We start from the raw sequence: 54,880 nt of genomic DNA on the forward strand, positions 1-54,880 counted from the left end.
CCGCGGCCGCTTGCGTTTCATGACGGTCAACTATCGAGCGGTACGGAAGGGGAAGTCGGCATAGGAGTTAACGGTGTTGACAGTGACCTGCACCGGATCCGGGGCCTTGAGCATGGTCGGATCCCCGCCGGAGACGGTGAGACGGAGCCGGTGTCCTTCGGCGAACCGCCAGTGCTGCGGCCAGACCTTCACGGTGTGGCCAGTCGGCGTGCCGACCCTCACCGGCTGGGGGGCACTGTCCGAAACACGGTGTGAGGCGAGCAGGAATCCGTCGTTGACCTGGGTGGCGGTGCCGTCCGGCGCGATGTCGTCCAACTGTACGTAGAAGTTGGCGTCCGGCGCGCTGAGCGCCGTGTTCAGGCGAAGCCGCACCGATCCGGCGAGCACGGTGTCCTCGCTGAGCGCGGCGGAGGTGAAGCGGGCGTCCGGCAGTGGTGCCGAATGGTCGCCGTCGAGCCAGCGGTCCCACCGTGCCAGCAGGGTTCCGGGCGGCTGCTCCTTCGCGGGATCGCAGCCGGCGGCCGGGCGGTCGGTTCCGTGCTGGATGTCGCCCAGATCCCGCCCGGGTACGGACTGTCCCCGTAGGGGTTGTCCTGGGCACGCCGGGGCGATGGCAACCAGATGCGGAGGTTGGAGCGCGGCGGCCCGATAGGAGGTCAAGCCTCCGTAACTCGACCCCTGCTGGCCGATCCGGTCCGTGGACCAAGGCTGGGCGACGAGACCGGGGAACCGGCCGTGGGCGGGGGCGCCACCGCCTCCGCCTCCGCGCGGAACGCTCAAGCCGTGAGACGCGGCGCGAACCGGCGGACCTTTTCGGGTCGATCACAGGGGAGCCTCCATGAACTCGACGGACGTCGCCCTGGGGGAGACGACGCCGGTCACTCCATCGGAGGGGAAGGCTTACGGAACAGGCCGTATGCCGTCTCGCCGCACAAGAGCTCCTGCCTTACGGGTTGTTGGGCGGGTCAATGGGGCATGTCGTTGAGCGCGGTGGACAGACCGGCCAGGGCGGCCGGCTCCGCGGCGAGTAGGACGACGGTGCGACCTTCCAGGTCGGCGTCGGTGATGGCCCTGAAGCCGTTGGCTTCGAAGCGACGGATTGTCTCCGTATCATCCGCGTCGGGTGCGGAGATGACACGGCGGCACTCAGGGTCGGCGCGGAAAAGCGCTGGTACGAGAGCCCGCAACAGCTCGGCGGCCGCAGGCTCCGTACGGGCACTGCCGCCGGAGAGTTCGACCGCCAGGTCATGCGCTCCCACGGGATAGCAGTGCCGCAGCGGGTGGTGAAGCACCCGGTGGAGTGTCAGCTCCAGCAGCGGAGTCCCGTCGCGAACGACGCTCCACCCCCGGGACGTACGGGTGACAGGTCTGAGCGGATCGGTGGCGCGCAGAGCCCAGCCGCCGCCGAGTACCGGCTCCGGCGGTCCCGGTACGGGGGCGTAGGGGTCACTCATGCTTCTCCACCCACCGCCGCAGGATTCCTTTGGCCAGTTTCCCGCTGCCGTTGCGCGGCATTTCCTCGATCAACAGCACCTTGGTGGGCAGCTTGTAGCGGGCCAGGTGCAGGCCGCCGAACTCACGGATCTCTTCCACCGTCAGTTCCGTACCGGGCTCGCAGGTGAGGACGGCCAGCACCGTCTCCCCCCACTTGGCGTCCGGTACGCCGAGGACGGCCACCTCGATGACCGAGGGATGCTCGATCAGTACCCGCTCCACCTCGGCCGGATACACGTTCTCCCCACCGCTGATGATCATGTCTTTGAGCCGGTCCACGACGTAGTAGCAGTTGTCGCGGTCGCGATGGGCGATGTCACCGGTGTGGAACCAGCCCGCCTTGTCGAAGGCTTCGGCCGTGGTGATGGGATCGTTCCAGTAACCGTGTGTCACGTTGGGCCCGCGGACGCAGAGTTCGCCCTGGACGTCCGGTTGATCGATCCGTGCGCCGGTGGCGGGGTTCGACAGACACACCTCCGTGTACGGCATGGGCATCCCGGCCGAGCCGGACTTGGTAAGGGTCAACTCGGGCGGCAGGTAGGTGGCGAAGGGGGCTGTCTCGGTCAGTCCCCAGGCCTGCTGGAGCATGACCCCGCGCGCCGCGTAGTCACGGATCAGTTGAGGTGGCACCGGGGCCCCGGCGACGATCGGGGCCCGCAGGGCGCCGAGGTCGGCCTCGGTGAAGCTCGGTACACGCGCGATTGCGGCGAACATCGCCGGTACGGCGAACAGGCTGTTCACGCGGTACGAAACCAGGTCGTCCAGGCATTTCTGCGGTTCGAAGACACGGTGCAGGACGACGGACCCGCCGCGCGTCAGTGTGCGCAGAGTCAGGGCGTTCAGACCGCCGATGTGGAACAGCGGCGCGGCGGCGAGGGTGATGTCGTCGGGGAGAGTGGGGACGACGCTCTCGACGTTCACGGCGTTCCACCACAGGTTGCCGTGCGTGAGCATGACGCCCTTGGGACGCCCGGTGGTGCCGGACGTGTACATCAGGACGGCGAGGTCGTCGTCGGTCAGCTTCACCGGCCGCGGCGCGGGCCGGTCGTGTGTGAGCAGGGCGGACAGCGGTTCCCACTGCGTCAACGGGTCGGCGGCGGCCGGGCATACGGGGTCGGTGTCGACGAGAATGTACTGGCGCGCGGGCAAGCGGTCCGAGATCGACTCGACCAGTTCGCGATGGCCTTCCTCGACGACCAGGCTGTGGGCGCCGCAGCTGTCAAGGATGCCGCGCACCTCGTCGCCGGCGAGGCGGAAGTTGACGGGGACGAAGACCGCGCCGAGCTGAGCGGCGGCGAGCAGGGTCTCCAGCAGCGCGGCACTGTTGTAGCCGAGGTAGGCGATCCGGTCGCCGCGCCGCAGCCCGCGCAGGGCCAGTCCTGTAGCGAGCGCGTTCACCGTCGCGCTCAGCTGTCCCGAGGTGATCTTCTGGTCCTCGTAGTGGAGGCACACGGTTTCGGCGGAGTGACGGGCTCTGCGGTGCACCGCTGTGGCGGGGCTGATGTCGACGACCATGACGGCTCCTTCGATGACGTCGCACTAAGGGCAAAGGTGAGGCTGTGCTCAGAGACCGGCACCACCGGCCGGGGTACGGAATCCGCGTACCGAGATCCCGCCGTCCGCGGGTATGACGGTGCCGGTGATCGTGGAGCTGTCAGCGCGTGAGGCGAGCAGAACGTAAGGCCCGGTGAAGTCTTCCGGTTCCACACTGGAGTCGTACAGCGGGATCATCGGAGGCTGTGCATTGCCGGATGCTTCGTTCCTGGCGAAGGACGCGGCCAGGGTGCGCTTCTGGAGGCCGAGGCTCTCGGGTCCGCTCAGCTGGGTGCGCATCCCGCCGACGGCGACGCCGTTGACTCGGACGCGGGGGGCGAGTTCGTAGGCGAACTGGCGGAGCAGCCCGAGGCAGGCGTGTTTGCTGGCCGTGTACAGCGGACCACCGCCGTCCGTGTGGAAGGACGCGTTGGAGAGGGTCATGACGATGCTTCCGCGGGCGGCGACCAGCTCACGCCATGCGGCCTCGACAGCCAGGACGTACCCCTTGACGTTGACGGCGAAGATCTCGTCGAAGGCTTCGGACAGTTCCGCGCCCGTCAGCTTGGTGACGCTGCGGTGATAGTCCCAGATCCCGGCATTGGGGACGAGAATGTCCAGCCGTCCGAACCGGTCCACGGTCGTCTCCACCGCGCGGTGCATGTCAGCCGGGACACGTACGTCGCCCGTGACGGTCACGACCCGGTCGGCGTGATCGCCGGCTGCCGCCACGACCTCCTGGAGCTGCGCGTCCGTACGCCCCAGGATGGCCACGTTCGCCCCTTCGGAGAGGTAGCGCAGGGCGACTGCCCGGCCGATCCCGGAACCTCCTCCGGTGATCAACGCGGTGTCGCCGCTCAACCAGCCCATGGCGTCAGCGCTCCTGGAGGAAGTCGAGGACCAGCCGCTCGAACTCGTCCTGTTTCTCCAGCTGGACCCAGTGGCCGCAGCCGCCGAAGACATGCAGCTGGACGTCGCGGATCTGCCGGAGCATGAGCTGCGCGCCGTCCAGCGTGATGGTGCGGTCGTCCCGGCCCCAGAGCAGCAGCGTCGGTGCCTTGATCTTGTGTACGTCGCGCCAGAGCGGGTCCATGCCGTGGCGCCGGGCGAAGGCGGCGTTGTAGCGGTGGTAGAAGGCGATGTGGGAAGGGTCGAGCGAGGCCTCGTAGCGGGCTTGGACCGTTTTCTCCCACCGCTTGGGCTCGGCGGTCATGACCCGGATGAAGTCACGCATCTTGGAGACGCTCGGTCCGCTGCCGTTGTAGTAGCGGAACATGGCCTTCTGGCCCTCGGTGGGAGTGGGGCCGAATGGCAGCCAGCCTCCGCCGGGTGCCATGAGTACCAGCTTCTCCACCCGCTCGGGTACGGCGAGCGCGGTGGCGATGGCCGCGGCCCCGCCCAGGCTGTTGCCGAGGAGGTGGAAGCGGTCGACGTTCAGCGCGTCCAGGGTCTCCAGCAACGCGTCGACAGTGATCGCGGTGATGCTTCGGGCCGCGAGGTCCTCCTCGGACGGGCGGTAGCTGCCGCCGAACCCCGGCTGGTCGGGGAGGATCACCCGGTGTGCGGCGGAGAGGGCGGGCAGATTCTGGCGGTAGTTGGCCACCGCGTCGGCGCCGGGCCCTCCGCCGTGCATCATCACCAGGGCCGTTCCGGACCCGGTCTCGCTCACCGCGATGGGGCCCAGGGCGGTGGGGACCGTACGGGTGGACAGCTCCGGTTCTTCGGTGATCACGTGTGGCTCCCCTTCACAGAAAGGTGCTGATGTTCTTGGCGAGCAGGACGTTCTGGTCCAGCAGGATGGTGCGCCGGGCGATGAGCAACTGGCCGTCGGCACCCCGCCGCAGCAGGTCGGTGCGGGAGCCCGCGTAGACGTCCACTTCACGCTCCAGCCGGTTGCGGTAACAGAGGAACGCCGAGTCGGCGAGGTACTGCCCGGGTTCGTCATCCGCTCGCACCGCGATATTGGTGACGAGATGCCGGGTACGCGATGGCGGGTCCTCGGCCCAGGCCATACCGGAGTCGAATCGTCGGATCCGCCACATCAGGCTGGCCTTGGTCTCGTCGAAGATCGCGACCTCGCCCGGCGCGCCATCGGCCAGACTCTGCTGGCGGCGGAGCCGGTTGGTGCGGACCGGCGCCCAGTAGTGGAGATCGTCGGCAAGGAGATCGAGCCAGTCCGCGTAGCGGTGTTCGTCGAGCAGACGCGCTTCCAGGGTGTACAGCCGCTGCGCCTCGAAATGCAGTCGGATGTCGTCGTCGAACGGCCGGTGATCCGCACCGGCGGACGTCCCGGCCGCCGGTTCGGCGCGTGAGGCACTCATCACTCCTCCTTCGTGGTTCGGCCGCGCAGGCAGCGTCGTGGGTCTGTTTGATGTCATTGGAACCGCTGGCCGGCGGGTGCGGGGAGCGGGTGTGCCGCTGTCCGGCACACCCGATGTCTCAGTTACGGAGCAGCGTGCGCGGGTCGGCGGTCTCGTCGGCGAGACGTGACGCGTCGAGGGGAACGGCGCGGTCGATGAGGCGGCGGGCCGTGGCGATGTCACGGGCGCGGTCGATCGCGGCGGCCGCGACGAGGCGGTCGTCGTGGAGTCCGAACACGGTGAAGGCGCTGCTGTCTGCGGACCCCCGAAGCACCAGGCGATTCGCTTCGGCCATGGTTCCCGCCGCCTCCAGCCGTGACCCGTGACGGTCCGACCAGAACCACGTGGCCCGCTCGGCTTCGGGGGCTTCGCCGAGCAATCCGATCGCTGCCGCACGGCCGTCGCGCTGGGCGGCGTCCCAGTGCTCGTGGCGTGTCGGCTGTTCATGCCTCCTTGCCGCGTCGCCGACCGCGTAGACAGCGGGGTGCGAGCTCCGCCGACACGCGTCAACGACGATTCCGTCGGCGGTGCTCAGTCCCGACGCCTCGGCCAGGGCAGTGGACGGGCGAATGCCGATACCGACCACAACGGTGTCCACGGCGAGCGGATCATCCCGCCCCGAGATGTGGACCAGGGCCCGGCCCGGCCGATGCTGTATGCGCTCGACGCCCCCGGTGACCAGCTCGATGCCCGCCTCGCTCTGCTGCCGGCGCAGGGCGGTGGCGACCGCGACACCCACCACCGGGGCCAGCGGCAGGGGAACGGGGTCGATCAGAGTGACCTGGCAGCCGAGCGTTACCGCCGCCGAGGCTGTCTCGGCGCCGATCAGTCCGGCGCCGACGACGGCCACGTGCGTGCCCGGGAGGAGCCGCGCGCGCAGCCGTTCGGCCTCCTCCCAGGTGCGTAGCAGGTGTACGGCCGGGTCGTCCCCGCCGGGTACCGGCAGCGCGCGGGGCGTACCACCGGTCGCCAGCACGACCCGGTCGCCGAGGACGGAGGTACCGTCGGCCGTCTGGACCGATCCGCCCTGTGGGCGCAGCGCCGTGACCCGGGTACCGGTACGCAGTTCGACGCCTTGCTGCTCGTACCACGACGCCGGACGCAGCGGAATGCCGTCGCGGCCCGCCTTGCCGAGCAGGACGTCCTTGCTGAGCGGCGGCCGGTCGTACGGCAGGCCGGCCTCGGCCGACAGCAGCACCAGCCGGCCGTCGTATCCGAGCGAGCGCAGGGCGTCGCAGGTGGAGACGGCGGCCAGTCCCGCTCCCACGAAGACGATCCGTTTCATCCGGCGGCCTCTTCACCGGCGTACAGCCAGATCTCGCCGTCGCGGATCTCCAGCCGGTGCGCGCGTACGGGCTCGGTGACCGGCATCGACTGCGGCTTCCCGGTGCGCAGACAGAACTTTCCGCTGTGCAGGGGGCATTCGACCTGTCCGCCCTCGATCCAGCCGTCCGCCAGCGACGCCTGCCCGTGTGAGCAGGTGTCGTCCAGGGCGAAGAAGTCGCCGCTGTCGTCGTGGAAGACGGAGATCGGTCCGTCGTGTCCTGTCCTTTCGGCGGTGACCGTCAGCGCCTCTCCCTCGGGGATGTCGCCGACGGCGGCGACCCGGATACCGGTACTGGTAGTTGTCATGGGGTGCCGTCCGTCTCATGCCAGGCAGGTGTGTTCATCAGGTCGCGCCAGCGGGTGTAGAAGGCGCGGGCGGCGCCATCGCTGTAGAGGTGTCCGGTGGTGCCGGGATGGATACCGTCCTCGCCTTCCAGCCCGAGCCCCATCTGGTAGTTGAGGCGCATCGAACCCGCGATGAACCCGTGTGCGGTGGCCTGGACCTCGCTCCAGTTCTCGCCGTCGTCCTGCTCGAATATCCCGGTGGGCCCGAACGTGCGCAGGTTGTAGAGCCGTTGGGCGTCCTTGGCCTCGTCGGACATGGAGCGGTCCACCAGGGTCCACGCCCACACCTCCATGCGGTCCGGTCCCCTGGGGTGCCAGACCCGGATGCTGCCGTTCACCGGCAGGTAGGAGAAGTTGGGGAACACGGTGGCGTGTCCGGTGGTCATCGGTCCTTCGACGCGGGCGTCGCCGAGCCGCTCGCGCAGTGCCTCGTAGTCGTAGTGCTTGTGTACGACCGCGTCGTCGAACCGGCTCTTGGGATGGGTGGGGAAGCCTGCTCCGTGACCGAGCGGATCGGCGTACTGGCGTCCCGGAGTCTGCGCGATCTCCGTCTTGGGGCCTTTGCCCGAGGGCGACATGACCATGAGGGCGGAGGCGTGGGAGATGTTGACGTGGTACCAGTCGGAGGCGAACTGTTCCGCGGCCAGCTTCCAGTTGCCTTCGAGTACCCACTTGTGGACGCCTCCGACGACTTCGGTGCCTTCGGGATCCCGGTCCAGCATCGCGTCCATGTACCAGGTCATACCTCCCAGCGATTCGGCGAGGGGCGGGGCCTCGGTGTTCCAGGTGGCGAAGACCAGCCCCTTGTACGTGTCGAGGTGTGCGACCTCGGTCAGCCCCCACTGCTTCTGATCGAAGTGATCGGGGTAGCCCTCGTGGTTCGGTACGTTCACCAGCTGGCCGGCCGTGTCGTAGGACCAGCCGTGATAGCTGCACGTGAACGCCTTGGCCGCGCCGGCGTCCGCCCGGCACACCCGCATTCCGCGGTGCCGGCAGACGTTCAGGAACGCCCTCAGCCTCCGGTCGCGGCCCAGGACGACCAGGACGGGGTCCTCGCCCATGTAGGTGGTGAAGAAATCACCCGGCTTCGTGAACTGGCTCTCGTGGGCGAGGAAGAGCCAGTTGGGTGCGAAGACTCGGCGAAGCTCCTGCTGGTAGAGGTCACTGTCGCTGAAGACTGTGCGGTCGATCAGCCCCCGGTCCAGGTCGAACAGCCCGCTGACGTCGGTGTTCATGCGGGCACCTCCGTGGTACGGCCGGGGCGCCGGTGACCCCACACACTCGTGCCGGCCATCCGGGTCGCCGTCCAGGGGTCGCTGACCGTGATCGCGCCGTGTCCGTACTCGACCTCGAACCCTGACGGGGTGACGGCGTAGAAGGACACCATCCGGTCATTGCTGTGGCGGCCCAGGGTCATGGCGAGGGGGGCTGCGCCGGCGGCGCAGCGATCTTGGGCGAGACCGACGGTGTCGAGGTCGTCGACCTCCAGCATGAAGTGGAACAGTTCGCCCGGCTCGATGTCCTTGCGCGGCTTGCGTTCGGGATCGACGACGAGGCCGGCGAAGGCAAGGCTGTGGTGGCGTGAGTTGGTGTGCAGGAACGCGATGCGCTTGCGGCCGAGATCGCAGAAGTCGCTGGCCTTGAAGCCCAGCAGTTCGGTGTAGAAGCGGTAGGTGGCGTCGTAGTCCTCGACGTTGAACACGATGTGGCCCAGGCCCTGTTCACCGGTGACGAAGCGGGCTCCGGTGGGTGAGGCGAAGGCGGTGACCGCTGTCCGCGCGCCGTAGAAGATCTCGATTCTGACCCCGTCGGGGTCCCGCAGGTGGATCAGGTCCAGAACGTCACGCTGTCGGCACAGTGCCTCGTCACCGTGCTCGGTCTTGACGCCGGCGGATTCCAGTTCCCTGGCGGCAGCCTCCAGTTCGGTGGGTCCGGCGACCTCCCAGCCGGCGTAGGCGAACCCCTCGGTTTCGGCGGCGTGGAGGGCGATCCGCCAGTCCCGGTCGTCCATCCGTAGCCGCAGGCCGTCATCGGTAGTGCTGGTGCTCAGACCCAGGACGTCCTCCGCGAAGGTGCGCCAGGGGTCGATGTGCTGGGTGTGAAGGCCGAAATATCCTAGTCCGGTCAGTTGCATTGGGGGTCGGCCCCTTCGTCTCGTCGGTTCATCGGACGGTTGCCGTCAGGGTGGGCAGGCGGTCGGACCGCAGGGACAGCGTGGTTGTTCCGGTCAGCGGAATGCTGGCGTGCACCGCTCCGGCCAGGACCAGTTCGCCGGGTTCGATGCCCACGCCGTACGCGTGCAGCGTCCGGGCCAGCCAGGCCACCGCCTCCAGAGGATCGCCGAGCACTTCGGCGCCGATGCCCTTGGCGACTGATCGGCCGTCGGCCGTGAGCTCCAGGCACTCGCTTCCCAGGCTGGTCAGCAGGGCCGGGTCCGCGTCGATGGCGGGGCCGGTGATGACGAGGGCGGAAGAGGCGTTGTCCGCGACCGTGTCGGCCAGTGTGAGCCGCCAGTCTCTGATGCGGCTGTCGATCACCTCGATCGCCGCCACGACATGGGACACCGCGGCGCGCGCGTCCCCGACACTCACGGCGGGGCCGGCCAGGCGCTCGCCGAGTACGAACGCGATCTCCGCTTCGATCCGGGGAGCGATCAGACGGGCGCTGTCGATGGTTCCGCCGTCGCCGACGACCATCGAGCGGAACAGCACCCCGAAATCCGGCTCGTCCACTCCCATCTGCCGTTGCATGGGCGCGGAGGTCAGGCCCACCTTCCGCCCCGCGAGGCGGTCGCCCGCCGCGAGCCGGAGCCGGGTGTTGGTCTCCTGCACCACGTAGGCCTCGGCGACGGTCAGACCGGGGCGCAATTCGGTGAGTGGCGCCATCGGCCTGCGGGCGGCTTCGGCGCGTTCCAGGAGAGCCGCGAGTTCGCCGAGGGTGGGAGCGGTGGCGGCCGTGTCGACGGTCGGGTCAGGTGGCTGCATACGGTCATCTCACGCCGTGTGGCGCGTGGCGCCCAGTCGGTGTGCCGTCGTGCGGAACAAGCGCCGGCGGGCGGCAGGGACCGCCGGTCCTTCACGCTGTGCCGTGCCCCGGCACACGGCGTGGCACAGGCGTACGGGGGACGGCGAAGCTCAGGTGCACCGAGAGACCCGCAATCCGGCGGGTGCCGGCCAAGGAGAGGCCCCGCATGCTCGCCGCCGTGGCTGTACGCCAGAACCCTGACGATCCGCTTGCCGGTCTCGAACTGCGCGAGGTGCCCGCACCGAAACCGCCGGAGGGATGGGCGGTGATACGCGTGGTCGCCGCGGCGCTCAACCACCACGACCTGTGGACTCTGCGGGGGGTCGGGCATCCGGCGGACCGGCTGCCCATCGTGCTCGGCTGCGACGCCGCGGGAATCGACGAGGACGGGAACGAGGTGGTGGTCCATCCGGTGATCGGCGACCCTGCCGCGGGTGGAGGGGACGAGACGCTGGATCCGGGGCGTGCCCTGCTCTCCGAGCGGCACGACGGCGCGTTCGCCGAGCTGCTGTGCGTACCCCGGCGCAATCTGATCCCCAAACCGGCGAGCCTCTCCTTCGAGGAAGCCGCCTGCCTGCCGGTCGCCTGGCTGACGGCGTACCGCATGCTGTTCACCCGGGCCGCGATCCGCCCCGGGGACAGCGTGCTGGTTCAGGGGGCCACCGGCGGGGTCGCGTCGGCGGCCATCGCCCTCGCCCGAGCGGCGGGCGCGAAGGTCTACGCGACCAGCCGCACCGAGGCCAAACGTGCCACCGCTCTCACCCTCGGCGCCCACCACGCCGTACCGACCGGTGACCGCCTGCCGGAGAAGGTGGACGTGGTTGTGGAGACGGTGGGCGAGGCAACGTGGGCGCACTCGCTGAGATCGCTCCGCCCCGGCGGCACCGTGGTGGTGGCGGGCGCCACCAGCGGTTCCAACCCGCCCGCCGACCTGAGCCGGATCTTCTATCTCCAGCAGCGGGTGCTTGGGTCCACCGGCGGCACCCGGGACGAGTTCGTCGCCCTGCTGCGGTTCATCGAGAACGCGGAGATCCGCCCCTCTGTCGACCGCGTCCTGCCGCTGACACAGATCCACTCCGGCTTCGAGGCGATGCTCGGCGGACACCTCGCCGGGAAGATCGTGATCCGACCCAGCTGAACGGTGTGACCCGGACCTCCGCGAATCCGCGACACCACCACTGGGCATGAGCCAGAGGTGTCACTTATAGTGGACTAGTGGCCATTGAAGTGGTCACTCGTGTTGAGCCGTACCGGAGAGCGCCATGCCTCATGCAAAGCACCGAGCCGCGTCGGCCGAACAACAGACAGCTGTCGACAAGGCGCTGGTGCTGCTTCGGTCGCTGGCCGAGACGGACGACGAGATCGGTGTGACGGAACTCGCCAGGAGAACCAGCCTGTCGAAGTCCACCGCGTTCCGGCTGCTCGGCATCCTCCAGCGCAACGACATGGTGGCACGGGTCGGCAGCAACTACCGGCTCGGCACCGACCTGTTCGACATCGGCGCCCGGGTGTACGGGCCGACGCCCGTGCTGCTCCGGGAGCGCCTGCTGCCCTTTCTCGCGGATCTGTACGAGCTGACGCACGAAACCGTCCATCTCGCGATCCTCCACGACACCGACATCATGTACATCAACAAGATCCACGGCCACCGGCCGGCTCGCTCCCCCTCCAAAGTCGGGAGCCTGCTGCCCGCCTACTGCACGGGCGTCGGCAAGGCCCTTCTCGCGTTCGACCACGACGCCGCCGAACGGGCCATCGCCGGGGGGCTGCCGGCCCGGACCGAGTACACCATCACGGACGCCGGTGCGCTCAGGGCCGAACTGCGCGTCGTACGTGAGAACGGAATCGCGTACGACGCACAGGAAGCGACTCTCGGCCTGGCCTGCGTGGCGGTGCCGGTCATGGGAGGCAAGGGTCTTCCCGTGGCAGCGCTCTCCGTGGCCGGCGCCGACCACCGCTTCGACCCTGCTCGGTACGCACCGGCTCTGCGCCGGGTCGCCTATGAAGCATCCAGGGCTGTGGCGGTCGCGACCGCTGCCCGGCAAGCCTCCGGGCCGGCCCTCAGCTTGGAGGAACGGCGCCCGCGAGCTCCAGAGCCACGTCAATGATCATGTCTTCCTGCCCGCCGACAACCCGCCGACGGCCGAGTTCCAGAATGATGTCGGACTCCGGAACACCGAAGTTCTCCGCGGCCCGGCGGGCGTGCAGAAGGAACGAGCTGTACACACCGGCGTACCCGAGCATCAGGCTGCCCCGGTCGAGCGAGGGCAGCCGACCGGCACACACCCGGGCGACGACATCCTCGGCCACGTCCGTGAGCGCCAGCACATCGATGCCGGTCCGCGCCCCCGCACGGTCGAGAGCGGCGGCCAGCACCTCGGTCGCGGCATTTCCCGCGCCTGCTCCGAGACCGTGGAGGGAGCCGTCCAGAATGACCGCGCCCGCCTCGGCGGCGGCCAGGGCGTTGGCGACACCGCAGCCGAGGTTGTTGTGGGCATGCATGCCCAGGGGCACGTCGTCCCCCAGCTCCGCCCGCAGCGCCTGAACCCGGTGCGTCACCTGATGCGGCAGGAGAGCGCCCGCGGAATCGACCACGTACAGCGTGTCCGCCCCCGCGTCACGCATGATCCGTGCCTGCCGGGCCAGCCCCTCAGGAGAGATCATGTGGGAAAGCATCAGAAAGGCCGCGGTCTCCAGCCCCAGATCCTTGGCGGCCTGCAGATGCTGCACGGCGATGTCCGCTTCCGTGCAATGGGTCGCGATCCGTACGACGTCGATACCGGCGTCGGCCGCTTCCTTCAACTGCTCGACCGTACCGATGCCGGGAATCAGCAACGCCGCGAGCTGGCTGTGTGCCAGTTCCTCACGTGCCGCCCGGAGCAATTCGACGTCCGAGGTATGGCTGAAGCCGTAGTTGAAGGACGAGCCTCCCAGGCCGTCCCCATGGGTCACCTCGACCACCTGCACCCGAGCGTGGTCGAGGCCCCGGGTGACCTCGCGTACTTGTTCCACGGTGAACTGGTGCCGCACGGAATGCGACCCGTCACGCAGTGTGGTGTCACACATGCGGATCTGCCGGTCGGCCAGCGGGCCACCGGAACCGTCTCCTACGACGGGCGAACCGACTGAGGCCTTCTCTGCTCGTTCCGACACGTGCTCGTTCCTGTTCGTAGTCACCGCGACACCCCCGTGGTGAGGGCAGGCGCCAGCTTCTCCGCCGTGGCCACGGCCGCGGCCGTGATGATGTCGAGATTCCCGGCGTACTCGGGCAGGTAGTCGCCGGCGCCGCGCACTTCCAGGAACACGCTGATCTTCGTGGTACCGCCCGGCCCCCTGCCCGGTTCGATCAGCGGATCCGTAGTGACGCGGTAGCCCGGCACATATGTCGCCACGACCGCGGTCATGTCGGCGATGGCCTGTCGGAGCCTGTCCTCGTCGGCCGTCGGGTCAACGGCGCAGAACACCGTGTTACGCATGATCACCGGGGGGTCTGCCGGATTGAGGATGATGAGGGCCTTGCCGCGGGCGGCCCCGCCGACTCGCTCCAGGGCGGACGCGGTCGTCTCGGTGAACTCGTCGATGTTGGCGCGTGTACCCGGGCCCGCTGCCCGGCTGGAGATCGTGGAAACGATCTCCGCGTACGCCACCGGCGTCACCGCGCTGATCGCCGCCACGATCGGCACCGTCGCCTGGCCGCCGCACGTCACCATGTTGAGATTGGCCTCGGACAGCACCTGGTCCAGATTGACCGCCGGTACGACAAAGGGCCCTACCGCCGCAGGCGTCAGATCCAGAGCCGTCAGGCCGGCGGCACGATAACGGGGAGCGTTCAGCAGATGCGCGCCCGCGGACGTGGCCTCGAACACGAGGTCGAATTCGCTGGCCCGTTCGATCAGTGCGTCCACACCGCCGCTCGTCGCCTCTATGCCCGCCTCCCTGGCGCGGGCCAGCCCCGGCGATGCGGCATCGATCCCCACCAGGAGCCCGGCCTTGAGTCCAGGAGAGCGCTGAATCTTCGCGATCAGGTCGGAGCCTATGTTCCCCGAACCCACAACCGCACAGTGAAGTACCACGTGGCACCGCCTTCTTGATCGGCTGATGCCACGTTCCCCGCTGGGCGGGAGACCGACCAGCTCCTGTGCCGTTCGATGGCACGGGAGAAACGGTCAGGTGCCGCCCACCGGCCGGTCCGACTCTTCACGATGGGTACGCGCGGTCCTTCTGCCTCCGGTGCCCGGCTGTACCCGGGGGACACTGACGACGACATGCAGGAGACTCTCGCCGTTCAGCGATACGTAGACATGGGGACGGTCGCCGGGATACCGGACGAAGTCACCGGCGGCCAACTCGACCGGGCAGTCCGCCGGGCCGACCCTGACATGGCCGCTGATCACATACAAGTGCTCCAGTGTGCCCACCGGATGCGCCTCGGACAGCCCAGGCGAATCCGCTCCGGCAGGCAGACGGAGGAGGTAGTTCTCGATCACACCGGATCCGTAGACATGGTCCAGCGACCGGGTCTCGTAGCCGTCCGCCTGTTGCCAGACCACCTCGCCACCGCGCTGCACCGTCATGACCTGCTCCTGCTCGGCGACCAGCCGGGTCACCGGCACACCGAGCGCCGTCGCCACAGAGAACAGCGTCTCCACGGTCGGATTTCCGCCGCCCTGTTCCACGTTGGACAATGTCTGCTTCGACAACCCCGCCTGCCGGGCGAGTTCGTTGAGAGACAGACCTCGCTGCTCCCGCAGCGTGCGCATGTTACGGGCGACCACGGCGTTTCCTGACTCCACGCCGCCACTCTAGGCTCATGCCGGCGATCTTGCGTACGCCGCCGTGGCGCGGAGATCTACGCCTGGGAGGGGAGGACGGGGAAAGTGTCCACCCAGTGGACTTCGAGCCGGCGATGGGTGATACGCCATCCTGCCGCGGTACGGCTGAGCGAATCGTGAAAGGTACAGGCGTCACTGAGGTAGCCGGTCGCGCTGTGGTGGGGGCCGATCCGGTGGGTGGCCAACAGGTCTGTGCGCGCGGTGGCGGTGTCTGCGTCGACGGTCACGGTGGGGAGCCCGAGCATGTGCTGCCAACCGGTGAAGCCGTGCATGACTCCGTCCCGTTCACCGTGGTCGATGGCGTTGCCGCGCATCCATCGGGCGAGTTCGGTGTACGTGCCGACGCGGAACCCGCCCGCGGTGTAGTCGACAACGGCGTCGGGGGTGAACACGTGGTCCCAGTGCTGGAGGAGATCGTCGTCGCTCTGGTGAGCGTCCTGGCCTATGGCATACCGCGCGATGACGTCCTGGATCTCGATGCGGTCCAGAAGATAGCGCGTGTGAGTGTCCATGGACATTCGGGAGAACCCTTCCTGGTGGTGGGGGCTAGAGGGCGCTACGGCCGCCGTCGAGGGGAATGCGTGCACCGTGGATGTAGGCCGATTCCTGACTGGCGAGGAAGACGACCGCGTCGGCGATCTCGGAGGGGAGGGCCAGGCGCCGGGCGGGAAGATCCTCCGCCTGGCGCTCCAGTGTGCTCAGCCCTGCCGAGGAGGTGATCATCGGAGTGAGGGTCGGCCCAGGGCTGACGGTGTTGACCCTGACGCCTTGGGGCCCGAACTCGGCGGCCCAGCAGCGGGTGAGCAGCTCCAGCGCGGCCTTGGAGGAGCCGTAGAGACTGGAGTGGGCGGAGCCGAATGTGGCTGTCTTGCTGCCGAGGTTGATCACGCTGCCGCTGCCGTGTCGGGCCATGGCGGGTGCGATGGTGGCGGTGAGGAAATAGGGGGCCCGGACGTTGACCGCGTAGATCCTTTCGAAGTCCTCCTGGGTCATCTCCGCGGTGGGGCCGCCCTTTCCGGTGCCGGCGTTGTTGACCAGAATGTCGATCCGGCCGTCCAGCAGGCGTGTGGCCTCAGCGGCGAGGGCGGCGGTGCTCGCGGCGTCCGCCAGGTTGGCGGCGACGAAGTCTGCCCGGCCGCCCTGGTCCCGGATCGCGGTGACCACTTCCTTGCCCCGTGCCTCGTCGCGGCCCGAAACGATGACGTGGGCGCCCTCACGCGCCAAGGCCTGGGCGGTCGCCCGCCCGATGCCGCTGGTGGAACCTGTGACCAGTGCTCTCTTGTCCTTCAAACGCATGGGTCCTCCTGTGGATGCACCGGGCTTCGTCAGCCCTTGCGTCCACAGTGCCGCAGGCGTTACTGGCTTAGCCACTCCAGTTTTTTGCTAGGTTCGGAGTATGCCGAAAACAGCGGACCAGGCATCACTCGGACAAGACCGGCCCAAGCTCACGAACCGGGGCGAGATAACGCGGCAGCGCATTGTGGCAGCCGCCAACGAGCTCATGTTCGGACAGGGCGTTGCGGCTACCACCCTTGAGGAAGTACGTGCGGTCTCGGGAACGAGCAACTCGCAGCTTTACCACTACTTCGTCGACAAGTCGGACCTGGTCCAGGCGGCGATCGGCCTCCAGGTCGACAGGTTCCTGGAAACGCAGCGGTCGACGGCAGAGCTGCTGGACTCGTGGGAGAGCCTCCGCGCATGGCGAGACCTGATGGTCGCGTTGCAACAGGGACGCGAATGCCGCGGAGGCTGCGCGGTGGGCTCCCTGGCCAGCGAACTGGCAGACAAGGACGAACCCGGCCGGACCGCCCTTGTCGATGCCTTCGATCAGTGGAAGAGGTATCTGGCGGACGGCCTCGCCGCCATGCGGGAAGACGGGGACCTCGTAGAACAGGCCGATCCCGACGCGTTGGCCACCGCCCTCATGGCAGCGCTCGAAGGCGGACTGATCCTGTCCCAAACCATGCGGTCGGTCCGCCCCCTGGAAATCTCACTCGACGCCGCACTCGGATACCTCGAAACGTTTCGGCGGGCCTGAGAGCGCGGCGGGGAGGTTCTTTCAGGCGGAAGCGCTGGGGCGCTCAGTTCGGCTGAGGCTTTCGCTGAGCTCTTCCTTGGTGAGCGGCACACAGTAGGCGGGAGTCCCGGCCTGCACCCGCCATCCTTCCGAGAGTTCCCCGATGTCGAGCGGATCGAAGCCGAACGCGTCGACCAGCCCCGCCACAGTCGCGCGGGCGGTCGGATCGTCGCCGGCGACGATGAGTGCGCGACGGCCGGGTGAGCCCGGCTTCCGCGAGTCGGTGGTCAGCTCGGCGGAGGCGATGTGGTTGAAAGCCTTGACCACGCGCGCCGTCGGCAGATGTGCCTGGAGCAGTCCGGACGTGGTGGCCGAGCCGGACTCCAGCTCGGCGATCACACCGTCCCGGGCCTGATAGTAGTTTCCGGCGTCGATCACGATCTTTCCGGCGGGCGGCTCCGGGATCCGCGAGTAGTTGCCGAGCGGGATGGCGACCACGACGAGATCGCTCTCGGTGACGACCTCCCGCGCCGTCGACGGGGTCAGACTGTCGCCCAGTTCGGCCACGATGTCGAACGGGAGCGTCTCAGGCCCCCGCGAATTGCTCAGCAGAACGTGGTGACCGCTTGAGACGGCCAGCCGACCGATCTGCTTGCCGATGTTGCCCGCGCCGAGAATGCCGATCTTCATGGGTTTCCTTCCTGGAAGAGGTACTCCCAGGCTGCGCCTTGTCACTAGTGACAAGGTCAAATCGGAGCTCGGGAAGCTCTCCCCGGCACTTCCCCAGGCTGTGCGTTCCGCAACGCCGCCTCGGCCGCGATCAGGTAGCTGCGCAGGGCGGTACGCGTCTTTCCGAGGGCTTCCAGACGCCGTTCGACGTTCCGAACCTGGCGTCGCAGTCTCTCGACAGTCTGCGGGGTCGCACAGGCCAGTTGCTCGCCCTGCTCCGGAGGGCCTGCGAAGCAGGGCAGGCTGGAGCGGATCAGCTCCGTCGTGAATCCGGACGACAGCAGTTCGCGGATCAGCAGCACCCGCTCGACCGCCGGCTCTCCGAAGAAGCGGTAGCCGTTCCCGTCACGTTCCGCTCGCAGGAGGTCCTGCGCCTCGTAGTAGCGCAGCATTCTGGGGGAGACGTCGGTACGGGCCGCCAGCTCGCCAATTCTCATCTTGTCGGGTCCGTTACTTCGTGGGGAGCGGTACCGGCCGGGACACCGGAACCTGAGTGCGGTAGGAAAGGCCTGAGCCGGTGGAGGGTGGACAATCGGGCGTCTCCTGTCCTTGCGATTGAGTGAGTGGCATCGAGGCTCCGCGAAGGGCCACGAGCGACCGGACGCTCCAGAGGGGGAGACCTCGCGATCAGCCGGCGGGATCCGCCGCCAGAGGGCCCCCAGGCACCGTATCCACCGACAGGCGTGATCTCGCGTCCGATCAACGCGTCTCAGTCGGGTCCAGTCCCTTACCGCGTATGCTATAAACGGACCCATGGGTTCACAACTGCTTGGCCTGGCGGTTCTCAAGATCAGTAGGGCAGGCACGACGGAGCGCGACGACGCGACAGAGCCGTCGAGGGCGGTCGGCGCCGGGCGCTGCCGAGCCCGCCCCGGGTCTCCAAACCCTCAGCTCCGGGCTGATGCCCTCCACGAGCGTCCTTGATCGGTCTGTCACTCATCATCCTGCTCCCGCTGCCGAGACCCCGCATCGCGGAGCACCTGTAACGCGCACACGCGACCTACCTGGAGGGTTACCCATGCGCTTTGGTGAACTAGATGTCCGACCCCTGCTGGACGGGGAGAACTCTGTGCCTCCGACCCTCATCTATCCGGCGAAGGACCTGGAGGATCTGGCAGGCACCAACCTGTTGAATCAGGAGGGCCGACTCCCTATTCCCAACCACGTCTGCCTCCTGCGAGGGCCGGCCGGGCGCATCGTTCTGATCGACCTCGGAGGTGGAACGGGGTACCCCCTGCCGCCGGAACTCGATGTGAGAGTGGGGGAAGAGGGGATGCTGCCAGACGCGCTGCGCAAGCAGGGCGTCTCACCCGAGGACGTGACGGACGTGATCTTCACTCACCTCCACGCGGACCACGTCGGGTGGGCGGTCAACGCTCAGGGCACACCTTCGTTCGCCCATGCGCGCCATTACGTTCACGCACTTGAATGGCGGCACTGGGTGGAACGCGGCTCGGACGAGTGGGTGCGTGAACGCATGCTTCGTCTGGGCGAGCTGGTGGAGCTGTGGGAGGGGGAGCGACTCGCCCTCGCTCCATGGCTCACTCTCTTCCATACTCCTGGCCACACGCCTGGCAGTTGTGTTGCCGTGGCCGAGTCCGGTGACCTCACCGCGGCCTTCGTCGGGGATCTGTATCACCACCCCGTCGAGATCGAACGCCCCGAACTCACCAACAACTCGGATCTGGATCACGCTGCCGCGGTCGAGCAGCGAAGCGTGTGGGCCCAGCGCCTCACCGAACGGCATGCGACGGTCTTCGGGACGCACTTCCCGGGCCTCGCCGCTGTACAGCTGTAGCGCGCCCGGCTCACGAGGTCGGCGAAGCTGCTCGCGGCGGAGTGCTGGACGGACCCTGAGCCTGCTCGATGCGCGTTGCGGCGTTGCCGCCACCACCGATGACTGCTGCTGGGCGCCCAGCAGGGGCTTCCCAGCGCTCCCCGTCGGAGGGGGCCTTCAACGGCTGGCCGTAGCCCTGGCCGCATTGCGGTAGCGCGTCGGAGCGATACCCCTGGTCCGTTTGAAGGCGTTGCTGAAGGCGCTCTCCGAGGCATAGCCGAGTGTCAGGGCAAGCTTCGAGATCGGGATGTCGTCCTCGCGGAGTGCGTGCTCGGCGAGGCGCATCCGCCATTGGTACAGGTAAGTCAGTGGCGGCACGCCTGCCGCCGACTTGAAGTGCGAAGCGAACGTCGTCCGGGACATTGACGCCGATCTGGCAAGCTCACCCAGACCCCAGGACCGGCCGGGTTCTTCGTGCATCAGGCGCAGCGCGGGGGAGAGTTGTGCGTCGGCGAGGACTCGCAGCCATCCTGCCGGGAATGATTGCGATTCGGCAAGATGAGCGCGAAGAACCTCCACCAACAGCAATTGCGCGTGGAGGTGTGCGGCGAAGTCGACGCCGGGCGATTTTGTCGTCATTTCCTTCAGGAGCTGGTCGAGCAACCACCGAATTGCGGGAGCTCCTGTCGATTTCGCGCGGATGTGAATCACCGGAGGCAAGGCCATAAGCAGGAGATCCTCGCCGCTTCGGTTCAACTCCACATGACCGCCGATGACGACAACCCCTTGCTTTTCGCCGATACTGATCACGGCTTCTGAGCGTTCTGCGAATAGGGCCGCCGATTCGGTCGGATCAAGAGCCGGGTCACTGGCAAGAGTGACCGAAAGCCGGTCGTTCAGCACAGCCACGTCCCCCTTCTCCAGGAGAACGGGTCCCTGGACGCCGTCCACCGTCAGCCAGCAGGACCCCTCCATGACGGCGGCCAGTTTCAGCCGAGCCTGCGGCCGGAAACGCAGGGCCCACGGACCACCGACGGAGAATCCGCCGGAGATCACACACCGGGCATCGATGAGCGCGAGCGTGTCGGACAGAGGATCGGCAGCCATGGTCGTACTCTCGCGCAAGTAATGCGCACTCTCAAGTATTCACCATCCAGAGGTGTGGCGTCAGGATGGAAATGTCCCGCTTGGGGGAGCTGCGCGGGCAGGCACACATTTCTGGAGGTCGGCATGACCAGCACGTCGCGACGCGTAGCGATCATCACCGGTGGTTCCCGAGGAATCGGACGCCAGGTCGCGGAGCGTCTCTCAGCGGAGGGCCACGCGGTCGTCATCAACTATGCGGGGAATCAGGAAGCGGCGGACGCTGCCGTCGCGGAGCTGGTCGCGGGTGGGGCCTCGGCGATCGCGGTACGCGCCGATGTCGCGGACGAGAATGCCGTAATGGAGCTGTTCGACGCGGCGGAGAGTGAGTTCGGCGGTGTCGACGTGGTGGTCCACGCCGCAGGCGTCATGCCACTGGGCTCACTGGTCGATCTTGACCTTGCGGACCTCGACCAGGTCCTGCGTACCAACATTCGAGGGACCTTCGTCGTCGATCAGCAGGCTGCGCGCCGATTGCGAACCGGTGGCGCAATTGTCAACTTCTCCAGCTCGGTCACTAGGTTCGCCAACCCCGGAAATATCTCATACGCGGCGACGAAAGGTGCCGTTGAGTCCATGACACTGGTCCTCGCACGAGAATTGCGTGGTCGCGACATCACGGTCAACGCGGTCGCCCCAGGGGCGATCGAGACCGAGATGTTCGCGAAGTTCGTGGAGGACGGGGGAGAGCAGGTCCGTGACAGAGTCGCCGCACTGGCGCCGATGGAACGTGTGGGCACTCCGGACGACATTGCTGAGGTGGTGACTTTCCTCGCGGGCCCGGCCCGCTGGATCAATGGGCAGGTGATCTTTGTCAACGGAGGCGCCATCTGAGTCCCAGGTCTCAGAGGTGACCTTGCCGACAACCGGCGCCCCGCGAGGTGCTGCAGATCCACCGAACGGTGGAGGCGTGAATCAACCCAAGCTGAGACGCCACGGTCGATGTGGCGGGGTGCGGTGCGTCCGTAACTTCGCGGTATGACCGCATTGGAAGTACGAAATCTGCACAAGCGTTACGGGCGGCACGTTGCCGTCGACGACGTCTCTTTCGCCGTTGAAGAGGGGGAGATCTTCGGCATCATCGGGCCCAACGGCGCCGGCAAGACGACAACCGTCGAGAGCATCGCCGGCCTGCGAACGCCCGATTCGGGCTCGATCTCTGTGCTGGGACTCGACCCGGTCAAGGACCGGGCGGAGGTGCGTGAGCGGCTCGGCGTGCAACTGCAGGAGAGCGGCTTCCCAGACGCGATCAGGGTCGCCGAAGCCCTCGAGCTCTACGGCTCCTTCTACCGGAACCCCGTCGACTGGCGCGAGCTCATGGAGCTCCTTGGTCTCACCGAGAAGCGCAGCACGCAGTACAAGGCTCTCTCGGGCGGGCAGAAGCAGCGGCTTTCGATCGCGCTCGCTCTGGTCGGCAATCCGAAGGTCGCGATTCTCGACGAGCTCACGACGGGACTGGACCCGCAGGCGAGGCGCGACACCTGGAGCCTCATTGAGCGGGTTCGTGACTCGGGCGTCACGATCCTCCTTGTCACGCATTTCATGGATGAGGCGGAGCGCCTCGGCGATCGGATCGCCGTCATCGATGGTGGCCGGGTTGCCGCAGTGGATACGCCCGCAGGGCTGATCGCGCGGTCGGGCGCGGTGCGGCAGGTCCGGTTCCGCGTGAGTCAACTGCTGGACAGGAGTGTCCTGACCGGGCTTTCCGACGTGACCGATGTCGAGATCACCGAGGGCCGCTGGCTGGTCACCGCTTCGGCCTGACGAGCATGCGCCAGCGCGTCAGAGGGGTCGGCGGTCACATCGAGGTGCAGAGCGCACCGGGTGAAGGAACATCCGTCAGTGCGCGCGTTCCGGCGATCGCCCCCGGGGGCACGCGAGCGAAGGGGGAGACCGACCGATGATTCGACTGGTGATTGTCGACGACCATCCGATCGTGAGGGGCGGTCTTCGCGACACCTTTGCGGGCGCCGAGGACATTGTTGTGGTCGGTGAGGCCGGGGACGGCGCCGAGGGCATCGAACGTGCGAAGGTGCTGGCGGCGGATGTTGTGCTCATGGACGTTCGGATGCCCGGGATGGACGGCGTCGCCGCGACCGCGGCCCTGCGCGAGTGGGCCCCGAGTACCCGAGTGCTGATCCTGACCACCTTCGACAGCGAGAGCGACGTACTGCCGGCGATCGAGGCGGGTGCGATCGGATATCTCCTCAAAGATGCTCTGCCCGACGAACTGACGCGAGCCGTCCGTGCGGCCGCGCGTGGAGAGTCGGTGCTCGCGCCGTCGGTGACGCAGCACCTTATGGGGCAGGTTCGGAGGCCCGGCGCCGGCACACTGACCGATCGAGAGAAGGAGGTGCTGCAACTGGTGGCGAACGGCAGTTCGAATCGAGAGGCCGCTGCGGCGTTGTTCATCGGCGAAGCGAGCATCAAGACCCATCTGCAGCACATCTACGACAAGCTCGGCGTTCGTGATCGAGCCTCGGCGGTGGCCGAGGGCTACCGCCGCCGCCTGCTCACGTGACGGCGGACAGGTGTGCGCGGACCGCGGCGACCGTGTCGTCCTGCCAGGAGCGCGCCGTGGGCAGGAGACCCGTCAGGATGTGGGAGCCGTGCACCATGCCGGGATAGCAGGTGAATTCCACAGGTGTTCCGGCGTCCTTGAGCCGTTCCGCGTAGCGGCGTGCGTCGTCGGCGAGCGGGTCGCACTCGGCGCTCGCGATGACGGCCGGAGGCAGGCCGGTCAGGTCCTGGGCGAGTGCCGGGGAGGCCAGGGGTGCGGTGCGGTCCCGGTCCCCGAGGTACTGCTCGACGCACCACGCGGCGTCCTCGGCGGTCAGTACGTGTCCCTCGGCGTAGGTCCGGACCGACGGTGACGACAAGGTGCAGTCCAGCAGGGGGATTTCCAGCAGTTGGAGCCGTGGTGCGGGCTCGCCCCGGTCGCGTACGAGCAGTGCGAGGGCGGCTGCGATGTTGGCTCCGGCGCTCTCACCGCCGATTCCGATCCGGGTGGGATCGACGCCCAGCCGTGCGGCGTTGGCGGTGGTCCAGCGCAGGGCCGCGTGAGCGTCGTGCAGGGCGGTGGGGAAGGGGAATTCGGGGGCGAGCCGGTAGTCGACCGAGACCACCACGACGCCGGCGCCCGCGGCCATGGCACGACAGCGGCGGTCCACGTCTTCGAGGCCACCGGACCAGAAGCCGCCGCCGTGCAGGTGGACCATCGCCCCGGCCGCACCCGCTGCCGAAGGAGTGGGCCGGTAGACGCGCACCGTGATCGCGTCCACCGGGTCGTTCACAGGGATCCTCTCCTCCCAGATCTCGTTCACCTCGGCTCGGGGCAGGAGGTAATCGGCGTAGAGACTGCCGTCGGCCAGTGGATCCTGTCCCTTGGCCGCCCTGCGGCCGGCGGCGTCGGTCCGGGCCGGCTGCGGCAGGGAGTTGAAGAGGTCGAGCAGTGGTGTGAGCTGCGGGTCGAGAGGCATGTGACATTCCTGTCGGGAGTGAACGGTTCGTGGGCAGGCGGGAGTTCAGAGAAGGCCGGGGTATGCGGCGAGGATGTCGGCGAGCCTCGCGCCCATCCGGAGGTAGCCGGCCGGGTTGGGGTGGACACCGTCGTACAGATCGGCGGTCTCCTCGGGCGGGAACAGGGCGCGCCCGTCGAGGTAGTTGAGCGCCGGATCCGTCTTCCGCCGCTGTGTCACGAGCTGTTCGAGGCTCTCGCGGACGGATTGGAGGCTGAGCGCGCCCCGTGCGACATCGGCGGGGTCGCCGAGGCCACGGTGCTTTCCGGTGGCCGGATCCGGGGCGATGGGGCCGGGACGGTCCTCCAGCACCGGACAGGGGATGGGAGAGATCACCAGGAGCGGTGTGTCCGGGTGCCCCTCCCGGATGGTGTCGAGGAAGCCGTGCACCGCGGGCAGGAACGTACGCCGGCGCATGGTGATCTGCTCGGTGATGTTGGTGCCGATCTCCAGGGAGATGAAGTCGGTGGGCAGGTCGCGGATGGTGCGGGCCACGAAAGGGTCCAGCATGGCGTTGCCCGCGAAGCCCAGGCTTGTCAGGTGCAGCCCGGTCGCTGTCGCGGTGGCGGCCGGCCAGGTGCCGGTGGGTCCCTCGGCCTCGCCGGACTGGCTGATGGAGGAGCCGTGGTGGACCCAGCGCCGCCCGCCCGGTGCCGGTACCGCGTGGATGTCGGCGTCCGTCTGGAGGGAGATGAGGTCGATCCCGGCCATCTGCGGGAGCCAGATCACCACCTCTCTGTCCCCGGCGGGCAGGTCCGTGAAGCGGATGGTCTCCGCCTCGCCGGGCACCAGCACGGCGGGTCGGCCGGGGTCGAGTTGGATCACGTCGCCGCCGGTGACGGCCGCACGGCGGGTCAGCGTGCTGCCGATGGTCAGGTCCAGTGCCGCGGGTACCGGGCCCATGCCTGGCACGGACACCCGGGTGGCGTGCAGGGTCACTTCGAGGGTGGTGGCCGTGGTGCGCAGGGCGAGCCGTACCCCCGCGGTCGCCCGCACGATCAGGTCGAAGAACTCGTCGGGGTATTGCGCGCGGGTCCAGGCCGGCAGCCGGCGCGGACGGAGGCCGCGGCTGTGGTTCTCCAGGTCGAGCGCACCGTCGATCCGGATGAGATCGCTCGGAAAGACGGTTCGCAGAAGGGGGTTCGTCATCGGGTGCTCGCCTTTCCCCGGTAGGTGGCGCAGCGCAGTGTTGTGGGGTCGAAGCCGTCCGGCAGGCCGCCGACGGTGAGGTGTGCCTGGTCGCCGTCCCTCAGGTCCAGGTAGTTCCGGCTGAACGTGACGCCGGGCGCGGGCGCCAGGACGCGCGCCAGGTAGCTGTAACCGTGCGAGGTCAGCGTGATGTCGGCGGTGCCGTCCTTCACGGGACCCGCGCTGATCTCCACTTGGCTGTCGGCCAGGGGCAGGTCCTTGAGCGGTGCGAAGAACAGCCGGTTCGGCGTGGTCCGGCCCGCCGCGTCGCCGACCCAGGCGAACCGGTCAGGTCCGGGCTCGTACGTATCGGGGCCCGCCGACCAGACGGGGCGCGAGCTGCCGGGGGCGGCGGAGACACGTACGTCCTCGGCCACGATCCGCTTGCCCGCGAAGGTCGACACCTCGACGCGCAGTTCGAGGGGGACCTCGGTACGGCCGCTGTTGGTGACCCACAGTTCAAGCCGGCCGTCGTCGTGCCGGGCGAAGCTGGTCAGCACCGTTTCGTACGCGCGCTGGGCGAAGTAGTAACCGGCCTTGGGGATCAGGTCGTGGTCGACGACGGACCAGGACAGTCCGGGCCAGGGGTCGTTGAGCTGCCAGAGCAGGGTGCCCGAGCAGTGGGGCTGGCGTCGGCGGTAGTGCTCGATGCCGAACTTCAGCCCCTCGGCCTGGCACGCCATGGAGAAGTCGACGTACTGGTCGAGTCCGTCGGGCAGCCCGGTCTCCACCGACATCAGGTCGTCGCCCTTGTTCTTGGGCACGTCCTTGTTGCGATGGTCGAATTCGGCGCTGTGCAGGGCCAGGGAGCCAGGCGGCGTCCAGCGGGCGAGCGTCCCCAGCTCGGGCGAGGCGTGGATGCCGAATTCACTGATGAACTTGCCGTGGTCGTGGCGGTAGCGGTGGAAGTGGACGGCTTCGCCCTTGCTCGCGAAGTCGGTGGGGCCGCCGGCGCCGACGTCCACGCCGTGCCAGACCTCCCAGGCGTGCCGGTCGCCGTCGGCGACACCGTTCACGCCGGCGGGGTCGGAGTCCGCCCAAGGGCTGCCCGGCCAGTACGGGATCTCCGGGCTGAAGCGCTCGACCGCGCCCGGCAGGATGTCGTGGAAGAAGGAGTAGCCCCAGTTGCCGGGCTCGAAGTTCCCGTACACCAGGCCGTGCATGGCGTGGACCTCGTTGTTCCCTCCCCACAGCGCCATCCCCGCGTGGTTGCGGAGTCGTTTGACCTGGTACTCAGCCTCCTTGGCGACTTCCGCGCGCAGGACGGGGTCGTCGCTCGGATAGTCGATGCAGGCGAACATGAAGTCCTGCCAGACCAGGATGCCGAGGTCGTCGCACGCCTCGTAGAAGCTGTCCTGTTCGTAGACGCCGCCGCCCCACACCCGCAGCATGTTCATGTTGCCGCGGGCTGCCGCCTCCACCAGCGCGTGGACGGTGCCGGCGGTCACCGAGCCGGTCATCATGCTCACCGGCACCCAGTTGGCGCCCCGGGCGAACACCGGAACACCATTGACCATGAAGCGGAACAGCCTGCCGCCCTCGTCGTCGGGTGACCGGTCCAGCGCGACGGTCCGCAGCCCGATCCGGTCCTCGGCCCGGTCGAGCACCTGGCCGTCCTGGCCGGTCAGTACGACGGACACGCCGTACAGCGGCTGCTCGCCCAGGTCATGGGTCCACCAGAGCCGGGCTTCCGCGACGGTCACGGTGGCGGCGCCGTTCCTGACGGATCCGCCCTGCCGCGTCTGTTCCGCGTCGCCTTCGGCGTCGCCGTCCGCGTCGAGAGCGATCACGGTGACGGTCGTGTCTCCGTCCGGCGCGGTGAGCGTGACCTCGGCACGCAGCGGTCCGGGATGGGCGAAGGCGTCGGCCTCGACGTCGATCGCGACCTGTGCGGTCCGTGCGGCGGTGTCGAGGGAGAGCGTACGGACGTGGTGTCCGGCCAGGACGGCTCCGCTGTCCCGGTGGAGTTCGACCGGGCGCGCGATGCCGACGGCGGGCAGTCGGGGGCCGAAGTCCCAGCCCCAGGAGAACGTGCCCTTGCGGCGCAGGGTGAGAGCGAGGTTCGCCGACATCACGCCCGGCGGCTGCTCGTCCTCGGGGCCGGGTACCTGGTCGGGAGCCAGCTCGCCGAACATGGCCCTCATCCGCTCGATGGTGTTGGCCACCCCCGGAGGCGTGGACAGACCGGCGAGCGGCGGGGCGAAACGGATCATCAGTTCGTTGCTCGCCCGGATCCGGCCGGTGACGTCGAAGACGGCCGGGCGGAACTGGGACGCGTGGGTGCCGAGGGGCTCCCCGTTGAGCCAGAGCGACGCGACGGTGTCCAGCGCGGGGCACACCAGCCGCAGCCGCTCGTCGTCGGCGAGGCCGGTCGGGGCGTCGAATCGCGTGCGGTACCACCAGGTGGCGTCCTCGACCCAGCGCACCGCATGCTCGTTGTCGCCGTAGTAGGGGTGCCCGATCACCTCGGAGGCGATCAGGCTCTCGTGGACGCCGCCGGGCACCATGGCGGGCACCCACTTCGGCCGCGGGGCCTCGGCGAGCAGGGCCGACGGCGACTCGGCCTCGGAGGCGGCGAGTTCGAAACTCCCGACCACCTGGAGGGTGCGCGGGGCGGCGGGACCTGGCTGGAAATCCGGGACGGTCATGAGACGGAACTCCTTGTGGGTGTCGGGGATTACTGCGCGCGCTTCCCGGCAGTGGGTGCACTTGTGGCTCGCCGGAGGTTGAGCCGTCCCGACGTCCACCTTGGGTTCTTGGCCTTACTCTCCGGTTCGTCGTCTGTGCCGACGCCTGTGCCGGAGCGGTTCCGCGTCACGCCCGCAAGCGGTTCATCGCACCTCTCCTCGCGTCCGGCGGTCCGGGCTCGTGTCCACGGTAAAGGCAAAAACCAAGTAACGCTAGGTTTTCGAGTGTGTTGCTGGTTGCGTTCGCTCGGGCGCCGGGCGATAGATTCGGCGCCATGACTACGAAGACGCGACGCGGTCCGTATCTAAAAGGAGTCGCGCGGCGTGCCGAGATCTTGAGGATTGCCCTGGACGCCTACCAGACGTCGGGCCCGCAGGGCCCGTCCCTCAAGTCGATCGCGGCCGCTGTCGGGCTGACGGAGGCGGGGGTCCTGCACTACTTCGACAGCAAGGACGACCTGCTCGTGGCGGTTCTGGAGGCCCGGGACGCCGAGTACGCCGATGCGTACGACCTGACCGCGCTGGACGGGGTATGGGCTCTGCTCGCCCACACCACCAGGACGCCGGGTCTGGTCAAGCTTTTTGTGGACATGACCGCCGCCTCGGCGAATCCCGACCATCCGGCCCACGCCTTCATGCAGAAGCGGGCGGGGGGGATCGTCGAACTGGTCGAGCGGATCCTCGGACCGGGTCATGAATGGCAGGCCCGTGTTCTCATGGCCGCTGCCGAGGGGCTCCAGATCCAGTGGCTGCGGGATCCGTCGACGGACATACCCGCCGATCTCAAACGCCTTGAGGCCGCCCTGGAGCCCGCAGACGACTGATCAGCGCACGCGCCGGATCATGAGGATGCACACCGCGCCGACCATGGCGAGCACGAAGGCGGCGGCGAACAGGGCGCGGTAGCCGACCGTTGTCACCAGACCCGCCGCGACCAGCGGAGCCACCATCACCGGCGCGGTATTGGCCACGCTCAGGAAACCGAGATCCTTGGCCTCGCTGCCGTCCCGGGGAAGCACCTCGACCATCAGGGCCTGGTCGACGGAGAGATACGTGCCGTAGCCGATCCCACCGATCGCGTAGAAGACGATCAACGTGGGGACTGACGGGCTGATCAGAGCCGGTATGGCAGCGATGCCGATGAGTGCCGAGGCGGCGACAACCGGCGGCTTGCGCCTGCCGATGCGGTCGGAGAGCACACCGCCGACCGCGGAAGCGATCAGCGCGCTTGCGCCGAGCACCACCGTGCCCAGTGCGATCACTTCGCCCGCGCGCTCCTTGGTCAGGCCCAGAAGATCGGTGAACAGGTACAACTGGTAGAAGGCGACGGTGAACAGGGCGAGAATCACGCAGAACCGGCCCGCGAAGGCCCACAGGAAATCATGATCCTTCGGCGGCAGAAGAGATTTCAGCAGTGTGCCTACGGAACGATGTTCCCGCGGTTCGCCGGCGTTGGAGGCGTCCTTCGCCAGGAAGAAGACCAGGAGCGCGGCCACCACCATCGTCCACGGCACGAGCTGGATCCCGGCAGCCGGATGGTCGATGGCGGCGGACGCGTAGAACCCTCCCGCGGTGGTTCCGAGCAGATATCCCACTCCGCTCAGGGCCGATGCCTTGCCCAGAGAGGCCTTCGCCACCCGGTCGGGCAGGAGCGCGTGGAGGGAGCTGAGCATCGCGTTGAGTCCTGCCTGGTACACCGCGAAGAACGCCACCTGTAGAGCGAACACCGAGGTGGAGCCGCCCAGCGTCAGGCCTGTGGCTGAAACAAGCGCTCCGCCGAGGATCCACGGGTTCCGGCGGCCGAACCGGCTGCGCGTACGGTCCGACAGGGCGCCGGCCACGACGGTGGCGATGACGCCGGCGCCGGCGCCGACGGCTGTCAGCAGGGCGAGCGATGTCACCTTCGAATCGCCCCGCTGGTCGGCGACCATGGCCTGGATGAGGGTGCCCGCCCCGGTGGACGGGATCGCCCAGGCGATGTGGCTCACCAGGAGAAGGGGGCCGAGTCGTCCCAGGCGCTCCCGCTTCGCCGTGGCCTCGACAGGGTTTTCGGGGGAGGCGGCGGGCCCCGGCGACCTCTCCGGATTCGGAGCCCAGACAGATTTGGTGCCTGCTGAGTCCTGGTACGACCCCATCTGGAACCTCCATTGGTTCGCCGACTGTTACATCCGCCGACACGGTAAGCATAAAAACTGAAGAACGCTAGGTTTTTGTCAGCCCGTGGACTCTCGGCAATCGACGGGCCCGCGCGGGCAGGCGGCGCAGGCAGCCGCCCGAGGGGGAGCTGAGGGTGTCGAGATGTCGACCGCCTCGCTCGCCCCGGTCGAGGGGCGGGCCGAGGTCGCCGGGTGCCGCGGGGGCCACCCCCTAGGTGAACATGCTTCACCTGACTTGGTGAATAGTGTTAACCTAAGGTTCGTGACTGTCAATCGACGCCCTACTGGGCACCATCATGGAAACCTGCGCAACGCGCTGGAGGCGGCGGCCCTTGCTCTCGTGTCGGAACGTGGCCCGCACGGTTTCACCCTGGCCGAGGCCTGCCGGCGTGCCGGTGTGAGCGTCTCCGCGCCGTACAAGCACTTCGCCGACCGCGACGCGCTGCTCGCCTCCCTCGCGGAGAAGGGCTACCGCGAGCAGCACCGGCGCTACAGCGCGGCCGTCTCGGCCGACGAGGATCCCGTCGAACAGATGGCTGCCTTCGCCTCCGCATACGTGCGCTTCGCCGCCGAGGATTCGGCACTGTTCGCCATAACGTTCTACGCGGGCCTGGGCAAGTCCCAGCATCCCGAATTGGCCGCGGCCGGCACCGCTCTCTTCGACACCCTCATGCCGATCACCCGCCGTATCGCCCCCGGCCAGGACGCTGCCTTCGATCTCCTCGTGAGCATCGCCTCGGCCGCTCACGGTCTTGCCCTCTTTCTCCAGCAGGGCATCTTCGGCGCGGACCAGGATTCACTGCCCGCGACCGAGGAGCGCGCGGCCCGTACCGCACGAGCGATCATCCGCGACACAGACTGAGGCGGTCTGCCAGGTGACTCGACCATTCCTGAAACTGGAGAGCTTGCCCCGGAACCTGGTCCCGGCCCTTGGGCCAGCGCCTGCGGGAGCCGTTCAGCGCCTCGCACCACAGTACGGACGATGTCAGAGAGGGCGACATTGATGCGCAATTCCGACGTTGAGCCGCCGTCGGCGGCGGACGACGCGGGCGAGCCCGCAGTAACAGGGACTCAGAGCGTCTTCCGGGCATTGTCAATCCTTCACGCCTTTTCCTCGCTGCAACCCGCGTTGACCGGCCCGGAGGTCGCCACGAAGTTCGGCTACTCGCTTCCCACGGCCTACCGGCTCCTTCGTGCCCTGGAGGCGGAGCAGTTCCTCGTCTTCGACCGCGTCACCCGTAGGTACAGGCCCGGACCGGAGATTCTTCGGCTGTCGGGCGTAATGCTGCATCGCGACGGTGTCGTCGCGCAGACACAGTCAAGCCTGGTGAGGCTGCGGGCCCTGACCGGTGAGACCGTCGCCATCTTCTGGCGCCTGGGTAATCAGCGCACCTGCGTCCAGGAGATGGTCAGCCCCCATCCCGTGCGGATCGAAGCCGGCGTGGGAGTGGATTACCCGCTTACGCGCGGCGCCCCGGGGAAGGCACTGCTGCTCGCGCTCGACGAGCGGAACGTCAGGGAAATCCTCAACGACCCGGACGTCGCGTCGCCGATCCATGGAATCAGCAGTCTCCTCGCCGAACTGGAGGACAGCCGAGAGCGCGGATACACCATGAGCGCGGACGAGACCATCGACGGTGCCGTATCGATCGCCGCCCCGATCGCGTGGCTGCACGAAGGTCTCGCCGCATACAGCATCACCGCCCCGAAATCGCGGTTCGGCCCCCGCGAGAGGGAGACCGCAGCCCGCACACTGCTCGAGGAGATGGCTCGCCTGCGGTCGGCCCTCCGCCGGTAACCGTCTGGCCGGCCCCGGACCGTCCCGCGGGCGAACTGAGGCCATCGCGGCTCAGGTGATCCAGGTCGTCAAGGGGCACGAGAATTCGCCGGTAACGGGAACGCGCGCTGAACCGTAGTCGACTGCGGATGCGATACGAGAATTGTCGAGACCCGCCGAGGGTGTCTCGACATCCCCATGAGCCTCGGCTGAGATCCGCCGACGCGGTCAACGACCGCGCCGACGGCGGCTCATTGAGGTGACGTGGGCGGGGTTGACGCGATTCGCTCCGCGTTTCCCTTCATCCACGCGTCCGTGTCCTCGGGAATGTAATGATCTGCCGCGTCCATGATCTGCGCCCAGTGCTCGGCGACCGCCTCTGGCGTGACACCGGCATCCGGATGGACGTAGCCCTCCGTCTCACCCACGAACAACCGCGCATGGCGACGGCCACCACTCACGAAAGTCTCCCCGCTGACCGGACAGGACTCGTGGCACAACAATGTCACGAGCGGCGAGACCAGGGCTGATGTGCTTCCGGCGAGCACTCCTTCGCCGGACGTACCGTCGTCGTCGCCGCCCGCCAGCCGGGTGGCTGCGACCGGGGCGATGCTGTTGACCGTGATACCGAGACCCCGCCCGGTCACGGCGAGCGCACGGGCCAGCGCGAATACGCCGCCCTTCGCCGTGCCGTACGCGATCAGAGGCGCGGAGCCCAGGATGCCGTGGGACGTGGTCATGACGATCCGGCCGTACCCGGACCGGACCATGTGGGGCCAGCACTCACGGGTGACGTTGAAGCTGCCCCCCACATGGACGTCGAAGTACCGGCGCATCTCGGAGACTTCCAGGTCAGGGAACTCGCCGGGAGTGAAGATGCCGGCGTTGTTCACCAGGATGTCGACGCGGCCGTAGGCGTCGAGCGCGCGACGGACGAGATGTGCCGCCCCCTCGGCCGAGGCGATGTCCGAAGCGTCCGCGACGGCCTCGCCGCCCGCGGCGCGGATCGTGGCCACCACATGCTCGGCCGGACCCCGGTCGCTCCCCTCACCGGAACTCGCACTCCCGAGGTCGTTGACGACAACGCGCGCGCCTCGCTCTGCGAGCAGCAGGGCGTGGGCCTTGCCGATCCCACGCCCGGCCCCCGTCACAATCGCGACGCGTCCATCGAAGCGTATCGGTTCCATAAGCCGTCCTTTCGGCACCGTGCAGTCGAGAACCACTCATCGGTGCAACATCCGGTGCGAAATCCGCAGAATTCAGAAATTGTCCAATCGGGATGGATTCAACCTGGTCAACTGCCTTCCGTCAAGCGTTCGAGCCTCTGCGGGAATGGAAGCGTGAAGTGCATCTTGATATCGATCACCATGTGATTCAAGGCCCTCCTCCCGTTCATATAGTGACAGGGAAAGTGGTGACCTTCCGCACAGCTCGAAGAGAGGCGCAGATGATTTCATCGGAACCTTCTGGGCGTGTTAGCGTGCAGTAATTCGCCGTTATGCGAGAGGAACCTTATGTCGGAAAACAAGAGCTCTATAAAGACCCTTTCCATGACTCGTGAGGCCGGGGCTCCGCTGGATCCGCCGTCGCAGTACGCGGGGCTGCGCCAGGAGGCGCCGATCTCACGGGTCTCCGTGTGGGCCGGCAGGCCGACGCCGTGGCTGGTCACCCGCTGGGAAGACGCGCGCACCGTCCTCGCGAGTTCGGGGGTCAGTTCCCTGTCCACGCGTCCTGGCTTCCCGACCGCCGTCGAGAACGCCCCCGCGATGCCACCCGGGTACTTCTTCGGCCAGGACAATCCGGTACATGACACATTCCGTCGGGCGCTGACCCGCGAGTTCATGGTCAAACGGGTGGAGGCGCTGCGTGAGCCCACCGTGCGGATCTTCGATCAGCTGCTGGGCGGGATGACCGACAGCGGCGGGTCGGCCGACCTCGTAGAGGCTGTCGCTCTGCCTCTGCCCTCCCTGGTGATCTGTGAGTTGCTCGGTGTCCCCTACGAGGAGCACGACTTCTTCCAGTCACACTCGAAGATCCTGATCGACACCGCCGCTACCGGCGAGGAGAAGGCCGCCGCGCACGGGGCCCTGGGCGACTACCTGGAACGTCTCGTCGAGGACAAGCGCCGTAAGCCCGAGGATGATCTGGTCAGCAGGCTCGGAGAACACGTCAACGCCGGCACCTTTTCGGTGCGGGACGCCGCCGACCTCGGAGCTTTCCTCCTCTTCGCCGGACACGAGACCACCGCGAACATGATCGGGCTCGGCGTCCTGGCCCTTCTGGAGCACCCCGAACAACTGCCCCGGTTGTACGCCGGCAAGGCGGAACTGGCCAACGCCGTCGAGGAGTTGCTGCGATATCTGACCATCGCACACATGGGGCTGAGCCGCGTCGCGACCGAGGACATCACCGTCGGCGACATCACCATCCGCGCGGGCGAGGGAGTGATCATCCTTCTCAACTCCGCCAACCGCGACGCGGACACCTTCGACGACGCCGACACACTCGACCTCGCCCGTGTCAACGCCCGCCAGCATCTTGCCTTCGGCTACGGCATCCACCAGTGCCTCGGCCAGCCACTCGCGCGCATGGAACTGCAGATCGTGCTGCCCGAGCTGTTCCGCCGCCTTCCGAACCTGCGGATCGAACCCGGTCGCGACGTCACCTTCAAGCAGAGCTCTGCCGCCTATGGCCCGAGCTTCATGCCCATCACCTGGTGACGGCAATTCACACGGCGCGAGGAAAGGAGCCAGCATGCAGGTAGAGGTCAGCGTCCCGAAGTGCGTCGCCTCGGGGCAGTGCGTACTGATCGCCCCCGACGTTTTCGACCAGCGGGACGACGACGGCATGGTCGTACTGCTCGATGACGCTCCGGCGCCCGAGTACCACGACGCCGTCCGCGAGTCGGCGCTGGTGTGTCCCGCCGCAGCCATCAGGCTGACGGAGTCATGAGCACGGACGACAGCTCCGTCCCGGACCGGGTGGTGGTGGTCGGAGCCTCCGCAGGCGGCCTCGCCACCGCCGAGGCACTGCGCCGACTCGGCTACGAGGGCGACGTCACTCTCGTCGGGAACGAGACACAACTGCCCTACGACCGTCCTCCACTGTCCAAGCAAATCCTCACGGGCACGATGGATCCGGATCAACTGCCGCTGCGTCCGCGTGCGGACATCGAAGCGCTCGGGCTGGATCTGAGGCTGGGGAGACCGGCCACCGGCGTCGACCCGCAGAGCCGCACGGTGACCCTCGCCGGTGGCGACACGATCGGCTACGACTCCCTGGTGGTCGCCACCGGAGTCCGGCCCCGCCGACTGCCCGGTACCGACGGGCTCCGCGGCGTCCACGTCTTGCGCACGCTCGCGGACGCGCTCACCCTGAAAGACCGTCTCCGACCGGGCCGGCGTCTGGTCGTTGTCGGTGCGGGGTTCATCGGTGCCGAGGCCGCCGCGACCGCCCGTGGCCTCGGGCTGGAGGTGACGTTGCTCGAACCCGCGCCGGTACCCCTGGCGCGCGCCGTCGGCGAGAAGGTGGGCCGGGCGTTGACCCGGGCACACCGTGACCACGGTGTCGACCTGCGCACCGGGGTCACGGTGGAAGGGGTACTGAGCCACGACGGCCAAGCCACCGGCGTCCGCCTGACAGACGGGTCGGAGGTGGCGGGTCACGACATCGTCGTCGGTATCGGTTCGCATCCCAACACCGAGTGGCTCCAGGACAGCGGACTGCCCCTGGACGACGGCCTGGTGTGCGACGAGTTCAGCATGGCCGCGCCACGTGTCCACGGTGTCGGCGACGTGGCCCGATGGCACAACCCGCTCTTCGGAGTGACGATGCGGATCGAACACCGCACGAATGCCGCCGAGCAGGGCCTGGCCGTCGCGCGGAACGTGCTGGAACCCGACGCCCGACGCCCGTTCGCCCCCGTGCCGTACTTCTGGTCCGACCAGTACGACATGAGGATCCAGGCGTACGGCTATCTGCCCGGACACGATGAGGTAGCCGTCGTCGACGGCGATCTCGGCACACGCAGTTTCATCGCCGCGTACCGCAACGCCAACCACCTGGCCGGCATCGTAGCCGTCAACATGCCCCCGAAGACATTGAGACGCTGGCGAGCGGCGATTGCCACCCGCCAAGCCTGGAGCACAGCCGTGAACAGCACACTCGACGCGGCGTCTTGAAGAGTGTTGTCCTGCCCCTTGGTGAACATCTTCCGAGGGCCGCCCCGCTGAACAGATCGAAAAAGGAACTCAGCTCGATGAGGTAGGGAATCCTGGCTGGCCCCTGTTCGTCGGCTCAACTCCGCTCATGATGGGTGAGGAATGCAACTAGGATTGCACATATGTCAGTTTGACTTCGCCGGTGGATCGGCCGCAGTTGGACCCACGTTGGCGAAGACAGCGCTAATGGCAGAAGAGGTCGGCTTCGAATCCATTACACTGTCCGACCATCTGTTCCAGACCCAGTGGTTCGGTCCACATGACGACCCGATGCTCGAGGCCTACGCGACCCTGGGCTACTTGGCGGGCGTGACCTCATCGGTGCGGCTCGGCACGTTGGTGACCTCTGCGGTGTACAGAGCGCCAGGTATGCTCGTCAAAGCAGTCACCGCGCTTGACGTCCTGTCCGGGGGTCGTGCCTTCCTCGGTCTCGGCTCCGGCTGGGACGAGCGGGAATCAATCGCACTGGGCTTGCCGTTCCCGCCGATCGCCGAGCGATTCGAACGCCTCGAAGAAGTACTGCAGATCGCACGACAAATGTGGAGTGCCAACAACGGCGCCTTCGCGGGAAAGCACTACCGTCTCGCGGCCACCGTCAACTCACCGCAGTCCATTCAGCGGCCCTACCCTCCGATCCTGATCGGCGGCAGTGGAGAGAAGAAGACGCTGAAGCTCGTGGCCAAGTACGCCGACGCTTGCAACATCGCCGGCGGGGGTCCTGGCGCCGGCCGCAAACTCGACGTACTGCGCGAGCATTGCGAACGCGAGGGCCGCGACTACGACGACATCACCAAGACCTCGATGATGCTCTTCGATACCTCGGATCGATCAAATCTCGTCAGCCAACTGCGTGAGCTTCACGACCTCGGCTTCACTACGGTGTACGGGATCACAAAGCGAGTCGACGATTTCGCCGGCCTTGAGATCCTGGCGGACGTCCTGCAAGAAATACGGGACTGGTGATTCGGGAGTATCCGCGTCGCGTCAGGAAACGCACATCAGGAGTCGACCGCTCAAGCGCTTTGTTGACGGACAGCGCGCGGATTCCCAACGGCTGGTCCCGCTGCCACTGATGTAGACAGTGCTTTTTCGTGTACGCCCGCGCCGGCGAGGGCGTCATCATTTCAGGGCGAACACGTCCGAGTAGAGATCCTCAGGGCTCGGGTAGGCGCTGTTGTTGGCGAATTCCCACGCGTCCTCGACGTTCTTCAATCCCTGCTCGTCGAGTTCTTTCAGGTCCTCCTCGGTGGCGTGGCCCTGTGTGACGAGCCACGCGCGGAAGCGGGGTACCGGGTCGGTCTCGACCTTCGACGCAACCTCACCCGAGGCGATGTACCCCATCGTGTCGTAGCGGGTGTGCCCCCGGAGGCGGTAGGTCATCGCTTCGACCAGGGTGGGGCCTCCACCTGACCGCGCCCGGTCGATCGCGGCCGTCATCTCGTCCCACAGAGCAGGGACGTCGTCCCCGTCGACGACCGTCGAAGGAATGCTGTACGCGGACGCGCGGTCGGCGACGTGCTCAACAGGGGAGGTCTTACTGAAGGCCGTGTGCTCGGCGTAGAGGTTGTTGTGGCAGACGTAGACGATCGGGAGCCGCCAGAGCGAGGACAGCGTGAGGGCTTCGTGAAACGCGCCCTCGTTCGCGGCGCCGTCTCCGAAATTGCATACGGTGACCTTGTCGTCGCCGCGCAGGACCGAGGACAGCGCCCACCCCGCCGCGATCGGGAGTTGCCCGCCGACGACTCCGGAGTTCATGACGACTCCGGAGTCGGGGTCGACGGAGTGTACCCAGCCCGACTTCCCCCTCTGGCTCCCCGTCACCTTGCCCAGCGCCTCGGCGAACAGCTTCTTCGGCGGAAAGCCCTTTGCCATCTGGGACATGCCGTCGCGGTAGTAGGCCACCATGTAGTCATCGGGCCGCATCGACTTGCCCACGACAGCACCGAGCAGCTCAGAACCCCGCCACGAGAACCATGTGGTGTTGATCGTGCCCGCCTTCAGCAACTGCTGCACTCTCTCGTCGAGTTGTTTGGCGAAGGTCGAGATCGCGTACACCTCGCGTAGTTGTTCGGTCGTGATGTTCATCGTGACTCCGTTCGTATGCGAGGGGGGAACGCTCAGGCGGCCGGCGAAGTGATCGCGGATTCGGTCTGTGCGAGGGGAGCCCAGGAGGTGAACTCCGTCCGCCAGTCGTGCGATTCGAGCGCGGTGCGGATCGCCCCCAGGGCGCTCGCCGCATACGCCCCGTCGAAGGCGCGGTGGTCCCAGGCCAGGGTCAGATTGCCGATGGGACGAACCGTCAGTGTGTGACCGCCCTCGCCATCAGGGACGACCGCGGGGCGGGGAGCGATGGCATCGACGGTGATGATGGCCACCTGAGGCTGGTTGATGATCGGCAGCGTCGTCCGGGCACCGAATGGGCCGGGGTTCGACAGCGTGAATGTGCCACCCGCTACATCACCACCTCGCAGTTCGCCGCTGCGCGTCCGGCCGGCCAAGGCGTTGATCTCCCGCGCGAAAGCAGGTACGTCGAGCGTGTCCGCCCGCTGGACGACCGGGACGATCAGCCCCTCGAAGTTCATGTCGACCGCCACTCCGAGGCCGACGCTGCTGCGGAGTTCCAGGCCGTCATCGGTATATCGGGCGTTCAGCTGTGGGTACTGTCCGATTCCTGTAGCGACCGCGCGCGCGGCGAACGGAAGATACGTGAGGCTGTAGCCGTGTTCCTGCCGCCACCGTGCGGCATGGATTCGGCGGACCGTATCCACCGCGCTGTAGTCGACATCGACCGTGGCGTAGGCGTGGGGGGCTGCGCGGCTCGACGCGGTCATGTGGCGCGCGATACGCCGACGGATGGTCGTATGCGGGACGAGGGTTACGTCGTCAGGACTCGCCATGTGACGCTCCTTCTCTCTTGCCAGGCGGCACAGGCCGCCTGGCACGTCGTGCCGGACGGGCGGGAGACACCCCCTAACCCCAGAATCCGGTGGTGGGCCGGGGACGGTCGGCGGGCTTCATTCCGCGTTTGAAGACTGCCGCCGGTCCGCCGGGGCGGGCTTGACAGCCCAGTCTGAGCGGGTACCTCCGCGTGGCCTGGAATTCGCTCAGCGACTCAAGTGCCTCTTGTTCGAGCGGCTGGACCGGGTCGAATTCCTCGTCCCCCGAGACAACCTCGAAGAGGCACGCCGTGCACAGAGCCTGGCCTCGGCAGCGCGTCGGCCAGAAGTACCCGTGACGCTGAGCCGCCGCCATCATCGACTCGCCGGGGCGGACAGTCAGTTCGACGTCCAGGGGAAGGACCCGGACACGGATTTCGGACGCATCCTCGGTGGGCGAGGTCATCAGTGCTCCCCGTGACAGATCAGGCGGCGGGGTCGCCGTCGGCCAGCATGTGGCGGTCGATGAATCCCTCGAAGTTGCGCACGCCTGCCTCCTGGCGGTTCAGCCGCAGAGCCTTGAACGACGTCTGGTGCATTCCGGCCTGGACGTGGCCCATGTTGGCGAGGTCCTGCCCGATGGTCGGGCCCCACCCGGCGTGGTCCTCCCATCGCGGGTAGAACTCGGCCTCGACCTTGGGCACTTCCTCGCCCTCGCCGAAGCGGTGCAGGAACATGACGTCGTAGAGGCAGGTGTCGGGGTCGTTGCCGTTGGGCCGGAAACGAAAGAGGATCCAGTTCCCGGCGTTGATCGGGCCGACCATGTTGGGGTAGACGCAGTAGTCGATCGCGGAGAGCATGTCCTCGTCAGGGATGTGCGAGTAGTCGACACCGCCCGCCGCCCCGACGGCGCGGCGCACGTCGGTGAAGAACCTCACTGATGGCACGTCACCTGGTACGTCGGTCATGGCCTCGACGTAGTTGATGTCGTCCTGGTGCGCGAGCCCGATCATCTGGTTCAGCTGGAGCAGTTCGAGCGCCGCCTTCCTGGGGTCGCCCAACTCACCCAGCGTCGCGCTCTCGTTCAACAGCTCGGGGACGTTGCGCATCTTGTTGTGCGTCTCGAACGTCTCGTACAGGAACTGGTAGGCGCCCGGCGTGCGGCCCTCGGCGTCCCGGACATTGACTCGTTCGCCGGGCCCGGCTGACGTGGCTCCCTCACCGGGCCGCCTGTTGATCGTCGTGCCTCCCGCATAGCCGCTGAGGTCCCACACGTGGGTGGCCTCGACGTGGTAGGCCTCGTTGAACGCTGCGAGGCCAACCTTCCAGTTGCAGTCCATGACCGTTGTCCGGTGCCGCAGCAGCCGCATCTTGTCGACTTCGAACGGGGCCAGACCTTCGACGACGGGTGCGAGGAAGTCGAGCAGCGGTTCCGGGTCCTTGGACATGTTGAGGAAGACGAATCCGCCCCAGAGGCCGACGTGCACCTCGGGTAGTCTGAGGTCCGCCCGCGAGAGGCACTCCGGTGCGAAGTCGTCCGCGTCGGGGATCTCCAGGACCGATCCGTCGAGCTTCCACGCCCACCCGTGAAACGGACAGCGCAGTTCTCCGTCAACGTTGCCGGTGCCGGAACAGATACGCGTCGCGCGGTGCAGGCAGGCGTTGCGGTACGCCTTGACGGAGGCCTCACTCTCGCGGACCACGAGGATCGACTGGGTGCCGATGGTGTACTCGTAGTAGTCACCCCGCTGGGGAACCTGCTCGACCCGGCACGCCATCTGCCAGACCTTCGGCCACAGGCGCTCGTACTCGGCCGAGAGCCACTCGGTGGATATGTAGCGCTCCTTCGAGATCAGCGCAGACTCGGTGTACCGCGGTTGTGTCGTTGCCATGCTCGTTGTCCTTTCTGACTGACGGCGGTTCGGCCGGCGAGCCGGACAGGCCCTAGCTGCGCAGGGTCCGGCGGACGGCAGCCTCGATCTCCGCCGGGCCGACCATGAAGAGGGACTCCAGCGGCCGGCTGGCCGGAACGGGAGTGAACGGTGCTCCGACCCGCTGGACCGGTGCGGCCAGCTCTCCGTACAGCTCGTGGTAAATCTGGGCCGCGATCTCGGCCGATGGCCCGAAATTCGTCCGTGCCTCGTGTACGACCACAGCCCGTTTGGTCTTCGCGACTGAGGCGAGGACTGCCGGGGCGTCGAAGGGCGCGATCGTGCGCAGGTCGATGACTTCGACGGAGATACCTTCGCCCGCCAGGGTCTCCGCCACGCCGAGGGCATCCGCGATCTGCGCTCCGTACCCGATCACGGAGACATCGGTACCCGAACGACTGACGTTCGCCTTGCCGATCGGGAAACGCGTGCCCGGCTCGGGAACCGGCATCTTGAGCGGCCGGCCGGTGAGGGACGACTGCTCGATGAACACCACCGGGTCGTCATCGAAGATGGACGCGGTCAGCAGGCCGTACGCCTCCACCGGGTTCGAGGGCTGAACCACTTTCAGGCCGGGGCTGGCAGCGAACCAGCTCTCCAACTGGTCGCAGTGCTGGGCGCCTACGCCGCTCCCGGCGCCGCCCAGGGTCCTGATGGTGATGGGTACCGAACTCTTCCCGGCGGTCATGTATCGCCACTTCGCTGCCGTGTTGTGGATGGGATCCATGGCCACGGTGATGAAGCCCATCAGCATCACCTCCACGACGGGACGCAGGCCCGCCTGCGCGGCGCCGACTCCAGCGCCGACGAAGCCCTCCTCGGCGATCGGGGTGGAACGGACGCGCCGGGTCCCGAACTTGGTCGACAGGCCGGCGGTCGCCTTCCAGACGCCACCGTCCTCCGGGTCGGCGATGTCTTCGCCCATGAGGAACACCGAGGGGTCGGCAGCCAGGGCGTCGTGCAGAGCCAGGTTGATGGCCTTCACAAAGGTGATGTTCTTCTGAACTGCGCCGCCCATCCGGGCCTCCTCGTGGTCGTTCGGTTCGGTCGATCACGGTCGGTGCACGGTCAGTCGATCGTTCCGATCTCCGTACCGACCGGATAGGACTCGCCGGCCTTCTTGGCCTGGCGCACTACGCCACTTGCCGGAGCCTCGATCTCGTTCTCGACCTTGTCGCTCTCAAGGAGGTACAGAGGTTCACCCGCGGCGACCGCGGCACCGTCATCGACGAGCCATTCCGCCAGCGTTCCCTCCTCCATCGTCCAACCGAGTTTAGGAATATTGATCGGTGAACCCACTGTCGTGCTCCCTTTAAGAAGGCAGAATGCAGCGTGACATCCCATCGACCAGATTAATTTCCCGCACATCGGACATGTGCGTCGAGGACAGGGTATTTCCCCAGTGGCGCCATGGCGCGCCACCGGGCGTCGACTAAAGGATGCTCAGCCCGGATCTCTTTGATGCCCAAGCCAGGTGCTGGGGCTTCCAGGTATCCCGCACTCTAATACGGGTCACGTGATTGTCAATGGGGGCTGCTGGAAGCTCCAAAAGTCACTCACAAGCCCCTCTGACCTGCTCTTTGTATTGAATCCGTGCCGCGATTCCCTCTCGCGAGTCGCTGCCTTGGCAAGATTCCGGCATCCGTCAGATCACATGGTGATCGGGCATTGAATGCTCAAGTCATTATGTGATTCGACGCAAGTGTGGCAGGGGTATGCGGAGTGGACTGCTTGACCGCCCGCACCGATGCGGCTAGCTTAATTCCGCTCTTCTCTCGTGAAGTCTTCATCCGTGGGGGATGTTCGGAATTGTTCCTGCGATTACTGAGCTGCAGGCTTGTTCCGACGCGGATATACCTGAGCCGTGCGCCCATTCATCAGGCTTCCTTTTCCGCTGCCTTACGGGAACGGGCCGCGGGTGTTCGACGGCAGCGTGTGGTGGCCCTCGGCCCTGACCGGTACGGCCGCTTGAGGCAGTTCAAGGCCGCGTTGCCAGTGAGCGCGCCGACCGGACGGAGCTACCGTGTCGCCACCGACCTCAGGTCGTCGAACAGCCGCGCTCGTCGCGACACTGTGCCTGGGAGGCACGGTCACGGCGCTGCAGCAGACGCTTCTCATCCCGATACTCCCCGAACTGCCCCGGCTGCTCGGCACGTCAGCGGCCAACGTGTCCTGGCTGATTACGGCAACACTGCTCGCAGCCGCGGTCGCAACGCCGGTCGCATCCCGGCTGGCTGATATGTACGGCAAGCGAACGGTGATGCTCTGCTGTCTCGTCCTCATGGTTGCCGGCTCACTGATCGGCGCGCTGACCCATGGTCTGGCGGGTGCTGTCACCGCTCGCGCGCTGCAGGGTGTCGGTGTCGCACTCATCCCGATCGGGATCGCGATCATGCGCGATGAACTGCCCGCCGCCAAGGCGCCGCTGGGGGTCGCTCTGATGAGCGCGACCGTGGCCGTTGGCGGCGGTGTCGCCCTTCCCCTGTCAGGGCTCGTGGCCCAGAACGCGGATTGGCACGTGCTCTTCTGGGTCACGGGCGGCGCGGGAACGCTGATGCTGGCTGCCGTGGCGGTTGTGGTTCCCTCGTCATCGATCCGCACCGGGGGCACGTTCGACTTCTGGGGTGCCGCACTGCTTTCGATCGCCGTGACCTCCCTTCTGCTGGCTTTGACAAAGGGCGGTCAGTGGGGGTGGACCGCACCGGGCACGTTGCTGTGCACGCTCGGTGGTGCTGTCGTCCTCGCGGCGTGGGTTCCGCTGGAACTGAGGGTGCGCCGACCGCTCGTGGACCTGCGCATCGCACGCCGACCGGCACTCCTGCTCGTGAACGTCGCCACGGCCTTCGTCGGTTTTGGGATGTTCGCGGATCCTCTCGTCACCACACAACTCCTCCAGGCGCCCACAGGCACGGGATACGGGCACGGACTCGAAGCCGTGACCACCGGACTGCTGCTGGCCCCCACCGCTGTCGTATTCGGGGCGGCCGCACCGCTGTCGGCGTTCCTCACCCGCAGGTACGGCGCGGCTGTCACCCTCGGCGCCGGTGCGCTGTGCATGGGAGCCGCGTACGTCGCACGGATTTGGTTCAGCCATGGCGTCGGACCGGTTCTCGCGGGGTCGCTGGTGGTCTCGCTCGGTGCCTCGCTGGCATTCGGCGCGATGCCTGTACTGGTTCTGATGCTCGTTCCGGCCACCGAGAGCGCTTCTGCCAACGGCTTCAACGCCCTCATGCGGTCGATCGGTACATCGACCGCGAGCGCTGTCGCCGCCGGGATGGCCGGCGTCGGCGCACGGGAGGTAGGAGGCACCGTCTTCCCGGGCTTCGACGCGCTCATGGGAGTGTTCGTCGCCGCGGCCGGCGCGTGCCTCCTCGCCACTCTCGCCATGGGTCCTCTTCTCTGTCGGCGGCGACCGGCAGATGAATCAGCAACTGGTTCCTTGGACCAACCGCGGCCAGACAAGGGCGGCGTCCGCTGCTCCTCACGCTGACGGCGGTCGGGGAAGGATCCGCAGCCTCAGTTCTCTGTCCGGGCAGGCGGTTGGGCTGCGCGGGAGAGAGGAGGGCGGGTGACCGGAGCCGGCCGCCTCGCGGGCGGATTCTGTCGCGGCGAGGCGGCCGGGCGGGCCGCTGTGCGTTGTTCCGTCCCCACGTACAACGTTTGCGGCCGGCGTCCCCGGAAGACACCTCCGCTCTGGGCGCTCCGGGGAGTCGGGAGGGCGCGGGTCACATGTGGACGACCGGGGCGCTGTCTTCGCTGGTCTCGGGGCGACCCTTGCGGAACATGAACGCGGCGATCACCGCTCCGGCGGCGAAGAGGCCGGCTGACCACCAGTAGGCGGTCGCGTAGCTCTCCAGCTGGGCCTGGGCCAGGACGGCCTCAGTGGGCGCCTTCCCGGAGAGGAAGGCGGTTGCGGCGCTCGCGGCGAGGGTGTTGAGCAGGGCGGTACCGATGGCTCCACCGACCTGCTGCATGGTGTTGACGGCGGCGGAGCCCGCCCCCGCGTCCTCGGGGCTGATGCCGTAGATGGACAGGCTCATCGAGGATGGCATCACCACGCCGAGGCCGACGCCCATCAAGAGCAGAGCGGGCAGTACATCGGCGGCGTAAGTGCTGTTCAGGTCAAGGGCCGTGAGCCAGACCAGGCCGCCGGCGGCCATCAGCATGCCGAGCGGCACGATCATCTTGGGGCCGAGCCTGGGCAGCAGCACACTGATGGACAACTGGGCGACGACCATCAGGGCGCCGATCATCGGCAGGAACGAGAGCCCGGTCTTGACAGGTGTGAAGCCGAGCGAGGACTGGAGGTAGTAGGTGAGGAAGAGGAAGACGCCGAACATTCCGGCGCTGGATATGGCCACCATGATGAAGGATGCGCCGCGGGTGCGGTCGGTGAGCACGCGCAGCGGCAGCAGTGGGTGGTCGGTGCGGGTCTGCCACCAGGTGAAGGCGGCCAGCAGCATGACCGCCGCTGTCAGGAAGCCCCAGGTCATCGGCGAGGACCAGTCGTGTGTCTCGGCGTTGGAGAAGCCGTAGACCAGGCCGAAGAGTCCGGCCGAGGCCAGGATGGTGCCGGGGATGTCGAGCTTGGGCCGCCGCGTCGGGGCGCCCTTGCGCAGCAGAGCCAGGCCGCCGACGAACGCGAGGGCGGCAAAGAGCAGGTTGACGTAGAGAGTCCAGCGCCAGCTCAGGTGTTCCGTGAGCAGTCCGCCGAGCAGGAGACCGATGCCGCCGCCCGCGCCGCCGATGGCACCGAAGACGCCGAAAGCGCGAGCTCTCTCCTTGGCGTTGGTGAAGGTGACGTTGAGCAGAGCGAGTGCCGCCGGGGCCAGCAGGGCACCGAAGAGCCCTTGCAGGACGCGGCCGGTGACCAGTATCTCGAAGCTTTGTGCGGCACCGGCCAGCGCGGAGGCTGCGGCGAACCCGACGACACCGACCAGGAAGACGATCCTGCGGCCGAAAAGGTCGGCGAGTCTGCCGCCGAGCAGCAGGAGACTGCCGAAGGCCAGTGCGTAGGCGGTCACGATCCACTGCCTGTTTCCGTCGCTGAACCCCAGCTCGTGCTGGGCGGACGGCAGCGCGATGTTCACGATGGTGGCGTCCAGCACGACCATCAGCTGGGCCAGTGCGATGACGACCAGCACCCACCAACGGTGCCGTGACGGGCTCGGGTCCCGCCCCTTCTCGTGATGTGGCGGAGGCACGGGCGCTGCGTGGTCGAGGGTCTGAGTGCTTTTGCTCATGATGGGGTGCTCCAAAGTGCTTCCGAGGATGGTGGTGAAGATGTCCACGACCAGAAGGTGAACGAAACGGTTTCGTACTGTCAGTGACGAACAGCTCTGCTGCGACGGTGCAGTGCGAGCGGGGCCTGTGCCCCAAGCGGCGTCTCGGGCCGTATGGGGCAAGGCGGTATCGCTGACTCAGCCGACCGGTGGTCGCCTGCGCCTGGTGCGGGGTCCTGCCGCGGCGTCTCTCGGCGGTGAATGGTTCAGGCGCGTCGGCGGTCCCAGATAATGGCGGCTCCGGTGGCGGCGGCGCCGAGCCCTTCCCACAGTGCCGCGGCCTTGAACGACTTGGGGGCGCGCCCGGTGGCCATCAGGCCGACCATCCCGGCGGCCATGAGCGAGCGGGCCCCAACGGTGAACGCGGGGAAGCCGGGCCAGTCTTTCTTGACGCCCCGCAGGTAGAGCCAGCCCATGTTGACCGCGGCGATCGAGGATGTCGCCAGGACGGCGGGAGTGTGGTCGCCGGGGCCGCGCTCGTCGGGGTTGTCGCCCATCATCTCGAGTTGCTTGTCCGGCCGGATCAGGCCGGCGGCGCCCATCGTGAGGGCGAGCACACCGGACACGGCGATGGTCCAGTCGGTTGCGGTACGCGGGGGCAGTCCCATGAGTGATCTCCTCTTGCTTGGGGGTGTCAGTTGTCGGTCACGGCGATGCCGATCCAGGGGCGACGGCGGCGGCGGACTCGGTCCCACCAGTCCGCGAGCCGGACCAGGAGGTGTTTGCGGACCATCAGCTTGTGGGCCCGTGCGGTTTCTGTCGTGTCCATCAGTCGCGCGGTCGCCTCCGCGCTCGGTGCGCCGTCGGTGATACGGCCCCTGCTGTCACAGGGGGCGATGACGACATGGCTGTTCTTACGGAGCCGTTTGACCTTGCCGCTGTCCGGCGCCGTCATCACGATCAGCTGCCCGCCTTCCCTGACGAACCACAACGGGGTGGCGACCGCTCGGCCATCCTTGCGGAAGGTGGTGAGGCTGACGTGCTGTCCCTGAGCAATCAGCTCAAGGGTGCTGCGGAAGGCAGCCCTGGGTGTCATGCGAACCTCCTTGGTGAATGTTGTTCACCTCTTCTGGTGAATAGTGTTAACCTCAATCTCGTGACTGTCAAACGACGCCCGACAGGGCAACATCACGGAGACCTGCGCAACGCACTGGAACAAGCGGCTCTGGTACTCGTCCTGGAACGTGGTCCGCACGGTTTCACCCTGGCCGAGGCGTGCCGGCGTGCCGGCGTGAGTGTCTCCGCGCCGTACAAGCACTTCGCCGACCGCGACGCCCTGCTCGCCTCCCTCGCCGGGCAGGGCTACCGCGAACAGCACCGGCGCTACAGTGCCGCCGTCTCGGCCAGTGAGAACCCCGCAGAGCAGCTGGCCGCCTTCGCCGCGGCGTACGTGCGCTTCGCCGCCGAGGAGCGGGCACTGTTCGACATAACGTTCAGCGCAGGCCTGGACAAGTCCCTGTATCCGGAACTGGTCGAGGCAGGCCAGTCCCTCTTCGACACCCTCATGCCCATCACGAGCCGCATCGTTCCGGATCGGGACGCCGCCTTCGACCTGCTCGTGCGCGTCTCCTCGTCTGCCCACGGACTGGCGCTCTTCCTGCAGCAGGGTGTCTTCGCCGCAGACCAGCAGCCCCTTGAGGCAACCGAGAAGCGGGCAGCCCGCACCGCGCGGGCCATCGTCGACCAAGAGCAAGGGAGGACCGATGTCCTGGAATCCTGATGCGCTCCCCGACCTGTCGGGACGCACATTCGCTGTCACCGGCGGCAACGCCGGCATCGGCTACTTCATCTCCGAGCAGCTTGCTGCCGCCGGCGCTCATGTGGTGATCCTCGGCCGGAGTCCGGAACGTATGCGCTCCGCGGCCGACTCCATCCGCCGCCAGACCGCGACGGCGGATGTCACAACAGTGCCGCTGGATCTCGCCGATCTCGAATCGGTGCAATCGGCCGCCGCCGAGCTCGCCGGGATGAACCGCCTCGACGCACTGATCCACAACGCCGGCATCAGCCAGCCAGGCAAGGAACGACGCCTTACACGACAAGGCTTCGAGCTGGCTGTGGGAACCAACCACCTCGGCCATTTCGTGCTCACCGCACTGACCTTGCCTCTGCTGAGCGGCACACCAGGAAGCAGAGTTGTGCCGATCGGCAGCATCATGACCAAAAGATCCGCGTTCGACCTCGACGACCTGCAGAGCGAACGGTCCTACCAGCAGAAGCGGGCCTACACCCAGTCCAAGCACGCCGTCCAAACCTTCGGATTCGAACTCGACCGCCGACTACGCGAAGCCGCATTCGACGTCCGCTGCGTCGTCGCACACCCGGGCCTGGGCCTGGACGGCGCGAGCCCGCAGCGCGAGGGCGTCAACGAGCCGTCGCCGGCTGCCCGTGTGGGGGCCCGGCTACTGGCGCCCATGGCCCAGGGCAAACACCGCAGCGCCTGGGCGGCAGTGCGCGCGGCCGTCGACCCCGATGCCGTCGGTGGCCAGTACTACGGTCCGGCCCGCGGCGGCGTCGGCGGCCCCGTTCCGGGACGGGCGCCGACGGCGGACACAGACCCGCAGACCGGGGCCCGCCTCTGGACTCTGTCGCAGGAACTGACCGGCATCGCATTCCCTCTGCCGGCGGCCTCCGCATGATCAGCAGAGCGGCACACCGGCGTCAGAAGAGCCATCGATCGCACACATCGACGGCGCCCGGTGCAACCGGTCCGGCCCTTCGGCGTCCGAGCGGTCCGGCGACGGACGCGCATACGGCCGGCAGGCGGGAGGAGTTCCTGCAAACCAGAGATCAACGCTGAACCGCACATACGTCGCCTGTGGCGGCACTCCTTCAGGAAGGCACTCATGAAGGTTCCCACCAAGTACGCAATCGATCCCGAGCTCGCGGCGGTCGAGCAGTTCCCCGAAATCGACTCCAGCGACATCGTCGCCGTCCGCGCCCAGATCGCGCAGATGATGGCGCAGGTACCCGCCCCCGACACCACTGGGCTGACGGTTACCGACCGCACGATCCCCGGCCCCCAGGGAGCATCCGACGTCCTGGTGCGAATCTACGTCCCTGACGTGGCGGCGGCCCCGGTCGGAATCCTCGACGTGCACGGGGGAGGGTTCATCCTCGGCGATCTCGACTCCTCGCACGCCGACAACATCGCGATCGCCCGGGGCGTCGGGGCCGTGGTGGTCTCGGTGGACTACCGGCTGGCCCCGGAGAACCCCTTCCCCGCGGGCCTGGACGACTGCTACGCCGCCCTTGCCTGGTTCTCCGATCACGCCGCGGAGTTCGGCGTGGACCCTCAGCGCATCGCCATCCACGGCGGCAGTGCCGGCGGGGGACTGTGCGCCGCGCTGGCGCTGCTCGCCCGCGACCGCCGCGGCCCTTCCATCGCTTTCCAGTACCTCGGCATCCCCGAACTCGACGACCGGCTCGACACAGGCAGCATGACCACGTTCGGGGACACCCCGACGTGGAATCGCCCGGCCGCCGTCCGCAGCTGGGACGCCTACCTGGGCAAGGGACGCCGCGGCACCCACGACATCTCGCCCTATGCTGCCCCGGCCCGTGCCGGGGACCTCTCGGGACTGCCGCCCGCCTACATCTCAGCGAAGGAGTTCGACCCGTTGCGAGACGAAGGCATCGCCTACGCCACGGCGCTGCTCGCCGCAGGCATCCCCGTCGAACTCCACCTCTTCCCCGGAACCTTCCACGGCTCCGCAGCCATTACCGACGCCGCCGTATCCCAGCGGGAGGCGACCGAACGCATCGCCGTACTGCGTAAAGCTCTCGGCGCTTAGCTTCAGCGGCGAGGAGGCGAGGAGGCCGTATACGCCCTTCCACCCCTGCGAAGACCGGAGGCGGCATGAACCCTGAGGCGTTTCCCCAACAGTCGTGCGGGCCGGGAGCCTGTGGGGCGGTCCTCGGCTGCGATACGGGCCGCATGCCTGCCGCCCGGGTCCGTCCGTCGCCGGTCGACGAGTCAACCGTTGTGCTGAATCTCTCCCACCAAGACTCGGTGGCATCGGACGTCACCGAGTCTTGGCTGGATGAGCCGCGTTGACACCATGCTTGCTGCGCTCTCTCCGACCGTCGCTCAGCGCGGCGGCCGGAGACGCGGATTGCCGATGCTTCGCCCTTCGGACAGGACTGCACAGGTGGTCGGGCCCAGGCCCAGGCCGATGCCGGTTTCAACTGATCATCACTGTTCGGGCGGGCAGCGGCGGGCTGGGTTCGATCTCGACGCGATCTTCAATCCCCTCCCCGCTACGGCTCGTTGAAGCGGAGATCCGCCGTGCGCTCCACTGCGGCTCAGGCTAGCTTTGCCCCGGTGAGGTGTTCGCTGAGGTCCCACAGGTCTGTCGCTGTGGCTGGGGCGATGGCGTGGGGTGCGACGCCGACGGGCCAGGTGCTGCGACCCTCGACGGTGTCGTCGTGAGCGGCGACGGGGGAGATGTTGTTGTTCTCGCAGTAGACGCCGCCGTAGCCGTCGAGCCGGGGGCTGGTACCGCACCAGACGCTGGTCGAGGCCCCCTGTTCGGCGGTTTTGGCTCCGCGTTCGGGGTCGATGATCGGCTCGCCCCGCTCGTCGATGAGGTTCATCGCCCGCCGGTCGGCATCGGTGGCCCAAGGCGAGAGGTCGGTGGTGATGATTGACCCGGGGTGCAGTGAGAAGCCCCGGATACCGTCCGGCTCACCGCGCTGGTCCAGACCGAGGGCGAAGAGGATGTTGGCCGACTTGGATTGCGCGTAGCCCATCCACTCGTCGTACTGGCGGCGGTCGAAGTTCGGGTCGTCCAGGTGCACTGGCGAGAGCCGGTGCGCCCACGCCGAAACGGCGACGACGCGGGCGCCCTGGGCCCGTTGCAGGGCCGGCCACAGCCGGACCGCGAGCTGGAAGTGGCCAAGGTGGTTGGTCGCGAAGTGGGCCTCGTATCCGCGTGTGTCGCGGGTCAGTGGCACGCGCATGATGCCAGCGCTGTTCACCAGGATGTGCACCGGGCGCTTCGCGGCGAGCAGGTCGTCGGCGAACCGGTCGACACTCGCCGGGTCGATCAGGTCCAGTTGGGCGATCTCGACCCGGTTGATCCCGGCCAGGCGGGCGCGCGCCTTGTCGGGGTGGCGGACCGGAACGACAACCGTGGCTCCCGCCGCGCTCAGCGCCCGGGTGGTTTCCAGGCCGATTCCGGAGTGGCCACCGGTCACGACGGCGGTACGACCGGTCAGGTCGACTCCGTCGACGACATCAAGGGCGGTGTTCGCGGCGTGGAAGCCGGACTCGATAGGTTGCTGCAAGCTGGTCATGGAAAGGCGCTCATTTCCGTTGAGGTGGTTCCTCCACAATCCGCCTCCTCTCCCGGATTATGAATGCTGTGGCGTCCCCATAACTTGAGCGAGAGTACAACGACGCGTAGTGCGACCAGGTCCGTAACCGCGAGAGACGCGGTCGGCGAGGGGGTCGACCCCCAAGTTCGACTGCGCCGTCGGAACGCTGTGGAGTGCGGCGTCAACCTGCTGAACCCTGGTCGTGGCGGACCATCTTCTTGGGGTCGACGATGCGGTCGAAGTCCTGTGCGGTGATGTAGCCGGTGGCGAGGGCGGCTTCGCGCAGTGTGGTTCCTTCGTCGTCCGCCTTGTGCGCGATCCGGCTGGCCTTGTCGTAGCCGATCTCCGGCGAGAGGGCGGTGACCAGCATGAGGGAGCGGGAGAGGTGGTCGTCGATCTGCTGCCGGTGCAGTTCGGCGCCTTCGACGCAGTACGTGCGCAGCTTCTCGCTCGCGTCTCCGAGAATGCGGGCGGAGTGCAGGTAGTTGTTGATGATGACGGGCCGCATGGCGTTGAGTTCGAAGTTGCCCTGGGTGCCGGCGAGCGCGATGGCGCTGTCCTCGGCCAGGACCTGGATGCAGACCATGACCATCGCTTCGCACTGGGTCGGGTTGACCTTGCCGGGCATGATGGAGCTGCCCGGTTCGTTGGCGGGCAGGGAGAGTTCGCCGATGCCGCAGCGGGGGCCGGAGGCGAGCCAGCGGATGTCGTTGGCGATCTTCATCAGCGGCACGGCGAGAGCCCTCAGTCCGGCCGAGGCCGCGACCATGGCGTCCAGGCTGCCTTGGGCGGCGAAGGAGTTGGGGGCCGTACGGAACGGGTGACCGGTGAGCTGTGCTGTCTCCCGCGCCACCTGGGCACCGAAGCCGTCGGGGGCGTTGAGGCCGGTGCCGACCGCGGTCCCGCCGACAGCCAGTTCGTAGAGGCCCGGCAGGGTGGCCTCGACGCGGTCGGCGGCGTCGGAGATCTGGGCGGCGTAGCCGGACCACTCCTGGCCCACGGTCAGCGGGACGGCGTCCTCCAGGTGGGTGCGGCCGATCTTGACAATGTCCCGCCACGCTTGGGACTTGGCTTCCACGGCGTGCTGAAGTTCCCTCACCTTCGGGATCAGACGCGCGTGGATCTCCCGGACGGCGGCGATGTGCATCGCGGTGGGGAAGGTGTCGTTGGAGGACTGGCCCATGTTGACGTGGTCGTTGGGGTGGACCGGTGTCTTGGCTCCCGGCGTGCCGCCGACCAGTTGGATCGCCCGGTTGCTGATGACCTCGTTGACGTTCATGTTGCTCTGCGTACCGGACCCGGTCTGCCATACGTACAGCGGGAAGTGGTCGTCCAGCGCGCCGGAGATCACCTCGTCGGCGACACGGGCGATCAGATCCGCCTTCCAGCCCGGCAGGCGGCCCTCGCGGCCGTTGACGAGCGCGGCGGCCTTCTTGACGTATCCGTACGCGTGGTAGACGGCCTTGGGCATGCGGTCGTCGCCGATGGAGAAGTGGATCAGGGACCGCTGTGTCTGGGCGCCCCAGTACCGGTCGGCGGGCACCTCGACGGCGCCCATGGAGTCCGTCTCGCGGCGGGTGCCGGTGGCGTCGATGCCGATCGGCACGTTCCGCACCTTCGGTGGCTGCTGGGTGGCGGCGTGCCGGTGCCCGGAGGTCATGGCGACGCCTCCTTCTCGGAGAGCGTTCCGTAGACCGGCTGCCACATGGCGTCCTGCACGGCCTGGACCGGATCGGCCGGCCGGCGGGTGGCGACCTTGTCCTCGACCGCGGCGCGTACCACCGCCACCGCCACCGTCGCCGAGGAAGCGCGCAGGTTCGCCACCGGCGGCAGCAGTGGCGCGCCGGGGGCCCTGGCGTCGACCTGCCCGGCCACCGCCTCCGAGGCGGCGAGCAGCATCCCGGCGGTGAGCCGTGAGGCCCCGGCGACGACGGTGCCCAGGCCAAGACCGGGGTAGAGCAGCGCGTTGTTGGCCTGGCCGATGACGTGGCGCACTCCGCCGTGTTCGACCGGCTCGACCGGGATGCCTGTTGCCGTCAGGACCTTGCCATCCGTCCAGGCGAGCAGGTCGGCGGGCATGGCCTCGATCTTCTCGGTGGGGTTGGACAGCGGGAAGATGATCGGCCGCTCGACGTGCTCGGCCATCGCGGTGACCACCTCTTTGCCGAAGGCGCCCGGCGTGGTCGAGGTGCCGATCAGCATGGTGGGGCGGGCCTGCCGAACGGTGGTCCGCAGGTCGATCTTCCCGTCCGCCCAGCCCCGCACCTCCGTGGCGGACCGCGCGTAGGGCGCCTGGTAGTCGCGCAGATCCGGCATGCCCTCGACCAGCAGCCCCTGTTTGTCGACCAGCCAGACCCGGCGGGTGGCCTCCTTGGGGTCCAGCCCGTCGCGGACCATCGCGTCACGAAGCTGGTCGGCGATGCCCACCCCGGCGGTGCCGGCGCCGAACACCACGACACGCTGGTCGGCGAAGGAGTCGCCGGTGATCTTCAAGGCCGACACCGCGGCGGCCAGGGTGATCGCCCCGGTGCCCTGCATGTCGTCGTTGAACATCCGGTAGCGCTCCCCGTACGTCTCCAGGATGCGGCGGGCATTGCCCGGCCCGAAGTCCTCGAAGTGCAGCAGCGCGTTCGGATACAGGTCCGAGACCGTTTCCAGGTAGCTCTCGACGAACGCGTCGTAACGCTTCCCGCGCACCCGGCTGTGGCGCACACCCAGGTAGAGGGGATCGTTCAGCAGATTCTCGTTGTCGGTACCGACGTCCAAGACCACCGGCACACAGCGGGCGGGATGCAGCCCCGCCGCCGCGGTGTAGACGGCGAGCTTGCCGACCGAGATCTGGATGCCCTGCACCCCCCAGTCACCGATCCCCAGGATCTCCTCGGCGTCGGTGACCACCACCAGATCGACCTCGTCCCGGTGGAGCTGGAGTGCCTCGAACGAGCGGCGCACGTCCTGCGGCCGGTCGACGGACAGGAACACCCCGCGTGGCTGCCGGTACTCGTGGCTGTACCGCTTGATCGCCTCACCCACCGTCGGGTCGTAGACGACCGGCAGCAACTCGGCGAGGTGATCCTGCAGCAGCCGGTAGTACAGCACCTCGTTGCGGTCGTGCACCTGCTCGAGGTTGATGGATTTCGCCAGATCGGTCGGCTCCTGCCGCAACTGCTCGTAGGCACGAACCGCCTGCTGGTCAAGGGTGAGCACGGCATCGGGCAGCCGGCCCACGAGCCCGAGGCGCTCCCGCTCCTCGGCCGTGAAAGCGCTACCACGATTGCTCAGCGGGTCCGACAGGGTGGACGGCATACGCATCGGCATGAGAACCCCTCTGTGGGCGCGGCTGCAA

Annotated in this window: 54 protein-coding genes (1 of these 54 cut by a window edge); 18 read left to right on the top strand and 36 right to left on the bottom strand. The window is 67.7% G+C overall.

The window, feature by feature from the left end:
- Positions 1-30 precede the first annotated feature (30 nt).
- From ACFT9I_RS18530 to ACFT9I_RS18580, 11 genes are all read right to left on the bottom strand, one after another.
- Positions 31-780 (bottom strand): CocE/NonD family hydrolase C-terminal non-catalytic domain-containing protein, encoded by a 750-nt coding sequence (locus ACFT9I_RS18530; protein ID WP_382565460.1) that lies wholly within the window; start codon positions 778-780, stop codon positions 31-33.
- Between the two features lie 185 nt (positions 781-965).
- On the bottom strand, positions 966-1,454 hold the full coding sequence (locus tag ACFT9I_RS18535) for a GNAT family N-acetyltransferase (protein WP_382565462.1): 489 nt from the start codon (positions 1,452-1,454) through the stop codon (positions 966-968).
- On the bottom strand, positions 1,447-3,009 hold the full coding sequence (locus ACFT9I_RS18540; RefSeq protein WP_382565464.1) for an AMP-binding protein: 1,563 nt from the start codon (positions 3,007-3,009) through the stop codon (positions 1,447-1,449). The genes ACFT9I_RS18535 and ACFT9I_RS18540 overlap by 8 nt, the downstream gene beginning before the upstream one ends.
- A gap of 48 nt (positions 3,010-3,057) precedes the next feature.
- Positions 3,058-3,897 (bottom strand): SDR family NAD(P)-dependent oxidoreductase, encoded by an 840-nt coding sequence (locus ACFT9I_RS18545; RefSeq protein ID WP_382565466.1) that lies wholly within the window; start codon positions 3,895-3,897, stop codon positions 3,058-3,060.
- A gap of 4 nt (positions 3,898-3,901) precedes the next feature.
- The gene (locus ACFT9I_RS18550) at positions 3,902-4,759 is read right to left on the bottom strand and encodes an alpha/beta fold hydrolase (protein ID WP_382565467.1); all 858 of its coding nucleotides are present in this window, start codon (positions 4,757-4,759) and stop codon (positions 3,902-3,904) included.
- Positions 4,760-4,772: 13 nt separating this feature from the next.
- Entirely contained in the window at positions 4,773-5,348 is a 576-nt protein-coding gene (locus tag ACFT9I_RS18555) for a 3-phenylpropionate/cinnamic acid dioxygenase subunit beta (RefSeq protein ID WP_382565469.1), read from the bottom strand.
- 118 nt (positions 5,349-5,466) lie between these two features.
- Positions 5,467-6,672, bottom strand: a complete 1,206-nt coding sequence (locus ACFT9I_RS18560) for an NAD(P)/FAD-dependent oxidoreductase (protein WP_382565470.1) — start codon at positions 6,670-6,672, stop codon at positions 5,467-5,469.
- Positions 6,669-7,019, bottom strand: coding sequence for a bifunctional 3-phenylpropionate/cinnamic acid dioxygenase ferredoxin subunit (locus ACFT9I_RS18565; RefSeq protein WP_382565471.1), 351 nt, complete (start codon positions 7,017-7,019; stop codon positions 6,669-6,671). Before ACFT9I_RS18565 ends, ACFT9I_RS18560 begins: the two co-directional genes overlap by 4 nt.
- Positions 7,016-8,293 (bottom strand): aromatic ring-hydroxylating dioxygenase subunit alpha, encoded by a 1,278-nt coding sequence (locus ACFT9I_RS18570; RefSeq protein WP_382565473.1) that lies wholly within the window; start codon positions 8,291-8,293, stop codon positions 7,016-7,018. Before ACFT9I_RS18570 ends, ACFT9I_RS18565 begins: the two co-directional genes overlap by 4 nt.
- Positions 8,290-9,192, bottom strand: coding sequence for a VOC family protein (locus ACFT9I_RS18575; RefSeq protein ID WP_382565474.1), 903 nt, complete (start codon positions 9,190-9,192; stop codon positions 8,290-8,292). Before ACFT9I_RS18575 ends, ACFT9I_RS18570 begins: the two co-directional genes overlap by 4 nt.
- A gap of 28 nt (positions 9,193-9,220) precedes the next feature.
- Complete coding sequence (locus tag ACFT9I_RS18580; protein WP_382565475.1) at positions 9,221-10,042, bottom strand: 2-keto-4-pentenoate hydratase; 822 nt, start codon at positions 10,040-10,042, stop codon at positions 9,221-9,223.
- A gap of 206 nt (positions 10,043-10,248) precedes the next feature.
- Between ACFT9I_RS18580 and ACFT9I_RS18585 the strand changes: the two genes are divergently transcribed.
- Both ACFT9I_RS18585 and ACFT9I_RS18590 read left to right on the top strand, forming a co-directional pair.
- Positions 10,249-11,220: a zinc-binding dehydrogenase gene (locus ACFT9I_RS18585; RefSeq protein WP_382565476.1), complete on the top strand. Its 972-nt coding sequence runs from the start codon at positions 10,249-10,251 to the stop codon at positions 11,218-11,220.
- 124 nt (positions 11,221-11,344) lie between these two features.
- Positions 11,345-12,190, top strand: a complete 846-nt coding sequence (locus ACFT9I_RS18590; RefSeq protein WP_382565478.1) for an IclR family transcriptional regulator — start codon at positions 11,345-11,347, stop codon at positions 12,188-12,190.
- Here ACFT9I_RS18590 and dmpG read toward each other — a convergent pair.
- The 5 genes from dmpG to ACFT9I_RS18615 form a co-directional block, all read right to left on the bottom strand.
- Positions 12,144-13,148 carry a 4-hydroxy-2-oxovalerate aldolase gene (dmpG, locus tag ACFT9I_RS18595; protein WP_382565641.1) on the bottom strand — a complete coding sequence of 335 codons (1,005 nt, stop codon included), beginning with the start codon at positions 13,146-13,148 and terminating at the stop codon, positions 12,144-12,146. The two genes, ACFT9I_RS18590 and dmpG, sit on opposite strands and share 47 nt — an antisense overlap.
- Positions 13,149-13,255: 107 nt before the next feature.
- A complete protein-coding gene (locus tag ACFT9I_RS18600) occupies positions 13,256-14,155 on the bottom strand; it encodes an acetaldehyde dehydrogenase (acetylating) (protein WP_382565480.1) in 900 nt (299 codons plus the stop codon).
- Positions 14,156-14,248: 93 nt separating this feature from the next.
- Positions 14,249-14,875 carry a helix-turn-helix domain-containing protein gene (locus ACFT9I_RS18605; RefSeq protein ID WP_382565481.1) on the bottom strand — a complete coding sequence of 209 codons (627 nt, stop codon included), beginning with the start codon at positions 14,873-14,875 and terminating at the stop codon, positions 14,249-14,251.
- Positions 14,876-14,931: 56 nt separating this feature from the next.
- Positions 14,932-15,426 (bottom strand): nuclear transport factor 2 family protein, encoded by a 495-nt coding sequence (locus ACFT9I_RS18610; protein ID WP_382565483.1) that lies wholly within the window; start codon positions 15,424-15,426, stop codon positions 14,932-14,934.
- A 34-nt stretch (positions 15,427-15,460) separates the two neighbouring features.
- The gene (locus ACFT9I_RS18615) at positions 15,461-16,210 is read right to left on the bottom strand and encodes an SDR family NAD(P)-dependent oxidoreductase (protein WP_382565484.1); all 750 of its coding nucleotides are present in this window, start codon (positions 16,208-16,210) and stop codon (positions 15,461-15,463) included.
- 100 nt (positions 16,211-16,310) lie between these two features.
- On the opposite strand from ACFT9I_RS18615, the gene ACFT9I_RS18620 reads away from it, so the two are divergent.
- The gene (locus ACFT9I_RS18620) at positions 16,311-16,952 is read left to right on the top strand and encodes a TetR family transcriptional regulator C-terminal domain-containing protein (protein WP_382565486.1); all 642 of its coding nucleotides are present in this window, start codon (positions 16,311-16,313) and stop codon (positions 16,950-16,952) included.
- Between the two features lie 21 nt (positions 16,953-16,973).
- Here the strand turns inward: ACFT9I_RS18620 and ACFT9I_RS18625 are convergent, their stop codons facing one another.
- Both ACFT9I_RS18625 and ACFT9I_RS18630 read right to left on the bottom strand, forming a co-directional pair.
- Positions 16,974-17,621, bottom strand: a complete 648-nt coding sequence (locus ACFT9I_RS18625) for an NADPH-dependent F420 reductase (protein WP_382565488.1) — start codon at positions 17,619-17,621, stop codon at positions 16,974-16,976.
- Between the two features lie 56 nt (positions 17,622-17,677).
- Entirely contained in the window at positions 17,678-18,097 is a 420-nt protein-coding gene (locus ACFT9I_RS18630; protein ID WP_382565489.1) for a MerR family transcriptional regulator, read from the bottom strand.
- Between the two features lie 632 nt (positions 18,098-18,729).
- On the opposite strand from ACFT9I_RS18630, the gene ACFT9I_RS18635 reads away from it, so the two are divergent.
- Positions 18,730-19,458 (top strand): MBL fold metallo-hydrolase, encoded by a 729-nt coding sequence (locus ACFT9I_RS18635; RefSeq protein ID WP_382565491.1) that lies wholly within the window; start codon positions 18,730-18,732, stop codon positions 19,456-19,458.
- Between the two features lie 156 nt (positions 19,459-19,614).
- On the opposite strand, the gene ACFT9I_RS18640 is transcribed toward ACFT9I_RS18635, so the two are convergent.
- Positions 19,615-20,544, bottom strand: coding sequence for a cupin domain-containing protein (locus ACFT9I_RS18640; protein WP_382565493.1), 930 nt, complete (start codon positions 20,542-20,544; stop codon positions 19,615-19,617).
- Positions 20,545-20,667: 123 nt separating this feature from the next.
- On the opposite strand from ACFT9I_RS18640, the gene ACFT9I_RS18645 reads away from it, so the two are divergent.
- The 3 genes from ACFT9I_RS18645 to ACFT9I_RS18655 all read left to right on the top strand — a co-directional run bounded on the left by ACFT9I_RS18645 (position 20,668) and on the right by ACFT9I_RS18655 (position 23,101).
- On the top strand, positions 20,668-21,414 hold the full coding sequence (locus tag ACFT9I_RS18645) for an SDR family oxidoreductase (RefSeq protein ID WP_382565495.1): 747 nt from the start codon (positions 20,668-20,670) through the stop codon (positions 21,412-21,414).
- Positions 21,415-21,558: 144 nt separating this feature from the next.
- Positions 21,559-22,344, top strand: coding sequence for an ABC transporter ATP-binding protein (locus ACFT9I_RS18650; RefSeq protein ID WP_382565496.1), 786 nt, complete (start codon positions 21,559-21,561; stop codon positions 22,342-22,344).
- A 136-nt stretch (positions 22,345-22,480) separates the two neighbouring features.
- On the top strand, positions 22,481-23,101 hold the full coding sequence (locus ACFT9I_RS18655) for a response regulator (RefSeq protein WP_382565498.1): 621 nt from the start codon (positions 22,481-22,483) through the stop codon (positions 23,099-23,101).
- On the opposite strand, the gene ACFT9I_RS18660 is transcribed toward ACFT9I_RS18655, so the two are convergent.
- From ACFT9I_RS18660 to ACFT9I_RS18670, 3 genes are read right to left on the bottom strand one after another with little or no spacing between them, the layout of a single operon-like run.
- Entirely contained in the window at positions 23,094-24,059 is a 966-nt protein-coding gene (locus ACFT9I_RS18660) for an alpha/beta hydrolase (protein ID WP_382565499.1), read from the bottom strand. The genes ACFT9I_RS18655 and ACFT9I_RS18660 overlap by 8 nt on opposite strands.
- 45 nt (positions 24,060-24,104) lie before the next feature.
- Positions 24,105-25,247, bottom strand: a complete 1,143-nt coding sequence (locus ACFT9I_RS18665) for a GDSL-type esterase/lipase family protein (protein WP_382565501.1) — start codon at positions 25,245-25,247, stop codon at positions 24,105-24,107.
- Positions 25,244-27,934 (bottom strand): glycoside hydrolase family 2 protein, encoded by a 2,691-nt coding sequence (locus ACFT9I_RS18670; protein WP_382565502.1) that lies wholly within the window; start codon positions 27,932-27,934, stop codon positions 25,244-25,246. Before ACFT9I_RS18670 ends, ACFT9I_RS18665 begins: the two co-directional genes overlap by 4 nt.
- Positions 27,935-28,248: 314 nt before the next feature.
- Here ACFT9I_RS18670 and ACFT9I_RS18675 point away from each other — a divergent pair, with 314 nt between their 5' ends.
- Positions 28,249-28,797: a TetR family transcriptional regulator gene (locus ACFT9I_RS18675; RefSeq protein ID WP_382565504.1), complete on the top strand. Its 549-nt coding sequence runs from the start codon at positions 28,249-28,251 to the stop codon at positions 28,795-28,797.
- On the opposite strand, the gene ACFT9I_RS18680 is transcribed toward ACFT9I_RS18675, so the two are convergent.
- Entirely contained in the window at positions 28,798-30,108 is a 1,311-nt protein-coding gene (locus ACFT9I_RS18680; protein ID WP_382565506.1) for an MFS transporter, read from the bottom strand.
- A gap of 283 nt (positions 30,109-30,391) precedes the next feature.
- On the opposite strand from ACFT9I_RS18680, the gene ACFT9I_RS18685 reads away from it, so the two are divergent.
- Positions 30,392-30,991, top strand: coding sequence for a TetR/AcrR family transcriptional regulator (locus tag ACFT9I_RS18685; protein ID WP_382565508.1), 600 nt, complete (start codon positions 30,392-30,394; stop codon positions 30,989-30,991).
- 141 nt (positions 30,992-31,132) lie between these two features.
- Positions 31,133-31,927, top strand: a complete 795-nt coding sequence (locus tag ACFT9I_RS18690; RefSeq protein ID WP_382565510.1) for an IclR family transcriptional regulator — start codon at positions 31,133-31,135, stop codon at positions 31,925-31,927.
- A gap of 230 nt (positions 31,928-32,157) precedes the next feature.
- Here the strand turns inward: ACFT9I_RS18690 and ACFT9I_RS18695 are convergent, their stop codons facing one another.
- Positions 32,158-33,093, bottom strand: a complete 936-nt coding sequence (locus ACFT9I_RS18695; protein ID WP_382565511.1) for an SDR family NAD(P)-dependent oxidoreductase — start codon at positions 33,091-33,093, stop codon at positions 32,158-32,160.
- 327 nt (positions 33,094-33,420) lie between these two features.
- On the opposite strand from ACFT9I_RS18695, the gene ACFT9I_RS18700 reads away from it, so the two are divergent.
- The 4 genes from ACFT9I_RS18700 (at position 33,421) to ACFT9I_RS18715 (ending at position 37,089) form a co-directional block, all read left to right on the top strand.
- Positions 33,421-34,626, top strand: a complete 1,206-nt coding sequence (locus ACFT9I_RS18700; protein WP_382565512.1) for a cytochrome P450 — start codon at positions 33,421-33,423, stop codon at positions 34,624-34,626.
- A 34-nt stretch (positions 34,627-34,660) separates the two neighbouring features.
- On the top strand, positions 34,661-34,858 hold the full coding sequence (locus ACFT9I_RS18705; RefSeq protein WP_382565514.1) for a ferredoxin: 198 nt from the start codon (positions 34,661-34,663) through the stop codon (positions 34,856-34,858).
- Positions 34,855-36,087 carry an NAD(P)/FAD-dependent oxidoreductase gene (locus tag ACFT9I_RS18710; protein WP_382565515.1) on the top strand — a complete coding sequence of 411 codons (1,233 nt, stop codon included), beginning with the start codon at positions 34,855-34,857 and terminating at the stop codon, positions 36,085-36,087. Before ACFT9I_RS18705 ends, ACFT9I_RS18710 begins: the two co-directional genes overlap by 4 nt.
- A gap of 141 nt (positions 36,088-36,228) precedes the next feature.
- Complete coding sequence (locus ACFT9I_RS18715; RefSeq protein ID WP_382565516.1) at positions 36,229-37,089, top strand: LLM class F420-dependent oxidoreductase; 861 nt, start codon at positions 36,229-36,231, stop codon at positions 37,087-37,089.
- Between the two features lie 156 nt (positions 37,090-37,245).
- Here the strand turns inward: ACFT9I_RS18715 and ACFT9I_RS18720 are convergent, their stop codons facing one another.
- From ACFT9I_RS18720 to ACFT9I_RS18745, 6 genes are all read right to left on the bottom strand, one after another.
- On the bottom strand, positions 37,246-38,211 hold the full coding sequence (locus ACFT9I_RS18720; RefSeq protein WP_382565518.1) for a thiamine pyrophosphate-dependent dehydrogenase E1 component subunit alpha: 966 nt from the start codon (positions 38,209-38,211) through the stop codon (positions 37,246-37,248).
- Positions 38,212-38,243: 32 nt separating this feature from the next.
- Complete coding sequence (locus ACFT9I_RS18725; protein WP_382565520.1) at positions 38,244-39,023, bottom strand: 2-oxo acid dehydrogenase subunit E2; 780 nt, start codon at positions 39,021-39,023, stop codon at positions 38,244-38,246.
- Between the two features lie 73 nt (positions 39,024-39,096).
- Positions 39,097-39,468, bottom strand: a complete 372-nt coding sequence (locus tag ACFT9I_RS18730) for a 2Fe-2S iron-sulfur cluster-binding protein (protein ID WP_382565522.1) — start codon at positions 39,466-39,468, stop codon at positions 39,097-39,099.
- Between the two features lie 19 nt (positions 39,469-39,487).
- The gene (locus ACFT9I_RS18735) at positions 39,488-40,894 is read right to left on the bottom strand and encodes a Rieske 2Fe-2S domain-containing protein (protein WP_382565524.1); all 1,407 of its coding nucleotides are present in this window, start codon (positions 40,892-40,894) and stop codon (positions 39,488-39,490) included.
- A 52-nt stretch (positions 40,895-40,946) separates the two neighbouring features.
- Positions 40,947-41,951 (bottom strand): alpha-ketoacid dehydrogenase subunit beta, encoded by a 1,005-nt coding sequence (locus ACFT9I_RS18740; protein WP_382565525.1) that lies wholly within the window; start codon positions 41,949-41,951, stop codon positions 40,947-40,949.
- A gap of 50 nt (positions 41,952-42,001) precedes the next feature.
- Positions 42,002-42,232, bottom strand: coding sequence for a lipoyl domain-containing protein (locus tag ACFT9I_RS18745; RefSeq protein WP_382565527.1), 231 nt, complete (start codon positions 42,230-42,232; stop codon positions 42,002-42,004).
- A gap of 724 nt (positions 42,233-42,956) precedes the next feature.
- On the opposite strand from ACFT9I_RS18745, the gene ACFT9I_RS18750 reads away from it, so the two are divergent.
- On the top strand, positions 42,957-44,423 hold the full coding sequence (locus ACFT9I_RS18750; RefSeq protein ID WP_382565529.1) for an MFS transporter: 1,467 nt from the start codon (positions 42,957-42,959) through the stop codon (positions 44,421-44,423).
- A 235-nt stretch (positions 44,424-44,658) separates the two neighbouring features.
- Here ACFT9I_RS18750 and ACFT9I_RS18755 read toward each other — a convergent pair whose 3' ends face one another.
- The 3 genes from ACFT9I_RS18755 to ACFT9I_RS18765 form a co-directional block, all read right to left on the bottom strand.
- Positions 44,659-46,176 (bottom strand): DHA2 family efflux MFS transporter permease subunit, encoded by a 1,518-nt coding sequence (locus ACFT9I_RS18755; protein WP_382565531.1) that lies wholly within the window; start codon positions 46,174-46,176, stop codon positions 44,659-44,661.
- A 245-nt stretch (positions 46,177-46,421) separates the two neighbouring features.
- Entirely contained in the window at positions 46,422-46,823 is a 402-nt protein-coding gene (locus ACFT9I_RS18760; RefSeq protein ID WP_382565532.1) for a hypothetical protein, read from the bottom strand.
- A 26-nt stretch (positions 46,824-46,849) separates the two neighbouring features.
- The gene (locus ACFT9I_RS18765; RefSeq protein WP_382565534.1) at positions 46,850-47,251 is read right to left on the bottom strand and encodes a PPOX class F420-dependent oxidoreductase; all 402 of its coding nucleotides are present in this window, start codon (positions 47,249-47,251) and stop codon (positions 46,850-46,852) included.
- 60 nt (positions 47,252-47,311) lie between these two features.
- On the opposite strand from ACFT9I_RS18765, the gene ACFT9I_RS18770 reads away from it, so the two are divergent.
- The 3 genes from ACFT9I_RS18770 (at position 47,312) to ACFT9I_RS18780 (ending at position 50,009) form a co-directional block, all read left to right on the top strand.
- Positions 47,312-47,935 (top strand): TetR/AcrR family transcriptional regulator, encoded by a 624-nt coding sequence (locus ACFT9I_RS18770; protein WP_382565535.1) that lies wholly within the window; start codon positions 47,312-47,314, stop codon positions 47,933-47,935.
- Positions 47,919-48,854 carry an SDR family NAD(P)-dependent oxidoreductase gene (locus ACFT9I_RS18775; protein WP_382565537.1) on the top strand — a complete coding sequence of 312 codons (936 nt, stop codon included), beginning with the start codon at positions 47,919-47,921 and terminating at the stop codon, positions 48,852-48,854. The genes ACFT9I_RS18770 and ACFT9I_RS18775 overlap by 17 nt, the downstream gene beginning before the upstream one ends.
- 207 nt (positions 48,855-49,061) lie before the next feature.
- Complete coding sequence (locus ACFT9I_RS18780) at positions 49,062-50,009, top strand: alpha/beta hydrolase (RefSeq protein WP_382565538.1); 948 nt, start codon at positions 49,062-49,064, stop codon at positions 50,007-50,009.
- Between the two features lie 511 nt (positions 50,010-50,520).
- Here the strand turns inward: ACFT9I_RS18780 and ACFT9I_RS18785 are convergent.
- The 3 genes from ACFT9I_RS18785 to ACFT9I_RS18795 all read right to left on the bottom strand — a co-directional run.
- Positions 50,521-51,513, bottom strand: a complete 993-nt coding sequence (locus ACFT9I_RS18785) for an SDR family NAD(P)-dependent oxidoreductase (RefSeq protein WP_382565539.1) — start codon at positions 51,511-51,513, stop codon at positions 50,521-50,523.
- Positions 51,514-51,715: 202 nt separating this feature from the next.
- On the bottom strand, positions 51,716-53,194 hold the full coding sequence (gene fumC, locus ACFT9I_RS18790; RefSeq protein WP_382565541.1) for a class II fumarate hydratase: 1,479 nt from the start codon (positions 53,192-53,194) through the stop codon (positions 51,716-51,718).
- Positions 53,191-54,880: the 3' portion of an NAD-dependent malic enzyme gene (locus tag ACFT9I_RS18795; RefSeq protein ID WP_382565643.1), read on the bottom strand. Its footprint extends 8 nt past the window's final position; only the last 1,690 of its 1,698 coding nucleotides appear in the window; the start codon falls outside the window, past its right edge — the gene reads right to left on this strand; its stop codon occupies positions 53,191-53,193. The genes fumC and ACFT9I_RS18795 overlap by 4 nt, the downstream gene beginning before the upstream one ends.

The organism is Streptomyces sp. NPDC057137 (assembly GCF_042670825.1).
Taxonomy (GTDB): Bacteria; Actinomycetota; Actinomycetes; order Streptomycetales; family Streptomycetaceae; genus Streptomyces.

Excerpts from the sequence above, each read along its gene's own strand:
- ACFT9I_RS18545 (WP_382565466.1), bottom strand. The coding sequence starts at position 3,897 with ATGGGCTGGTTGAGCGGCGACACCGCGTTGATCACCGGAGGAGGTTCC.
- ACFT9I_RS18640 (WP_382565493.1), bottom strand. The coding sequence starts at position 20,544 with ATGGCTGCCGATCCTCTGTCCGACACGCTCGCGCTCATCGATGCCCGG.
- ACFT9I_RS18725 (WP_382565520.1), bottom strand. The coding sequence starts at position 39,023 with ATGGCGAGTCCTGACGACGTAACCCTCGTCCCGCATACGACCATCCGT.
- ACFT9I_RS18780 (WP_382565538.1), top strand. The coding sequence starts at position 49,062 with ATGAAGGTTCCCACCAAGTACGCAATCGATCCCGAGCTCGCGGCGGTC.
- ACFT9I_RS18535 (WP_382565462.1), bottom strand. The coding sequence starts at position 1,454 with ATGAGTGACCCCTACGCCCCCGTACCGGGACCGCCGGAGCCGGTACTC.
- ACFT9I_RS18730 (WP_382565522.1), bottom strand. The coding sequence starts at position 39,468 with ATGACCTCGCCCACCGAGGATGCGTCCGAAATCCGTGTCCGGGTCCTT.
- ACFT9I_RS18655 (WP_382565498.1), top strand. The coding sequence starts at position 22,481 with ATGATTCGACTGGTGATTGTCGACGACCATCCGATCGTGAGGGGCGGT.
- ACFT9I_RS18590 (WP_382565478.1), top strand. The coding sequence starts at position 11,345 with ATGCCTCATGCAAAGCACCGAGCCGCGTCGGCCGAACAACAGACAGCT.
- ACFT9I_RS18560 (WP_382565470.1), bottom strand. The coding sequence starts at position 6,672 with ATGAAACGGATCGTCTTCGTGGGAGCGGGACTGGCCGCCGTCTCCACC.
- ACFT9I_RS18670 (WP_382565502.1), bottom strand. The coding sequence starts at position 27,934 with ATGACCGTCCCGGATTTCCAGCCAGGTCCCGCCGCCCCGCGCACCCTC.
- ACFT9I_RS18610 (WP_382565483.1), bottom strand. The coding sequence starts at position 15,426 with ATGGACACTCACACGCGCTATCTTCTGGACCGCATCGAGATCCAGGAC.
- ACFT9I_RS18765 (WP_382565534.1), bottom strand. The coding sequence starts at position 47,251 with ATGACACCCAGGGCTGCCTTCCGCAGCACCCTTGAGCTGATTGCTCAG.
- fumC (WP_382565541.1), bottom strand. The coding sequence starts at position 53,194 with ATGACCTCCGGGCACCGGCACGCCGCCACCCAGCAGCCACCGAAGGTG.
- ACFT9I_RS18785 (WP_382565539.1), bottom strand. The coding sequence starts at position 51,513 with ATGACCAGCTTGCAGCAACCTATCGAGTCCGGCTTCCACGCCGCGAAC.
- ACFT9I_RS18710 (WP_382565515.1), top strand. The coding sequence starts at position 34,855 with ATGAGCACGGACGACAGCTCCGTCCCGGACCGGGTGGTGGTGGTCGGA.
- ACFT9I_RS18755 (WP_382565531.1), bottom strand. The coding sequence starts at position 46,176 with ATGAGCAAAAGCACTCAGACCCTCGACCACGCAGCGCCCGTGCCTCCG.
- ACFT9I_RS18555 (WP_382565469.1), bottom strand. The coding sequence starts at position 5,348 with ATGAGTGCCTCACGCGCCGAACCGGCGGCCGGGACGTCCGCCGGTGCG.
- ACFT9I_RS18625 (WP_382565488.1), bottom strand. The coding sequence starts at position 17,621 with ATGAAGATCGGCATTCTCGGCGCGGGCAACATCGGCAAGCAGATCGGT.
- ACFT9I_RS18565 (WP_382565471.1), bottom strand. The coding sequence starts at position 7,019 with ATGACAACTACCAGTACCGGTATCCGGGTCGCCGCCGTCGGCGACATC.
- ACFT9I_RS18650 (WP_382565496.1), top strand. The coding sequence starts at position 21,559 with ATGACCGCATTGGAAGTACGAAATCTGCACAAGCGTTACGGGCGGCAC.
- ACFT9I_RS18775 (WP_382565537.1), top strand. The coding sequence starts at position 47,919 with ATGTCCTGGAATCCTGATGCGCTCCCCGACCTGTCGGGACGCACATTC.
- ACFT9I_RS18580 (WP_382565475.1), bottom strand. The coding sequence starts at position 10,042 with ATGCAGCCACCTGACCCGACCGTCGACACGGCCGCCACCGCTCCCACC.
- ACFT9I_RS18690 (WP_382565510.1), top strand. The coding sequence starts at position 31,133 with ATGCGCAATTCCGACGTTGAGCCGCCGTCGGCGGCGGACGACGCGGGC.
- ACFT9I_RS18705 (WP_382565514.1), top strand. The coding sequence starts at position 34,661 with ATGCAGGTAGAGGTCAGCGTCCCGAAGTGCGTCGCCTCGGGGCAGTGC.
- dmpG (WP_382565641.1), bottom strand. The coding sequence starts at position 13,148 with ATGTGTGACACCACACTGCGTGACGGGTCGCATTCCGTGCGGCACCAG.
- ACFT9I_RS18700 (WP_382565512.1), top strand. The coding sequence starts at position 33,421 with ATGTCGGAAAACAAGAGCTCTATAAAGACCCTTTCCATGACTCGTGAG.
- ACFT9I_RS18645 (WP_382565495.1), top strand. The coding sequence starts at position 20,668 with ATGACCAGCACGTCGCGACGCGTAGCGATCATCACCGGTGGTTCCCGA.
- ACFT9I_RS18740 (WP_382565525.1), bottom strand. The coding sequence starts at position 41,951 with ATGGGCGGCGCAGTTCAGAAGAACATCACCTTTGTGAAGGCCATCAAC.
- ACFT9I_RS18630 (WP_382565489.1), bottom strand. The coding sequence starts at position 18,097 with ATGAGAATTGGCGAGCTGGCGGCCCGTACCGACGTCTCCCCCAGAATG.
- ACFT9I_RS18615 (WP_382565484.1), bottom strand. The coding sequence starts at position 16,210 with ATGCGTTTGAAGGACAAGAGAGCACTGGTCACAGGTTCCACCAGCGGC.
- ACFT9I_RS18570 (WP_382565473.1), bottom strand. The coding sequence starts at position 8,293 with ATGAACACCGACGTCAGCGGGCTGTTCGACCTGGACCGGGGGCTGATC.
- ACFT9I_RS18660 (WP_382565499.1), bottom strand. The coding sequence starts at position 24,059 with ATGCCTCTCGACCCGCAGCTCACACCACTGCTCGACCTCTTCAACTCC.
- ACFT9I_RS18715 (WP_382565516.1), top strand. The coding sequence starts at position 36,229 with ATGCAACTAGGATTGCACATATGTCAGTTTGACTTCGCCGGTGGATCG.
- ACFT9I_RS18585 (WP_382565476.1), top strand. The coding sequence starts at position 10,249 with ATGCTCGCCGCCGTGGCTGTACGCCAGAACCCTGACGATCCGCTTGCC.
- ACFT9I_RS18620 (WP_382565486.1), top strand. The coding sequence starts at position 16,311 with ATGCCGAAAACAGCGGACCAGGCATCACTCGGACAAGACCGGCCCAAG.
- ACFT9I_RS18680 (WP_382565506.1), bottom strand. The coding sequence starts at position 30,108 with ATGGGGTCGTACCAGGACTCAGCAGGCACCAAATCTGTCTGGGCTCCG.
- ACFT9I_RS18675 (WP_382565504.1), top strand. The coding sequence starts at position 28,249 with ATGACTACGAAGACGCGACGCGGTCCGTATCTAAAAGGAGTCGCGCGG.
- ACFT9I_RS18665 (WP_382565501.1), bottom strand. The coding sequence starts at position 25,247 with ATGACGAACCCCCTTCTGCGAACCGTCTTTCCGAGCGATCTCATCCGG.
- ACFT9I_RS18720 (WP_382565518.1), bottom strand. The coding sequence starts at position 38,211 with ATGAACATCACGACCGAACAACTACGCGAGGTGTACGCGATCTCGACC.
- ACFT9I_RS18575 (WP_382565474.1), bottom strand. The coding sequence starts at position 9,192 with ATGCAACTGACCGGACTAGGATATTTCGGCCTTCACACCCAGCACATC.
- ACFT9I_RS18695 (WP_382565511.1), bottom strand. The coding sequence starts at position 33,093 with ATGGAACCGATACGCTTCGATGGACGCGTCGCGATTGTGACGGGGGCC.
- ACFT9I_RS18735 (WP_382565524.1), bottom strand. The coding sequence starts at position 40,894 with ATGGCAACGACACAACCGCGGTACACCGAGTCTGCGCTGATCTCGAAG.
- ACFT9I_RS18540 (WP_382565464.1), bottom strand. The coding sequence starts at position 3,009 with ATGGTCGTCGACATCAGCCCCGCCACAGCGGTGCACCGCAGAGCCCGT.
- ACFT9I_RS18760 (WP_382565532.1), bottom strand. The coding sequence starts at position 46,823 with ATGGGACTGCCCCCGCGTACCGCAACCGACTGGACCATCGCCGTGTCC.